The sequence below is a fragment of the Actinoplanes hulinensis genome (assembly GCF_019429605.1).
GTDB lineage: Bacteria > Actinomycetota > Actinomycetes > Mycobacteriales > Micromonosporaceae > Actinoplanes > Actinoplanes campanulatus.
In genome coordinates this window covers 228855-284135 of the sequence record NZ_JAHXZI010000010.1, presented here as the reverse complement: position 1 = coordinate 284135, position 55281 = coordinate 228855, and the positions used below count along the sequence as shown (strand labels likewise).

55 protein-coding genes and 1 pseudogene (2 of these 56 running past the window's edge) are annotated in these 55281 nt (G+C 71.9%); 35 read left to right on the top strand and 21 right to left on the bottom strand.

Annotated elements, in window-relative coordinates; genetic code table 11:
- Positions 1-556, bottom strand: the start of a protein-coding gene (locus KZ829_RS20890; RefSeq protein WP_220145604.1) for an HRDC domain-containing protein. It extends 764 nt beyond the left edge of the window; the window shows 556 of its 1320 coding nt (coding positions 1-556); its start codon is at positions 554-556; its stop codon lies off the left edge, out of view.
- Between the two features lie 143 nt (positions 557-699).
- Between KZ829_RS20890 and KZ829_RS20885 the strand changes: the two genes are divergently transcribed.
- Positions 700-1731 carry a S1C family serine protease gene (locus KZ829_RS20885; RefSeq protein ID WP_220145603.1) on the top strand — a complete coding sequence of 344 codons (1032 nt, stop codon included), beginning with the start codon at positions 700-702 and terminating at the stop codon, positions 1729-1731.
- A 61-nt stretch (positions 1732-1792) separates the two neighbouring features.
- Here the strand turns inward: KZ829_RS20885 and KZ829_RS20880 are convergent, their stop codons facing one another.
- A complete protein-coding gene (locus tag KZ829_RS20880) occupies positions 1793-2359 on the bottom strand; it encodes a DUF3000 domain-containing protein (RefSeq protein WP_220145602.1) in 567 nt (188 codons plus the stop codon).
- Positions 2360-2440: 81 nt separating this feature from the next.
- Between KZ829_RS20880 and hemE the strand changes: the two genes are divergently transcribed.
- The 3 genes from hemE to hemQ all read left to right on the top strand — a co-directional run bounded on the left by hemE (position 2441) and on the right by hemQ (position 5666).
- On the top strand, positions 2441-3475 hold the full coding sequence (hemE, locus tag KZ829_RS20875; RefSeq protein ID WP_220145601.1) for a uroporphyrinogen decarboxylase: 1035 nt from the start codon (positions 2441-2443) through the stop codon (positions 3473-3475).
- 95 nt (positions 3476-3570) lie between these two features.
- Positions 3571-4965, top strand: a complete 1395-nt coding sequence (gene hemG / locus KZ829_RS20870; RefSeq protein ID WP_220145600.1) for a protoporphyrinogen oxidase — start codon at positions 3571-3573, stop codon at positions 4963-4965.
- The gene (gene hemQ / locus KZ829_RS20865; RefSeq protein ID WP_220145599.1) at positions 4962-5666 is read left to right on the top strand and encodes a hydrogen peroxide-dependent heme synthase; all 705 of its coding nucleotides are present in this window, start codon (positions 4962-4964) and stop codon (positions 5664-5666) included. Before hemG ends, hemQ begins: the two co-directional genes overlap by 4 nt.
- Here the strand turns inward: hemQ and KZ829_RS20860 are convergent, their stop codons facing one another.
- Positions 5667-6110, bottom strand: a complete 444-nt coding sequence (locus tag KZ829_RS20860) for a GNAT family N-acetyltransferase (protein ID WP_220145598.1) — start codon at positions 6108-6110, stop codon at positions 5667-5669. It abuts the gene before it with no gap.
- Between the two features lie 54 nt (positions 6111-6164).
- Here KZ829_RS20860 and KZ829_RS20855 point away from each other — a divergent pair, with 54 nt between their 5' ends.
- The 3 genes from KZ829_RS20855 to KZ829_RS20845 are packed head-to-tail and all read left to right on the top strand — an operon-like array spanning position 6165 to position 7703.
- Positions 6165-6419, top strand: coding sequence for an isoamylase early set domain-containing protein (locus KZ829_RS20855; RefSeq protein WP_183216193.1), 255 nt, complete (start codon positions 6165-6167; stop codon positions 6417-6419).
- Between the two features lie 22 nt (positions 6420-6441).
- Complete coding sequence (locus KZ829_RS20850; protein WP_220145597.1) at positions 6442-7239, top strand: thymidylate synthase; 798 nt, start codon at positions 6442-6444, stop codon at positions 7237-7239.
- Positions 7236-7703, top strand: a complete 468-nt coding sequence (locus tag KZ829_RS20845) for a dihydrofolate reductase (RefSeq protein ID WP_220145596.1) — start codon at positions 7236-7238, stop codon at positions 7701-7703. The genes KZ829_RS20850 and KZ829_RS20845 overlap by 4 nt, the downstream gene beginning before the upstream one ends.
- On the opposite strand, the gene msrB is transcribed toward KZ829_RS20845, so the two are convergent.
- Positions 7687-8085, bottom strand: coding sequence for a peptide-methionine (R)-S-oxide reductase MsrB (gene msrB / locus KZ829_RS20840; RefSeq protein ID WP_220145595.1), 399 nt, complete (start codon positions 8083-8085; stop codon positions 7687-7689). The two genes, KZ829_RS20845 and msrB, sit on opposite strands and share 17 nt — an antisense overlap.
- A gap of 84 nt (positions 8086-8169) precedes the next feature.
- Between msrB and KZ829_RS20835 the strand changes: the two genes are divergently transcribed.
- The 3 genes from KZ829_RS20835 to ligD all read left to right on the top strand — a co-directional run bounded on the left by KZ829_RS20835 (position 8170) and on the right by ligD (position 10343).
- Complete coding sequence (locus tag KZ829_RS20835; protein WP_246635968.1) at positions 8170-8637, top strand: hypothetical protein; 468 nt, start codon at positions 8170-8172, stop codon at positions 8635-8637.
- 99 nt (positions 8638-8736) lie between these two features.
- On the top strand, positions 8737-9240 hold the full coding sequence (locus KZ829_RS20830; protein ID WP_220145593.1) for an LPXTG cell wall anchor domain-containing protein: 504 nt from the start codon (positions 8737-8739) through the stop codon (positions 9238-9240).
- A gap of 77 nt (positions 9241-9317) precedes the next feature.
- Positions 9318-10343: a non-homologous end-joining DNA ligase gene (gene ligD, locus KZ829_RS20825; protein WP_220145592.1), complete on the top strand. Its 1026-nt coding sequence runs from the start codon at positions 9318-9320 to the stop codon at positions 10341-10343.
- Here ligD and KZ829_RS20820 read toward each other — a convergent pair.
- Entirely contained in the window at positions 10332-10781 is a 450-nt protein-coding gene (locus tag KZ829_RS20820; protein ID WP_220145591.1) for a GNAT family N-acetyltransferase, read from the bottom strand. The two genes, ligD and KZ829_RS20820, sit on opposite strands and share 12 nt — an antisense overlap.
- A gap of 56 nt (positions 10782-10837) precedes the next feature.
- Here KZ829_RS20820 and KZ829_RS20815 point away from each other — a divergent pair, with 56 nt between their 5' ends.
- Positions 10838-11320, top strand: coding sequence for a potassium channel family protein (locus KZ829_RS20815; protein WP_220145590.1), 483 nt, complete (start codon positions 10838-10840; stop codon positions 11318-11320).
- Here KZ829_RS20815 and KZ829_RS20810 read toward each other — a convergent pair.
- The 5 genes from KZ829_RS20810 to abmR are packed head-to-tail and all read right to left on the bottom strand — an operon-like array spanning position 11247 to position 15659.
- Positions 11247-12821: an alpha/beta hydrolase gene (locus tag KZ829_RS20810; RefSeq protein WP_308285595.1), complete on the bottom strand. Its 1575-nt coding sequence runs from the start codon at positions 12819-12821 to the stop codon at positions 11247-11249. The two genes, KZ829_RS20815 and KZ829_RS20810, sit on opposite strands and share 74 nt — an antisense overlap.
- Before the next feature lie 35 nt (positions 12822-12856).
- Positions 12857-13924: an ATP-dependent DNA ligase gene (locus tag KZ829_RS20805; RefSeq protein ID WP_220145589.1), complete on the bottom strand. Its 1068-nt coding sequence runs from the start codon at positions 13922-13924 to the stop codon at positions 12857-12859.
- A gap of 40 nt (positions 13925-13964) precedes the next feature.
- Complete coding sequence (locus tag KZ829_RS20800) at positions 13965-14330, bottom strand: DUF3037 domain-containing protein (protein WP_183216174.1); 366 nt, start codon at positions 14328-14330, stop codon at positions 13965-13967.
- Positions 14327-15049, bottom strand: coding sequence for a HipA family kinase (locus KZ829_RS20795; protein WP_220145588.1), 723 nt, complete (start codon positions 15047-15049; stop codon positions 14327-14329). The genes KZ829_RS20800 and KZ829_RS20795 overlap by 4 nt, the downstream gene beginning before the upstream one ends.
- Before the next feature lie 58 nt (positions 15050-15107).
- Entirely contained in the window at positions 15108-15659 is a 552-nt protein-coding gene (gene abmR / locus KZ829_RS20790; protein WP_220145587.1) for an ATP-binding transcription factor AbmR, read from the bottom strand.
- A 587-nt stretch (positions 15660-16246) separates the two neighbouring features.
- Between abmR and KZ829_RS20785 the strand changes: the two genes are divergently transcribed.
- Positions 16247-16594 (top strand): histone-like nucleoid-structuring protein Lsr2, encoded by a 348-nt coding sequence (locus tag KZ829_RS20785; protein ID WP_183216168.1) that lies wholly within the window; start codon positions 16247-16249, stop codon positions 16592-16594.
- A 441-nt stretch (positions 16595-17035) separates the two neighbouring features.
- Here the strand turns inward: KZ829_RS20785 and KZ829_RS20780 are convergent, their stop codons facing one another.
- On the bottom strand, positions 17036-20065 hold the full coding sequence (locus KZ829_RS20780) for a putative bifunctional diguanylate cyclase/phosphodiesterase (protein WP_220145586.1): 3030 nt from the start codon (positions 20063-20065) through the stop codon (positions 17036-17038).
- Between the two features lie 78 nt (positions 20066-20143).
- Between KZ829_RS20780 and KZ829_RS20775 the strand changes: the two genes are divergently transcribed.
- On the top strand, positions 20144-20773 hold the full coding sequence (locus KZ829_RS20775) for a class I SAM-dependent methyltransferase (protein WP_220145585.1): 630 nt from the start codon (positions 20144-20146) through the stop codon (positions 20771-20773).
- 6 nt (positions 20774-20779) lie between these two features.
- Here the strand turns inward: KZ829_RS20775 and KZ829_RS20770 are convergent, their stop codons facing one another.
- The 3 genes from KZ829_RS20770 to KZ829_RS20760 form a co-directional block, all read right to left on the bottom strand.
- Positions 20780-21535, bottom strand: a complete 756-nt coding sequence (locus KZ829_RS20770; RefSeq protein WP_183216162.1) for an ROK family protein — start codon at positions 21533-21535, stop codon at positions 20780-20782.
- Positions 21536-21591: 56 nt separating this feature from the next.
- Positions 21592-22299: a dethiobiotin synthase gene (gene bioD / locus KZ829_RS20765; protein WP_308285597.1), complete on the bottom strand. Its 708-nt coding sequence runs from the start codon at positions 22297-22299 to the stop codon at positions 21592-21594.
- Between the two features lie 383 nt (positions 22300-22682).
- On the bottom strand, positions 22683-23816 hold the full coding sequence (locus KZ829_RS20760; RefSeq protein ID WP_220145584.1) for an 8-amino-7-oxononanoate synthase: 1134 nt from the start codon (positions 23814-23816) through the stop codon (positions 22683-22685).
- An 84-nt stretch (positions 23817-23900) separates the two neighbouring features.
- Between KZ829_RS20760 and bioB the strand changes: the two genes are divergently transcribed.
- Positions 23901-24896, top strand: coding sequence for a biotin synthase BioB (gene bioB / locus KZ829_RS20755; protein WP_220145583.1), 996 nt, complete (start codon positions 23901-23903; stop codon positions 24894-24896).
- 2 nt (positions 24897-24898) lie between these two features.
- Positions 24899-25072, top strand: a pseudogene (bsaP, locus tag KZ829_RS45025) (biotin synthase auxiliary protein BsaP); the annotation flags it as partial.
- Positions 25073-25110: 38 nt separating this feature from the next.
- Here the strand turns inward: bsaP and KZ829_RS20750 are convergent.
- Both KZ829_RS20750 and KZ829_RS20745 read right to left on the bottom strand, forming a co-directional pair.
- Positions 25111-26139, bottom strand: a complete 1029-nt coding sequence (locus KZ829_RS20750) for a GNAT family N-acetyltransferase (protein ID WP_220145582.1) — start codon at positions 26137-26139, stop codon at positions 25111-25113.
- 87 nt (positions 26140-26226) lie between these two features.
- Entirely contained in the window at positions 26227-26937 is a 711-nt protein-coding gene (locus KZ829_RS20745; protein ID WP_220145581.1) for an ACT domain-containing protein, read from the bottom strand.
- A 317-nt stretch (positions 26938-27254) separates the two neighbouring features.
- On the opposite strand from KZ829_RS20745, the gene KZ829_RS20740 reads away from it, so the two are divergent.
- The 16 genes from KZ829_RS20740 to KZ829_RS20665 all read left to right on the top strand — a co-directional run bounded on the left by KZ829_RS20740 (position 27255) and on the right by KZ829_RS20665 (position 44442).
- Entirely contained in the window at positions 27255-27950 is a 696-nt protein-coding gene (locus tag KZ829_RS20740; protein WP_308285594.1) for a pyrimidine reductase family protein, read from the top strand.
- A 97-nt stretch (positions 27951-28047) separates the two neighbouring features.
- Positions 28048-29835: an ATP-binding protein gene (locus KZ829_RS20735; protein WP_372453882.1), complete on the top strand. Its 1788-nt coding sequence runs from the start codon at positions 28048-28050 to the stop codon at positions 29833-29835.
- A 21-nt stretch (positions 29836-29856) separates the two neighbouring features.
- Positions 29857-31008, top strand: a complete 1152-nt coding sequence (locus KZ829_RS20730; protein ID WP_220145580.1) for an exonuclease SbcCD subunit D — start codon at positions 29857-29859, stop codon at positions 31006-31008.
- Complete coding sequence (locus KZ829_RS20725) at positions 31005-33497, top strand: AAA family ATPase (RefSeq protein WP_220145579.1); 2493 nt, start codon at positions 31005-31007, stop codon at positions 33495-33497. The genes KZ829_RS20730 and KZ829_RS20725 overlap by 4 nt, the downstream gene beginning before the upstream one ends.
- Positions 33494-34465, top strand: a complete 972-nt coding sequence (locus KZ829_RS20720) for a hypothetical protein (protein ID WP_220145578.1) — start codon at positions 33494-33496, stop codon at positions 34463-34465. Before KZ829_RS20725 ends, KZ829_RS20720 begins: the two co-directional genes overlap by 4 nt.
- Before the next feature lie 599 nt (positions 34466-35064).
- Positions 35065-35745, top strand: coding sequence for a sigma-70 family RNA polymerase sigma factor (locus tag KZ829_RS20715; protein WP_183216144.1), 681 nt, complete (start codon positions 35065-35067; stop codon positions 35743-35745).
- Positions 35742-36518, top strand: a complete 777-nt coding sequence (locus tag KZ829_RS20710; RefSeq protein WP_204295022.1) for a hypothetical protein — start codon at positions 35742-35744, stop codon at positions 36516-36518. The genes KZ829_RS20715 and KZ829_RS20710 overlap by 4 nt, the downstream gene beginning before the upstream one ends.
- A gap of 223 nt (positions 36519-36741) precedes the next feature.
- A complete protein-coding gene (locus KZ829_RS20705) occupies positions 36742-37437 on the top strand; it encodes a hypothetical protein (RefSeq protein ID WP_220145577.1) in 696 nt (231 codons plus the stop codon).
- A 30-nt stretch (positions 37438-37467) separates the two neighbouring features.
- Positions 37468-38241, top strand: coding sequence for a DUF4142 domain-containing protein (locus tag KZ829_RS20700; RefSeq protein WP_220145576.1), 774 nt, complete (start codon positions 37468-37470; stop codon positions 38239-38241).
- A 38-nt stretch (positions 38242-38279) separates the two neighbouring features.
- Positions 38280-39563, top strand: coding sequence for a Pecanex-like protein 1 (locus KZ829_RS20695; protein ID WP_220145575.1), 1284 nt, complete (start codon positions 38280-38282; stop codon positions 39561-39563).
- Positions 39564-39769: 206 nt separating this feature from the next.
- The gene (locus KZ829_RS20690; protein WP_372453881.1) at positions 39770-40738 is read left to right on the top strand and encodes a DNA-3-methyladenine glycosylase family protein; all 969 of its coding nucleotides are present in this window, start codon (positions 39770-39772) and stop codon (positions 40736-40738) included.
- Positions 40739-40797: 59 nt separating this feature from the next.
- Complete coding sequence (locus KZ829_RS20685; protein ID WP_220145573.1) at positions 40798-42081, top strand: hemolysin family protein; 1284 nt, start codon at positions 40798-40800, stop codon at positions 42079-42081.
- A 45-nt stretch (positions 42082-42126) separates the two neighbouring features.
- The gene (locus KZ829_RS20680; RefSeq protein ID WP_220145572.1) at positions 42127-42693 is read left to right on the top strand and encodes a GAF domain-containing protein; all 567 of its coding nucleotides are present in this window, start codon (positions 42127-42129) and stop codon (positions 42691-42693) included.
- 26 nt (positions 42694-42719) lie between these two features.
- Positions 42720-42917 carry a hypothetical protein gene (locus KZ829_RS20675; RefSeq protein WP_220145571.1) on the top strand — a complete coding sequence of 66 codons (198 nt, stop codon included), beginning with the start codon at positions 42720-42722 and terminating at the stop codon, positions 42915-42917.
- Between the two features lie 43 nt (positions 42918-42960).
- Positions 42961-43896, top strand: a complete 936-nt coding sequence (locus tag KZ829_RS20670; RefSeq protein WP_220145570.1) for a diacylglycerol/lipid kinase family protein — start codon at positions 42961-42963, stop codon at positions 43894-43896.
- A 24-nt stretch (positions 43897-43920) separates the two neighbouring features.
- Positions 43921-44442: a nucleotidyltransferase domain-containing protein gene (locus KZ829_RS20665; protein WP_220145569.1), complete on the top strand. Its 522-nt coding sequence runs from the start codon at positions 43921-43923 to the stop codon at positions 44440-44442.
- On the opposite strand, the gene KZ829_RS20660 is transcribed toward KZ829_RS20665, so the two are convergent.
- Positions 44439-45542 (bottom strand): MBL fold metallo-hydrolase, encoded by a 1104-nt coding sequence (locus tag KZ829_RS20660; RefSeq protein WP_220145568.1) that lies wholly within the window; start codon positions 45540-45542, stop codon positions 44439-44441. The genes KZ829_RS20665 and KZ829_RS20660 overlap by 4 nt on opposite strands.
- A gap of 149 nt (positions 45543-45691) precedes the next feature.
- Here KZ829_RS20660 and KZ829_RS20655 point away from each other — a divergent pair, with 149 nt between their 5' ends.
- Together KZ829_RS20655 and KZ829_RS20650 are read left to right on the top strand one after the other, a co-directional pair.
- The gene (locus KZ829_RS20655) at positions 45692-46213 is read left to right on the top strand and encodes an LURP-one-related family protein (protein WP_221245023.1); all 522 of its coding nucleotides are present in this window, start codon (positions 45692-45694) and stop codon (positions 46211-46213) included.
- Positions 46214-46237: 24 nt separating this feature from the next.
- Entirely contained in the window at positions 46238-47704 is a 1467-nt protein-coding gene (locus KZ829_RS20650) for a deoxyguanosinetriphosphate triphosphohydrolase family protein (RefSeq protein ID WP_220145567.1), read from the top strand.
- Positions 47705-47890: 186 nt separating this feature from the next.
- Here KZ829_RS20650 and KZ829_RS20645 read toward each other — a convergent pair whose 3' ends face one another.
- The 4 genes from KZ829_RS20645 to KZ829_RS20630 form a co-directional block, all read right to left on the bottom strand.
- On the bottom strand, positions 47891-49537 hold the full coding sequence (locus KZ829_RS20645; protein ID WP_220145566.1) for a GMC oxidoreductase: 1647 nt from the start codon (positions 49535-49537) through the stop codon (positions 47891-47893).
- A gap of 40 nt (positions 49538-49577) precedes the next feature.
- A complete protein-coding gene (locus KZ829_RS20640) occupies positions 49578-51176 on the bottom strand; it encodes a phospholipid carrier-dependent glycosyltransferase (RefSeq protein WP_220145565.1) in 1599 nt (532 codons plus the stop codon).
- Between the two features lie 82 nt (positions 51177-51258).
- Complete coding sequence (locus tag KZ829_RS20635; RefSeq protein WP_220145564.1) at positions 51259-52149, bottom strand: CDP-alcohol phosphatidyltransferase family protein; 891 nt, start codon at positions 52147-52149, stop codon at positions 51259-51261.
- 156 nt (positions 52150-52305) lie between these two features.
- Positions 52306-53310 (bottom strand): fatty acid desaturase family protein, encoded by a 1005-nt coding sequence (locus KZ829_RS20630; RefSeq protein WP_220145563.1) that lies wholly within the window; start codon positions 53308-53310, stop codon positions 52306-52308.
- Positions 53311-53418: 108 nt separating this feature from the next.
- On the opposite strand from KZ829_RS20630, the gene KZ829_RS20625 reads away from it, so the two are divergent.
- Together KZ829_RS20625 and KZ829_RS20620 are read left to right on the top strand one after the other, a co-directional pair.
- Complete coding sequence (locus KZ829_RS20625) at positions 53419-54705, top strand: sensor histidine kinase (protein WP_220145562.1); 1287 nt, start codon at positions 53419-53421, stop codon at positions 54703-54705.
- A protein-coding gene (locus KZ829_RS20620; protein ID WP_220145561.1) for a response regulator transcription factor crosses the window boundary here: on the top strand, positions 54657-55281 show its 5' portion. 14 nt of this gene lie beyond the right edge of the window; 625 of the gene's 639 nt are visible here — the first part of the coding sequence; it begins with the start codon at positions 54657-54659; its stop codon lies beyond the right edge, outside the window. Before KZ829_RS20625 ends, KZ829_RS20620 begins: the two co-directional genes overlap by 49 nt.

The window sequence follows — 55281 nt, the reverse complement described above, 5'->3', positions numbered from 1 at the left end:
CCGCGGCCGAGTGGTGTTTCTCCAGCGAGTAGCCGAGCAGCTGCTCGGTCAGCGCGGCGAGACCGACCCGTTCGAAGCCGGCCAGCCGGGCCGCCAGCTCGGTGTCGAACAGCCGGCGTGGTCGCATCCCCAGTTCGGCCAGGCAGGGCAGGTCCTGGCTGGCGGCGTGCAGCACCCACTCGGTGTCGGCGAGGGCCGCGTCCAGGGTGCGCAGATCGTCGAGGGGGAGCGGGTCCAGCAGCACGGTGCCGGACCCGGCCCGGCGCAGCTGCACCAGGTAGGCGCGCTGGGTGTAGCGGTATCCGGAGGCGCGTTCGGCGTCCACGGCGACGGGGCCGGTGCCGGCCGTCAGACGGGAGACGATCTCGGCCAGCTCGGCCTCGGTCTCCACCGGGCGGGGCGTGCCGTCGCGGGGTGCGGTCAGTGGTGTCGCGGGTCGGGGTTCTTCGGGGCCACCCTCGGGACCGCCGGCGTGCGGGCCGGGCGGCACTGGGTGCGGTCCGTCTCCTGCCGTGTCCGGCGAGTCCCGACGGCGCAGGGGTGCTTCGTCGGTCACTCCGTAACCGTACGGGGGTAGCACCCTTGGCGTGCGCAGCCGGGGTCCGGCGCGTCGATTCTTGATCTCGTGCGAAGTTCATCCGTTCAGCGCTTCCTTCCGTACCACCTGTCGCAGCGCCGAGACCCGGGAGGCCGCGCCGGATGACCGCACCATTCGAACCCTTCACGCCCGCCAACGGATCAGGCGGGCACCGGCGCGCCCAGGAGTGGGCCTGGGAGGACGACCGCTCCTGGAACCAGCAGCCCCAGCAGCAGCAGCAACCGGCGTACGACCCGTGGGGTCAGCAACAGCAGCAGCAACAGCAGTGGGCGCCCGAGCCGCAATGGGCGCAGCAGCAACAGCAACAGCAGTCGCAGTGGAGTCAGCCGGTCTACGAGACGCCGCAGCAGCCGGTCTACGAGCCGGCGCCGGCCCCCGCCCCTACCTCGAAGCGCGCGCGGGGCCGCACGATCGCCATCGGCCTGGTCGCGGCGCTGCTGCTGGTCACCGCCTGGCAGGCGTTCCGGGTGGAGACCATGATCCAGAGCAGCAACGACCTGGCCTCCGCCGTCAACGCCGAGCAGGGCCGCAGCCAGGAGCTGGAGAAGCAGCTCGCCACGGTCTTCGACCCGGAGGGCATCGCGAAGAGCGTGCTGCCCAGCGTGTTCCGGGTCCGGGCCGGCGACTTCACCGGTACGGCGTTCGCGGTCGGCCAGGCGAACGGGCGGACCAACCTGTTCACCAACTTCCACGTGGTGGAGGAGGTGTGGACCGGCGGCGACCGTGCGGTGTCGCTGGAGCGCGGCAACACCCGGATCGACGCGACGATCGTCAAGGTGAGCGAGGGGCGGGATCTGGCGCTGCTGCGTACCAACGCCGACATCACCCCGCTCGGTGTGGCCGCCGACGAGGTGAAGCCCGGTCAGCAGGTGATGGTCGTCGGCGCGCCGCTCGGCCTCGAGGACTCAGTCACCACCGGTGTGATCAGCGCCTACCGGCCGGACGCCGAGGACGGGCCGACCATCCAGTTCGACGCCCCGATCAACCCGGGCAACTCCGGCGGCCCGGTGGTCAACTCCAGCAAGAAGGTGGTCGGGCTGGCCACCGCGAAGGCTCGGGACGCCGAGGGCATCGGCCTGGCCATCCCGATCGAGACCGCCTGCCAGACCCTGGGCGCCTGCGGCAACGGCTGAACCGCGAATCCGCCTGATCCTGGACGTTCGACCGCCGTTCCCGGTGGCCGATCGTCCTGGATCAGGCGGATTTGACCCTGTCGGTGAGTGAGGCCACCCCGGGCGGCGGCAGGCCGGCCGTCGAGGCCAGCATCGCGCACCAGCCGTACAGATGGGCGCCGAAGTCGGCGGAGGTGGGTGTCCAGGAGGCGCGCACCTCCAGGTCGGCGGTCGGGGAAGGGCCGGCCAGCTCGCCGAACCGGGTGGACGCGGTCTGCGTGACCGTGCCGCCGATCGCCGTGTACGCCGCCGCGTACTGCTCCAGCCCGTCGATCAGCCAGGTCCACGCCACCGCCGACAGCAGCGGGTCGGAGGCCAGATCCTCCTCCAGCTCCGCGGTGATCAGCGTGACCAGGCGCAGGTCGCCCTGCCAGGCCTCGTGCCCGGCCGGGTCGTGCAGCAGGATCAGCCGGCCGCTCGCCACCTCGTCACCGCCGCGGAGCACGGTGGCGCTGAGGGCGAACGCGTACGGCGCGAGCCGCTGGGGCGCGGCGATCTCCTCGAGCAGGATCTCCGGCCGCGGCGACTCCGCGCGCAGCCCGGCGACGGCGCGGGTGAACGCCTCAGGGGCAGCGGAGGGGGACGCCATGGGGAAAGCCTATGCCGATCTAGCGGCGGTCCGGGGTCGGCACGCCGCCGCGCCCCCGTACTGGCATGGCACCATGGCCCGGTGACGGTTCTCCAGGATTCCCCCTTCGTCCGGGCGTGTCGTGGTCTGCCCGGCCCGCACACGCCGGTGTGGTTCATGCGGCAGGCCGGGCGTTCGCTGCCCGAGTACCGCAAGATCCGGGAGGGCGTCGGCATGCTCGAGTCGTGCCGCCGGCCGGACCTGGTCACCGAGATCACCCTGCAACCGGTCCGCCGGCACAACGTGGACGCGGCGATCTTCTTCAGCGACATCGTGGTGCCGGTCGCGGCGGCCGGCATCGACCTCGACATCGTGGCCGGCACCGGCCCGGTGGTGGCCGAGCCGGTGCGCACCGAGGCCGACCTGGCCCGGCTGCGGCCGATCGTCCCGGCCGACGTGGACTTCGTCACCGAGGCGGTGCGGCTGCTGGTCGCCGAGCTGGGCGGGACGCCGCTGATCGGCTTCGCGGGCGCGCCGTTCACACTGGCCAGCTACCTGATCGAGGGCGGTCCGTCACGGACCTACCTGAAGACCAAGGCCATGATGTACGGCGCACCCGAGCTGTGGAACGCCCTGCTGGCCCGGCTCGCCGAGATCACGCTGACGTTCCTGCGGGTCCAGATCGACGCCGGGGTGAGCGCCGTGCAGCTGTTCGACTCGTGGGCCGGCGCCCTCTCCGAGGCCGACTACCGGCGGTTCGTGATGCCGCACTCGGCCGCGGTGCTGACCGGCCTGATCGACGCCGGGGTGCCGCGGATCCACTTCGGCGTCGGCACCGGGGTCCTGCTGGAGGCGATGGGCGAGGCCGGCGCCGACGTGGTCGGGGTGGACTGGCGGACCCCGCTGGACGAGGCCACCCGCCGGATCGGCCCGGACCGCGCGGTGCAGGGCAACCTGGACCCGGCGATCCTCTTCGCCGGGTGGGACACGGTCGAGCGGGAGACCCGCCGGGTCCTCGAACAGGGCAAGGCCGCCCCCGGGCACGTCTTCAACCTCGGTCACGGCGTGATGCCGGAGACCGACCCGGACATCCTCACCCGCCTGGTCGCCCTGGTCCACGAGGTGTCCGGGTCTTAGGCCCCTGGGCGACGAGGGCCGGAACGCGGCAGTCTCACGTCACAGACGCGGACCCCACCGGCCGGGGCCCGGCGGAACCTGGGAGTGTGTGAAGCGTGCGGAAGCGGATCGCGGTCATCGGCGGCGGCATCGCCGGCCTGGCGGCCGCCGTGCGCCTGCGGGACGTCCACCCGGGCGCCGAGGTGGTGGTGTATGAGAGCGGTCCCGCCCTGGGCGGCAAGCTCAGCACCGGTGAACTGGGCGGGCGTACCGTCGAGCGCGGCGCCGAGTCGTTCCTGAACAGCGCGCCGGACGGCGGCGAGTCCGCGGCGGTGGCCCTGGCCCGGCGGGTCGGCCTCGGCGACGCCCTGGTGCACCCGGCGGCCCGCCCGGCCGCCCTGGCCTTCGGGGGCCGTCTCGCTCCCATCCCCGGCGGCACGCTGGTCGGCGTCCCCGGTGACCTGTCCACGCTGGACGGCGTGGCGCTGCCGGCGAGCGGCGCCGACCGGGACACCGGCCGCCCTCTGCTGGCGCCCGGCGCCGACGTGGCGGTCGGCGCCCTGGTCCGCGAGCGGTTCGGCGACGAGGTCGTGGACCGGCTGGTGGACCCGATGCTCGGCGGGGTCTACGCGGGCCGCGCCGACCGGCTGTCCCTGCGGGTCACCATGCCGCAGCTGGCACACACCGCGGAGACCGAGCACACCCTGACCGCCGCGGTCCGGGCCGCCCAGGCGCGTGGTCGCCGGGTCCCCGGGCGGCCGGTCTTCGCCGCGGTCGTGGGCGGGATGAGCCGGCTGGCCGGTGCCGCCGCCTCGGCGAGCGGGGCGCGGATCAGCCTCGGTGCGCCGGCGCGCGAGCTCACCCGTACCGGGAAGGGTCTTTGGAAGGTGGTCTCCGGGCCGGTGCCCGCGCCGCGGACCGAAGAGTTCGACGCGGTGATCCTGGCGTTGCCGGCGAAGCCGGCGTCCCGGCTGCTGAGCGAGGTCGCGCCGGAGCCGGCCGCCGCGGTCGCCGCACTGGACTACGCGAGCGTCGCCCTCGCGGCGATGGCCCTGCCGGCCGGGACCGGGTTGCCGGACCTCTCCGGGTTCCTGGTGCCGCCGGGCGAGGGCACGCTGGTCAAGGCGGCCACCTTCTTCACCACGAAGTGGCCGCACCTGGCCCGCGAGGACGGCCCGGTGATCGTCCGGGTGTCGCTCGGCCGGTCCGGCGAGGAGGAACGGCTCCAGCGGGACGACGCCGCGCTGCTGGAGACGGCCCGCCGGGAGCTGAGCGACCTGCTCGGGGTGGGGCTGCCGGTCCCGGCGGCGGCGTGGGTGCAGCGCTGGGGCGGCGGCCTGCCGCAGTACGCGCCGGGTCACGCCGACCGGATCGCCGCGGCACGGGCCGGGCTGCCGGAGGGGCTGGCCCTGGCCGGAGCGGCGTTCGACGGTGTCGGCATCCCGGTGTGCGTGGCCAGCGGCGAGCGCGCCGCGGACGATGTGAGTACGTTCCTGAAGGAGATCGCATGAGCGAACAGCAGAGCAACGCTGCGCGGATCAACGAGCTGAACGCGACCATCCGCTACACCATGTGGTCGGTGTTCCGGGTGACCGCGCCGCTGCCCGCACTCCGTGACGAGCTGGCCGGTGAGGTCGGCGCGCTCTTCGAGCAGCTGGCCGACAAGGACGTGACGATCCGCGGCACCTACGACGTGTCCGGTCTGCGCGCCGACGCCGACATCATGGTGTGGTGGCACTCCGGCTCGTCGGACGCGCTCCAGGACGCCTACGGGCTGTTCCGCCGGACCGCGCTGGGCCGCCACCTGGAGCCGGTCTGGTCGCAGATGGCGCTGCACCGCCCGGCCGAGTTCAACCGCAGCCACCTGCCGGCCTTCCTGGCCGACGAGGAGCCCCGGCAGTACGTCTGCGTCTACCCGTTCGTCCGCTCCTACGAGTGGTACCTGCTGCCCGACTCGGAGCGGCGCGAGATGCTGGCCGAGCACGGCCGTCAGGCGCGCGGCTACCCGGACGTCCGCGCCAACACGGTCGCGTCGTTCGCGCTCGGCGACTACGAGTGGATGCTGGCGTTCGAGGCCGACGAGCTGCACCGCATCCTGGACCTGATGCGTGAGCTGCGGGCGTCCCGGGCGCGGCGGCACGTCCGCGAGGAGGTGCCGTTCTACACCGGCCGGCGCCGCTCGGTCACCGAGATCGTGGCGAACCTGCCCTAGCTAGTCCCGCTTCATCGGGACGTGCGGGATGCCGTCCTCGAGGTATTCGGGGCCGGACTGCTCGAAGCCGAACCGGGCGTAGTAGGCGGCGAGGTGGGCCTGGGCGTGCAGGATCGCCGGGCGGTTGCCGATCACGGCGAGCGACTCGGAGATCAGCCGCCCGGCCAGCCCGTTGCCGCGGGCCTCCGGGGCGGTCACCACCCGGCCGATCCGCTCCACCCCGTGGTCGCTCAGGATCCGCAGGTAGGCCCGCACCCGCTTGCCCTGCGCGAACCACAGGTGACGGGTGCCGGGTTCGATGTCCCGCCCGTCCGGGTCCAGGTAGGCGCACTCCTGCTCGACCACGAAGACCTCGCTGCGCAGCTTGAGGATCTCGTAGAGGGTGGTGGTGTCGAGATCGCGGAACGACGCCACCCGCAGCTCGTCGTGAGGTTCGGGATGCATCGGCACAACATACGTGGCTGTTCGGCGTTGTACCGGTGAAGGCTGGAGGACGTCGTGATCAAGCGCAGCAGACTGTTCGGCAACAAGACCCGGGTGACGTTCTGCCTCCCGGCTGACGAGCCGCCCGGCACGGTGAGCGTGGTCGGCGACTTCAACGACTGGCGGCCGGGGGCGCACGAACTCCTGGTGCGGCGCAACGGCACCCGGACGGTGAGCGTGCCGCTCGACCCGGGCCACTACAAGTTCCGCTATCTGGCCACCGACGGCGTGTGGCTGGACGACCCGGACGGCTGCGAACTCCATCTGTGACGTCCGGTGATATTTTCACCGTATGGCCGCCGACACCCAATTTGAAGATCTTTTGCGACGGGTTCTCGAGACGGGCACGCCCAAGAGCGACCGCACCGGCACCGGGACGCGGAGTCTCTTCGGTGCGACGTTGCGATACGACCTGTCGCGGGGCTTCCCGCTGATCACCACGAAGCGGGTGCATTTCAAGTCGATCGCGGTCGAGCTGCTCTGGTTCCTGCGCGGGGACACCAACGTGAAGTGGCTGCGCGAGCAGGGCGTCACGATCTGGGACGAGTGGGCCGGCGCCGACGGGGAGCTGGGGCCGGTCTACGGCAAGCAGTGGCGCTCCTGGCCGGGGAAGAACGGGGGCATCGACCAGCTCTCCGAGGTGGTCGAGACCATCCAGAAGAATCCGGACTCCCGGCGGATGATCGTCTCCGCCTGGAACGTGTCCGACATCCCGGACATGGCGTTGGCGCCCTGCCATGCGCTGTTCCAGTTCCACGTGGCCGACGGCAAGCTCTCCTGCCAGCTCTACCAGCGCAGCGCCGACCTCTTCCTGGGTGTCCCGTTCAACATCGCCAGCTACGCCCTGCTGACCCGGATGATCGCGGCCCAGGTCGGCCTGGAGCCCGGCGACTTCATCTGGGTCGGCGGCGACGTGCACATCTACGACAACCACATCGAGCAGGTGAGGGAGCAGCTCACCCGGGAGCCGTACCCGTTCCCGGAGCTCGAGATCGCGCCCCGCCCCAGCCTGTTCGAGCACGAGTACGCCGACTTCACCGTGGTCGGTTACCGGCACCACCCGCTGATCCCGGCCCCCGTCGCGGTATGACGATCCACATGATCTGGGCCGAGGCCCGGGACCGGGTGATCGGCGCCGGCAACACCATCCCGTGGCGGGTCCCGGGGGAGCAGGCCGTCTTCAAGGAGCGCACCATGGGCGCGCCGGTGGTGATGGGCCGCCGCACCTGGGAGTCGCTGCCGAAGCGGCCGCTGCCGGGCCGGGAGAACATCGTCCTCACCCGCGACCCGAACTGGGCGGCCCCGGGCGCCACGGTCATCCATTCCCTCGATGATGTGAAATCAGAGGATTTCTGGGTGATGGGCGGCTCGCAGATCTATGCCGCTTTCCTCCCGCTAGCCGGGCACATCGTCCGGACGAGGATCGACCTCACGGTGCCCGGTGACGCGTTCGCGCCTGAACTCGGCGACGACTGGCGGGTCACCAGTGCCGACCGGGTCCAGGCGCCGAACGGCGTGACCTATGTGGTGGAGGACCTCAGCCGGCGGCCGTGAGCCGGATCGACAGGCTGTTCACACAGTGCCGCGTGTTCTTCGGGGTGAAGCCCTCGCCCCGGAACACGTGACCCAGGTGCGAGTCGCAGCGGGCACACCGGATCTCGGTGCGCACCATCCCGTGGCTGTGGTCGTCGATCTCCTTGACCGCACCCGGGACGGCGTCGTCGAAGGACGGCCAGCCGCAGTGACTGTCGAATTTGGTGTCGCTCGGGTAGAGCTGGGCGCCGCAGGCCCGGCAGTCGTAGACACCGGCGGTCTTGGTGCTCACATACTCGCCGCTCCACGGCGCTTCGGTGCCGGCCTCGCGGAGCACGCGGAACTCGGCCGGAGAGAGGCGGATCCGCCACTCCTCCTCGGTCGTGGGTAGATCGGTTGTCATGCCATCCACCGTACGTCGCACGCGGCGTGCGCCGGAGGTGGTGACCGCGCCGGTTGAGAGGTCATGGAAGGTGGATCCCCGGCGATGTTCCGGCCGACCTGGCAGCAGGTCCTCGGCCACGGTCTCTATCTCGGCGCGATGAGCGCGGTGGCGAGTGTCACGACGGGGGTGATCGTGGCACTGGCCTGGCCCGGCCGGAGTGGCCCGCCGGGCTGGCTGTGGCTCGCGCTGATCGGTGGGCCGCTGCTGCTCGGTGCGGCGGCCGGCATGGTGGCCGGGCGGCGTACCGGGGTCGAGGTGGGCGCCGGCGGGATCCGTACGTCGTCCGTGTTCGAGGAGGGCGAGGCGCCCTGGCACCGGGTGGTGGACCTGCGGGCCGAGCGGCGCGGCCGCCGCAACGTGGTCTCGGTCTATCTGGACACCGGGGCCAGTGTGCAACTGCACGCTCCGTACAGCGGGGGACTGTTCGCCGCGGATCCGCAGTTCGAGCTCAAGGTATTCACTTTGTCGCACTTGTGGCGCAGTCACCGTTTCGGTGGTCTTCCGAGCTGAAGACCCGCCTCGGGGTGTTTCCGGGTAAAACGGGCAATTACCGTTAAGCTCCCGTGCGACCATGGAACCGTACCTTCAGCAACAGAACGGATACTCCTCATGAGCTTTTCGCGTCGGCTGACCGCTGGACTTCCCACGGTCGGCGCCACTGTCCTCGCCGCTGTCGCCCTCGGTGCGACGCCCGCCACGGCGTCCGCTGATCTCGCCGTCAACGCCGGTCACGTCATGGCGGCGCCGAGCCCTGAACCGGGCGACCAGGGCGACGGCTACGGCGGCAGCGAGGTCACGCCGCCCGCCGCCGTCAACGCCGTGACCGCCACCCCGCCGACCCGCGGCAAGCCGGGCTACGGCGGCGTGAGCGAGACGCCGAGCCCCAGTCCGAGCCTGCCGACCGGCAACGTCAACACGGTGCCGCCGGCCGGGGTCAGCTCGGAGATCGCCACGCCGAAGCCGACCCAGACCACCGCGGGCGCGGGTGTCAGCTCCGGCAACACGCTCCCGCTGACCGGCTCCCCGTCCGGGGGCGTGCTGGCCGCCGGTGGCCTGATGGTGGCGGCCGGCACCGCGGCCGTCTGGTACACCCGTCGCCGACGTAATGTCTGAAATATCAGCATAAATCGGCAAGAGGCCGTCCGGTTTGCCGGGCGGCCTCCCCGCGTATCGGCCCCTAAGCTGAGAGCATGCCGAAAGCCGCCGCGGAAGAGCACGAGGTCGCCGGCCACACCGTGCGCCTGAGCAGCCCGGACAAGATGGTCTTCCCGGAGCGCGGATTCACCAAGCGCGACGTCTTCGAGTACTACCTCGCCGTCGGCGACGGCATCCTGCGGGCCCTGCGCGACCGCCCCACCACGTTGCAGCGCTTCCCGGACGGCATCGAGGGCGAGATGTTCTTCCAGAAGCGGATCCCCACCCGTGGCGTCCCCGACTGGATCAAAACCGCCACGATCAAATTCCCGAGCATGCGTACGGCCGACGAGCTCAGCCCCGCGGACCTGGCCCACGTCGCCTGGGCCGCGCAGATGGGCACCGTGGTCTTCCACCCCTGGCCGGTCCGCGCCACCGCCCCCGACGAGCCCGACGAGCTGCGCATCGACCTCGACCCGCAGCCCGGCACCGGCTTCGCCGACGTGGTCGCCACCGCCGGCGTGGTCCGCGAGGTCCTCGCCGACCTGGGCTGGACCGGGTTCCCGAAGACCTCCGGCGGCCGCGGCGTGCACGTCTACGTGCGCATCGAGCCGCGCTGGTCCTTCATCGACGTGCGCCGCGCGGCCATCGCCCTGGCCCGTGAGGTGGAGCGCCGCAACCCGGCCGGCATCACCACCTCCTGGTGGAAGGAGGAGCGCGGCGAGCGGGTGTTCCTCGACTACAACCAGATGGCCCGGGACCGCACCATCGCCTGCGCCTACTCGCTGCGCGCCAACGCCCGGGCCACCGTCTCCACCCCGGTCACCTGGGCCGAACTGGCCGACGTCGAGCCCGACGACTTCGACCTGCGGACCGTGCCGGCCCGGTTCATGAAGGGCGGCGACCCGCACGCCGGCATCGACGACGTGGCCCACGACCTCACCCCACTGCTGGAGTGGGTGCAGCGCGACGAGCACGACGGCCTCGGCGACCTGCCCTACCCGCCGGACCATCCGAAGATGCCCGGCGAGCCGAAGCGGGTGCAGCCGTCCAAGGACCGCGACCTCAAGTCACAGAAGTAGCTTCATGCCCTCGTGCGAGGCCTCGAAGCCGAGCGCCTCGTAGAACCGGTGCGCGTCGGTGCGGCGCTTGTCCGTGGTCAGCTGCACGATCCGGCAGCCGCGCGCCCGCGCCCGCTCGATCGCCCAGCGCATCAGCTCGCCGCCGAGGCCCTCCCCGCGCCGGGCCGAGCTGATCCGGACCGCCTCGATCAGCATTCGCTCCGCGCCGCCCCGGGTCAGGCCCGGAATGAGGGTGAGCTGGCAGGTGCCCACCACCTCGTCGCCGTCGGTGGCCACGATCAGATAGTTGCGGTCGTCGGCGTCGATCGCCTCGAAGGCCGCCCAGACGCCGGGGCCGACCTCCGCGGTGCCGAAACCACGGGTACGACTGATGTCGTCATCGGCGAGCAGGCCGAGCACGGCGGGGACGTCGGCGCGGGTGGCGATCCGGATCTGCATGATCGAAAGCTTGTCACGGGCTGTCGCGAACCGTTCCCCTCGGGCACCATGGCCACATGCACGCGCTGCTCACGCTGCCGAAACTCGTCTACCGCGGGATGGTCTGGCTGGCCAACTCGCCGAAGACGCTGCTGCTGTCCTACTCGATGCTGATCATCATCTGCGGCACCCTGTACAAATATTTCGAGAAGAGGACCATCGGCGACTCGATCTGGTGGGCCGTCGTCACCGCGTCCACGGTCGGCTACGGCGACATCTCACCCGCGACCTGGCAGGCCCGGGTGATGGCCGGAATCCTCATCTCGGTCATGGTGCTGCTGGTGATCCCGCTGATCACCGCGCACTTCGCCAGCAGGCTGATCGTCGACAACGACGCCTTCCGCCACGAGGAGCAGGAGGAGCTCAAGAGCAACCTCCGACGGGTACGCACACTGCTCGAGGAGCTGGCCGCCCGTCAGGGAGTGGTCACTTCGGAGGACAGCGCAGACCCTCCGGCGGCATCTTCAGGTCCAGCAGATAGCGGTCCACCGCGTCCTTGATGCACGTGGTCGAGGGGTAGGCGGTGTGTCCCTCGCCCTCCCACGTGAGCACCTGCCCGACACCCAGCATCTTCGCCAGGTCGGCGGTGTTCTCGTACGGCGTGGCCGGGTCCCCGGTCGTGCCCACCACCAGGATCGGCGGCGCACCCTTCGCCTCGCCGGCCGGGTACGGATCCCGGCCCCCACCCCAGTACGCGCACGGCAGCATCCCGACCGCCATCGGTGCTCCGAACAGCGGGTACTTGGACCGCCACTCGCCCTGCAGCTTGCGGATCCCGGCGACGCCCGGCGCCTTCTCGTTGTCCACGCAGTTCACCGTCAGGTTGGCGTCGAACAGGTTGGAGTAGGTGCCGTCGGGTTCGCGTTCCGCGTACTGGTCGGCCAGCTCGAAGATGCCGGTCGCGTCACCGGCCTGGAGGTCGTCGATGGCGTTGGCCAGGTCGGCCCAGCCGGACTCGGTGTAGAGCGACGAGATCAGCCCGAGGAACACCCAGCCGGCCGTGGCGTCCCGCCCGTCCGGCCCGCGCACCGGCGACGTCTCGGCCTTGGCGAGCGCGTCGGTCACGGCGCCCTGGGCGTCCGGCGCGATCGGGCAGCGGCTGGGCTCGGTCGTGCACCACTTGGTGAAGTTGGTGAACGCCCGCTCGAAGCCCTTGGCCTGCTGCTCCGAACCCTGCGTGAAGGTCTCCGTCGGGTCGACCGCGCCGTCCAGCACCAGGGCGCGCACGTTCTGCGGGAACAGCTGCGCGTAGGTTGCTCCGAGCAGGGTGCCGTACGAATACCCCAGGTAGGTGAGCTTCTCGTCGCCGACCGCGGCGCGCAGCGCGTCCACGTCACGGGCGGCCTGTTCGGTTGCGAAGTCGGTCAGGTCCTCGCCGTACTTCTTGGCGCAGCCGTCGGCGATCTTCTTGCTGATCGCCGCCACCGTGTCGAACTCGGCCTGGCTCACCGGGTCCGGGTCGGCGGCGAAGGAGGCGTCCTGGTCCTTCGCGTCGATGCACTTGACCGGGCTGGACCGGTTGATCCCGCGCGGGTCGAAGCCGACGATGTCGAACCGGTCGGTGATCTCGGTGGGCAGGCCGCCCAGCTTCTCCCCGAACGTCAGGTAGACCGCCAGGTCGACACCCGAGCCGCCCGGGCCGCCCGGATTGAGCAGCAGCGAGCCGATCCGTTCCGACGCCTTCTGCTTGCTGGAACGGATCCGGATCATCGAGATGTCGTACTTCTTGCCGGCGTCCGGCTTCGCCCAGTCCTCCGGCACCTGGACCGTCGCGCAGTGGTAGGCCATCCCGGGCGCGGTCCGGCCGACCAGCTCCTGCGGCACCTCGGGGCAGGGCCGCCACCGTGCGGTGCCGGGCTCCGCCGCACCGGGCACGGACGTGCCGGACTCCGCCCGGGCCGGCTGGTCGGAGCCCTCCGGAGCGAACGACGGCAGGGTGCAGCCGGTGACCGTGACCAGAACGGCGAGGACTGCGACGGCCAGGCGCGAGCGACGATCCACGTACCGACCCTATCCGGTCCGCGCCGGTGCGCCCCTCAACGGCTCGTGAGCACCTCGGCGAGGTCGAACCGCACCGGGCGCTCCAACTGCTCGTACGTGCAGGTCAGCGGGTCGCGATCGGGACGCCACCGCTCGAACTGGGCGGTGTGCCGGAACCGGATCCCCTCCATGTAGTCGTAACGGACCTCGACGACCCGCTCCGGCCGCAGCGGCGTGAACGACAGGTCCTTGCCCGCGTTCCACCTGCTCACCTCGTTCTTGCGCGGGGTGCGCTCGCCCTGCTCGTGCGCCGCCCAGTTCCACGGGTGTCCCTCGAACGTGGTGACCAGCGGCTGCAACTCCTCGAACAGCTCCTCGCGCACCTTCATCGGGAACGAGCCGATCACCCCGACGCTCACCAGGACACCACGCTCGTCGTGCAGGCCCAGCAGCAGCGACCCGATCCGGTTGTCGGCCGACTTGTGCACCCGGTAGCCGGCCACCACGCAGTCCGCGGTCCGCTTGTGCTTGATCTTCGACATCACCCGCTTGTCCGGCTGGTACGTCAGATCCCGGCCCTTGGCGATCAGCCCGTCCAGCCCGGCGCCCTCGAACTCGGCGAACCACCGGCGCGCGGTCTCCAGATCATCGGTCGCGGGAGTCACGTACACCGGAGGTTCGGCGTTCTTCAAGGTTTCCGCCAGTCTGGCCCGGCGCTCCTGGAACGGCAGCCCGGTCAGATCCTCGTCGCCGAGCGCGAGCAGGTCGAAGGCCACGAAACTCGCCGGAGTCTGCTCGGACAGCAGCCTGACCCGGCTGGCCGCCGGATGGATGCGCTGCTGGAGCGCCTCGAAATCGAGGGTGTTCCGCTCGGTGTCGGCGACGATCACCTCGCCGTCGATCACCGCCCGCTCCGGGAAATTCGCCAGGACGGCGGCGACCACCTCGGGGAAGTAGCGGGTCATCGGCTTCTCATTGCGGCTGCCGATCTCCACCTCGTCGCCGTCCCGGAAGACGATCGACCGGAATCCGTCCCATTTGGGCTCGTAGAGCTGGCCGGGCGGGATCTCCGCGACGGGTTTCGCGAGCATCGGCCTGACCGGCGGGTTCAGCGGGAGCTGCATCCGATCAGTCTGCCGGGTTTTGTGGCCGCCGGGTGCCCCGTCAGCGCACCAGCAACTCGACCAGTCGTTTCAACTCGGCCTCCGGGTCGGCGGTCAGGCCCATGTGGACCGGCCCGGCCCGCAGAATCGTGCTGCGCGGCGCCACCAGCCAGCGGAACCGCTCACCCTGCCGCATCCCCTCGGCCGCCCCGCTGCCGCCACAGGTCCGGTCCCAGGCGTCCAGCGCCGCCCGGATCGCCGCCACGTCGGCCGACGGGTCCAGCGCGAGCAGCCGGGACTCGTCCAGATGCGTCCGCGCGGACAGGAAGTCCCGCCGCTGGCAGTAGAGCAGCACCCCGACGTTGATCAGCTCACCGCGCTCGACCCGCGGCATGGCCTGGATGATCGCGTACTCGTACGGTGTCATGGCAGCCACGCCTCCGGCCGCTCGGCCCGGCGGGACAGATGGCTCAGGTAGGCGGCCCGGTCGCCGTTCTCCAGCCACTCCTGAGGCACCAGATCGATCACCTCGGCCAGCAGCTCCGGGGTGATCCGTGCGGCAAGCGCCGGGCCCTCGGTGGCGAGCCCGTTCGCGTACGGCTTCAGCACGTGGTCGTCCCACCGGTAGGGCCGGTGCACCACCTGCTCGGCGCGCGCCCAGTTGTGGTGGAAGTAGAGCGTCGCCCCATGATCGATCAGCCAGAGCCGGCCGTGCCAGATCAGCAGGTTGGGGTTGCGCCAGCTGCGGTCCACGTTCTCCACGAACGCGTCGAACGCGATGATCCGGCTGGCCAGCGCGGTGTCCACCGGGTGGGCCACCGGGTCGTACCCCAGCGAACCGGGCAGGAAGTCCATCCCCAGATTGCCGCCGGCGCTCGCCTTGATCAGCTCTTGGACCTCCTCGTCCGGCTCGGCGCGGGCCACCACCGGATCGAGCTCCACCCGGGCCAGCTCCGGCACCGGCAGCCCGAGCCGCCGCGCCAGCTCCCCGGCGATCACCTCGGCCACCAGCGCGCGCGGCCCTTGGCCCGCTCCGCGGAACTTGACCACATACGTCCCGAGATCGTCCGTCTCGACGACACCGGGCAACGAGCCGCCCTCCCGCAGGGGCGTCACATAACGGATGGCGGTGACCTCACGCAACACGCCACTCACCCTACGGACCATGATCTCGTACGCGGTGCGCCGCCCCGCCCCAGCCGGATCAGGCCTCCGGTCCGCGGCGGCGGAGTTCGTCGACGCGGGTCATGGCGGAGCGCAACTCCTCCAGCCAATCCTCGGTGTGCCGGCCGACCAGCTTCACGCACCAGGCCAGCGCCTCGGAGCGGGAGCGTGCCACGCCGGCGTCGACCAGGGTGTCGAGGACCTGGCGCTCGGGCTGGCGCAACCGGGTCATCACCGGTGCCGACAGATGGGTGAAGAGCTCCGAGGTCTCCCCGCATCGGGCGCCCCAGGCGACCTTGCGCTGGTAGCGGTGCTCGACCTGGCGGGCGACCCGGATCCGCGCCTCCCGGGTCTCCTCCCGGAACCGGGCGATCCGCCCGGCCTGGCCGGCGGCACGGTCGGCGTCGGTGGCGTCCTCCGGCAGGTCGGGCCGGGGCAGGCGGCCCCAGATGATGATCTCGTCGCGGTCGATGACGACCTCGGGTGCCTCGGTGAACCAGCCGTCGGGGAGCGCGCCGGTGATCCAGGCGGCGGCGTCGTCGGCGTTGGGTGGCTCGGTGCGCCCACCGGGCGCGGCGAATCGGACTGGCATGACAACCTCCTCGCTTACCTGATTACATGCTTACAACCTTTCGCGCCGTTCCGCCAGACCCGCCGCGGCTGAGATGGGGGGAGAGCCGACTCGGCGCGGGAGAGCCGCTTGCCGGGCGGTGTGTGTTCGGCGTGGGTGGGGCAGTGGTCGGGAGCGCCGCCTTTCTGCCAGGGCGTGGCTGTGCGGCGATGGTGGCCCGGGCTGGGCGTTGGCCGCGCGGCGGTGGTGGGCCGGGGGCGTGCGTGCGGCGCACGATGGGATCGCGTGGCAGGATGGTCCGGATCATGGACCGGGAAACGGCGAACCGCCCCGGCACCGGAGGATCGGCGACGAGGCGGCTCGGGTCTGCGGGCCATCGCGGGGGATGGCGACGTGGGAGCGCTCCCACCGCGAACGTTACCGCATATTCACAGGTCTGAAAAGCCCCCTCGGTCGACGGCTCGATGGGCCCGGCAATTGCGACATGCCAGAACGGGCAATTTGCACTGGCTACCACCCGGGCGACAGAATGAATGCGATGACGACCATTCGCGGCCAGGACCGGGGCGGGCGTCAGCCTAATGACGTCGCTGTAGGAGCGAACAACCATGGCCAAGCAGATAATTACCGTTCTGACCGACGACCTCGACGGGGGTGAAGCCGACCGCACCGTCGAATTCGGTCTCGACGGGGTCAACTACACCATCGACCTCTCCGAGAAGAATGCCGGTAAGCTGCGTAAAGCCCTGGAGCCGTTCCTCTCCGCGGCCACCCGTCTGGGGCGCAACGGCAACGTTCCGACCACTGCCCGGCGGGCCGTCGCGGCCGTGTCGAGTCGTTCCAGCCGGGACCAGAACCAGGCTATTCGTGAGTGGGCGAACAAGAACGGCTACCCGGTCTCCGAGCGTGGCCGGATCCCGAGCAACGTGGTCGAGGCGTACCACAACAAGCGCTAGGGCGCTCCGCGGCGGCGCCGTCCGGGTTTCCGGGCGGCGCCGTCGGTGTCTCTTGTGGACGGCCCGGACCCGCTCTGACCTCAGCGGCGGTCTTCGATAGTGGGTGCGATCGGCGCTATTCCGGTTCCGGTACACGGGAACGAGCCGGCCGCCGGCCGGGGAAAGCCGCGCACGGGACCTGGGAAAGGCCGGCCGCTAAAGGGCCGTTAACCGGTGGGGAATGAGACGGTACCGGACCGACGCAACCGCGGCCGGGCGGAAGCCTCCGGGCCTTCGTGGACGGCCGGTCCGGCGGGCCGGAAAGGGTATCCGGCGGCGTCCGGGGACCGGAAAACGGGGCCCGGCCCATGCGTGCGGGAAAGCGCCCGGCCGGGAAATGCCCGGGGATTCGGCGCCGCGGCCGGGCGTACGCGAAACCTGTGCGGGGGTGACCCGTGCCGATCAGACGGCTACCTGCTGGGTGCTGCGCAGCCAGGCCAGGACCTCGGTGGGGCCGAGCGGACTGGAGAAGAGGTAGCCCTGGCCGAGCGGGCAACCGAGGCGGACCAGCACCTCGCGGTGGGTGGGGCTCTCGATGCCCTCGGCGATGACCGTGAGGCCGAGCGACTGCGCCAGGCTCACGATGCCGCTGACCAGCGCCATCGGCTGCGGGCTGGAGACCATGTCGTCGATGAACGTCTTGTCGATCTTGATGATGTCGATCGGGCGCTGGCGCAGGTAGCCGAGCGACGAGTAGCCGGTGCCGAAGTCGTCGATGGCGATCCGGATGCCCATCTCCCGCAGTGCGCCCAGATCGGTCCAGATCCGTTCGTCGTCCTTCACCAGCAGGGTCTCGGTGATCTCCAGCATCAGGCCGTGCGGTGGCACGCCGGTGTGGGTGAGCGCGGCACGGACCTGCTCGACGAAACCGGACTCGCGGAACTGCCGGACCGAGACGTTGACGCTGACGTACGGGGCCTGGCCGGCCGGCAGGATGCGGCGCCACTCGGCGACCGTGCGCAGCGCCTCCTCCAGCACCCAGCGGCCCATCGGCAGGATCAGGCCGCTCTCCTCGGCGACCTCGATGAACTCCTCCGGCGTGACGATCCCGCGCTTCGGGTGGTGCCAGCGGACCAGCGCCTCGAACCCGACCGCCATACCGCTGGGCAGGTCCACGATCGGCTGGTAGTGCAGCAGGAAGTGGCCCTCGTTGACGGCGTGGTTCAGCGCCGACCGCAGTTCCAGGCGCTGCACCATCTCGTCGTGCAGGTGCGCCTGGTAACGGCGCCACTGGTTCTTGCCGGCGCCCTTCGCCACGTACAGGGCCAGGTCGGCCTGGCGCAGCAGTTCGTCGGCGTCGTGGCCCTCGGGGGTGGTGGTGATGCCGATGCTGGCCGCCGCGTACAGGGGCTTGGCGTCGGTGGCGATCGGCTCGGTCAGCGCCGTGAAGATCCGGTTGGCGGTCTCCTCCACGGCGCCCGGGTCGTTGACGTTCTCCACCAGGGCGGCGAACTCGTCACCGCCGAGCCGGGCCGCCGTGTCGTCGGCCCGCAACGCCCCGGCGATCCGGTGCGCCACCGCGATCAGCAGCTGGTCGCCGACCGCGTGCCCGAGGGTGTCGTTCACGATCTTGAAGTCGTCCAGGTCGATGAAGAGGACGCCGATCACCGAGCCGTCCCGGGCGCTGCGGGCCGCCGCGTGCCGCAGCCGGTCGTTGAACAGCACCCGGTTCGCCAGACCGGTCATCGCGTCGTGAAACGCCTGATGGGTCAGCTCGTTCTGGAGGCGCCGCTGCTCGGTCACGTCCCGCATCGTGATGACCAGGGCGGACACCGTCGGGTCGGCCCGCAGGTCCCGGCATTGCAGTTCGAGCAGCACCTCGGTGCTCCGGTTGCCGCGCGCCCGGAAGTCCGGCTGCTCGTCCGGTTGGTGGCCGCTCCGGACCGCGGCCAGCACCTCGCCCAGCCGGTCCCGCTCGCCCGGGTGGATCACCTCGGGCAGGAAGTAGCCGGTCGGGTCACCGCCGAAGACGCCGATCGCGGACGGACTGGCGTACCGGATCCGGTCCTGCTCGTCGACGATCGTGATCACGTCGGCGGTGTTCTGGACGAGGGTCCGGAAGTACCTCTCGCTGTTCTGCCGGGTCACCTCCTGCCCGAGCGCGATCCGCTCCAGGGCCAGCGCCACCTGCCCGGCCAGCACCTCCACCGACCGCTGCAACTCCAGCAGCGCCCAGGTCGGGGCGCCCACGTGCAGCACACCGACCAGCGGGTCGCCGGCCGGCCGGTCCTTGAGCACCATGGGGCAGCGCAGTGTCTTGGTGAACTGGGTGAGGCGTACCGCCACCGCCCAGTCCACGTCCCGGGTGGTGACCAGGCGCGCGGCGGTGCCGGTGGCCCGGTCCACGGCGGCCTGCGCCACCGCCTCCGGCGACTGCGGCTCGGCCTGCGCGATCGCGATGGCCAGCACCACCCCGTTCGGCACGTCGTCCGGGATGAGCTGGGCCACCGCGGTGCGTACGGCCAGGCCCACCGCCTCCACGTCGGCGGCCGACACGAGGGCCGCGGACGCCTCCCGCAGTGCCCGCTCCCGGGACATCGCCTTCCGGTGGTTCGCCATGATCCCGGCCATCCGGGCCAGCACCAGCGCCATCATCAGCGTGCTCAGCGCGGCCACCACGGTCAGGCCGGCGTACTGGCCGTCCCGGAACATCTTCACCAGCAGCACGGTCGGGGCCACCATGGCGGCCACCCCGAGCAGCGCCAGCCGGGCGTGACTCGTCTCGGTGGGCGGCGACTCGGCCGGGCGGGTCAGCTCCGCCATCGACGGGATCAGCGCCGCCAGCCCGGCCGCCGTGTAGAGGGCCAGCTGCCCGTACCCGGAACCGCGGGCCACGTCGGCGGCGAGCAGCGCCACCACGCCGGCGCCCAGGATGTAGCCGGGCGCCACCAGACGGCCGGGCATGGTCGCCAGCCGGACCAGCAGGCCCAGGCAGAGCAGGTCGGCGACCGGCATGGCCACCTCGGTCCAGCCGGTCGCGACCGAACTCTCCAGCCGCGGGCCGACCACGAAGGTCCAGATCAGCAGCGCCACGCCGGAGGTGACCATGAGCGCGTCGAGCAGCCCGGCCCGGTCCCGCGACGAGCTCGTACGCCGGTCCACGAACCCGGCCAGCGCCACCGCCAGGGCCGCGTAGCCGACCAGCAGGAGCGCCGTGCCGGCCGGTTCCAGCCAGGTCAGCCGGTCGGTGAGGAAGGCCGGTGCGCCGGCGGCCGCGCCACCGAGCGCGGACAGGCCGACCGCGCCGGCCAGGACCCACCACGGGCGTTCGTCGTCCGGGCGGCTACGGCGGATGCCGAGGGTCAGCGCCGCCACGGCGGAGGCACCGGCGATCAACAGGAGCGGAGCCCGCAGTCCCGGCTGCAGCCCGAAGGCCACGGCGAGCACCACCATCCAGGCGCCGAAGATGGTGGCCGGCCACCGTGTCGGCATCCCGCTCCCTCCGACGTTCTCCCCAGTCCTGATCGGCCCGGTCGCCGGGCCTCTGAGCGGCAACGGCACAATCGGTGGGTGCTTCTGGAGTTCGTCCACGCCCACACGGTCCTGGCGCCGGTCCCGTTCGTCCCCGAGGTCTCGCTGTACCAGGCAGAGGACTCGATCGCACTCTGGGAGGCGACCGAGGCGGCCGGCACGCCGCAGCCGCCGCCGTTCTGGGCGTTCGCCTGGGCCGGCGGGCAGGCGCTGGCCCGGCACATCCTGGACGAGCCCGACCTGGTCGCCGGGAGAAGTGTCCTCGACCTGGCCACCGGCTCCGGACTGGTCGCGGTGGCCGCGGCCCGGGCCGGCGCGCGCCCGGTCGTCGCCAACGACATCGACCCGCTGTCGCTGGCCGCCGCCCGGGCCAACGCCGAGGCCAACGGCATGCCGGTGGAGACCGTCGAGGCCGACCTGCTGGACAGCGGCGACCGGTACGGCGTCGTCCTGGCCGGCGACGTCTTCTACAGCCGGGAGATGGCCGGCCGGGTCCTGCCGTTCCTGCGCCGCTCCGCCGCCCGCGGCTCCCTGGTCCTGGTCGGCGATCCGGGCCGCGCCTACCTGCCGGAGGGCCTGATCCGCCGCGCCGAGTACGACGTCCCGGTGGTCGAGGACCTGGAGGGCGTCCCGGTCCGCCGAACCACCGTCTGGCAGGTCACGACCTAGCCGGTCCTAGGCGACCTGACCCAGCGTCCAGGCGCGGACGCCGCCGACGATGCCCGCCGTGTTCGGCACCACCACCACGTCGTCGCCCATCCGGGCCAGCTGTGCGGGCGTGATCAGCCGGGAGTTTCCGCCGCCCAGGTAGACCCGGTCCCACAGGAAGACCGGGCGCAGCCCTTCCACCACGTTGCGGACCCGGCGTGACCAGAGCGCGTCACCGAGGCGGCGGCGCTCGTGCTCGCCGATGTACGTGTCATAGGACATCCCCCACCGCACCGGGGCCTGCGACATCTCCAGGTGCGGGGCCAGCTCGCCGCCGTCGAAGAGGGCACAGCCCAGCCCGGTGCCGAGGGTCAGGACCAGCTCGCAGCCGGTGCCCGCGACCACCCCGCAGCCGTGCACCTCGGCGTCGTTGAGCACCAGCGTGGGCAGCCCGAACGCCTCGGCCAGGGCGGTCCGCGCGTCGAACCCCCGCCACGCCTCGAACAGCTCCGGGTCCACCCGGGTCCGCGGGCCGCTGCGGGTCACGTAGTGCGGGGTCGCCACCACCACGCCGTGCCGGATCATCCCGGGCATGCCGACCGTGACGCGATCCGCGTTCGGCAGCTGGTGACCCAGATCGACGAGCGTCTTGACGAACAGGTCGGGCGGGAGCGGATAGGGGGTGGGCACCCGGATCGGGTGTGCCCGCATGGTCCCGGCCTCGTCGAGGACCGAGCCCTTGATCCCGCCGCCGCCGCAGTCGATCGTCAGGGTGAATGCCACCCGGCCAGTGTGCATGCGCGACACCTCCCCCGGTGGTAATTGTGCCGGGTGTTCGGTCAGCCCGCCTCTTCCGCCCAGACGCGCCAGTTGTCCAGGACTCCGTACAGCGCCGGGGTGAGCCAGCCGGGCGCGGACCTGCGGAAGACCCCGGGATCCATCGATCCGGCGCCCGCGGGCAGGGCGCCCACCAGGTGCGGGACCAGCTCGCCCAGGTTGGCCCAGTGGACCAGCTCGGGTTCGGCCGGCCAGGCGCCGAGGATCACCCGGGCCGGGACGCCGCGACGGTTCAGCGCCTCCAGCGTGAGGGCCGTGTGGTTCAGCGTGCCGAGCCCGGCGCGGGCCACCACGATCATCCCGCAGCCCAGCGTGGTGCCCAGGTCGGCGAACGTCCACGCCTCCCCGGACGGGCGCACGCCCATCGGCACGAGTAGGCCGCCTGCGCCCTCGACCAGCACCAGGTCGTGTTTCTCCGCCTCGGCCCGGATCGCGTCGACCACGTCGAACAGGTCCAGCGGGGGCAGCCCGGCCACCTTGGCGGCGGCCAGCGGGGCGAGCGGCTCCGGGAATTCGGACAGGGTGCGCACGGTCTCCGGACCGGCCAGGCGGGTCACCACCTCGGCGTCGGTCGGCATGCCGGTGTCGATGCCGGTCTGACCGGGTTTGATCACGGCCACGCGGAGGCCGGCGGCCTGGGCGGCGGCGGCCATCGCCGCGGTGGCGATGGTCTTGCCGACCTCGGTGTCGGTGCCGGTGACCAGCACGATCCCGCGCCACTCGTCGCTGTCGGCCCGGCTCGGCCGCGCCGTCTCACGCGTCTCAGCGGGCGCTTCGGGCGCTTCGGGAGCGGCCACCGGCTCCGCGGGCTCGATGGAAGCTTCGGCGGGCTCGGCGGGCTCGGCGGAAGGCTCCGCAAGCCAGGTGGGGGGCGAGGTCTCCGGTTCACCGGTGGCTTCGGCCGGGGTCACGCTCGCCACCGGCGATGGTACGGCCGGAGCGTGCCCGCCACCGTGGGCCTGCAACGGGTCGAGGGCCGTCGTCACCGTCCGCCGGGCCGGGCCGGTGGCGACCGGCAGGCCGTGGCCACCGCCGCGGTGCGGGGGAACCAGCGAGAGGTGGGTGGGACGGGACGCCTGAGGGGGGTCGGCGGTCATGGTGCGCACTCCAGGATCACGGTCAGGGCTCGGGCGAAATCCGTCTCGGGGACGCCCGCGTTCACGGTCAGCCGCAGGCGCGAGCTGCCGTCCGGTGTCGACGGTGGCCGGAAGCAGCCGACCGCGACCCCACGGTCCCGGCAGTCGGCGGCCCACGCCACGGCGGCCTCCGGCCCGGGCGCCGGCACCGAGAGCACCCCGGCCGCCGGATCGCGGGCGGAGAGCCCCGCCTCCCGTAGCCGGGCGGCGATCCGGGCGCCGCGCTCGAACAGCACGGCCCGCCGGTCGTCGGCCTCCCGGGCGATGCCGACGGCGGCCAGCACCCCGGCCACCACGGCCGGCGGCGGCGCCGTGTCGTAGATGAAGCTGCGGCCCGTGTCGATCAGGTGGCGGACGAACGCCGCCGGCCCGGCCACCACGCCACCGGCGCCGCCGAGCGATTTGGACAGTGTCGCCGTGACGATCACGCCGGGCGCGCCGGCCAGCCCGGCGGCCGCGACCCCGCCCGCGCCGGACGGCCCGAGCAGGCCGAGAGCGTGCGCGTCGTCGACGATCAGCAGCGCGCCGTGGGCCGCGGTCACCTCGTGCAGGGCGGCGAGCGGGGCGAGATCGCCGTCGACCGAGAAGACCGACTCGGTCACCACGGCGGCCCGGCCCGGATGCGCTTCGAGGATCGCGGCGACGGCGGCCGGGTCGTTGTGCGGCGACACCCGCACCGGCAGACCGGAGATCCGGCAGCCGTCGATCAGGGAGGCGTGGTTGTAGGCGTCCGACACCACCAGGTCGCAGACCGCGCCGACGGCCCGGACCACGGCCAGGTTGGCCAGATAGCCGGACGAGAAGACCAGGGTGGACTCGGCGCCCAGCCAGCCGGCCAGCGCCTCCTCCAGCTCGGCGTGCGGGCCGGTGGAGCCACGGACCAGCCGGGAACCGGTGGCGCCCAGCCCGTACCCCTCGAGGGTCTCGCGTGCCGCGGCGATCACCCGGGGGTGGGCGGAGAGGCCGAGATAGTCGTTGCCGGCCAGGTCGACGACGGTGTCGCCGGCGGCCCGCGGCCGCAACTGACGGGTGAGCCCCGCCTTGGCCCGCTCGCGGGCCAGGCTGTCCAGCGCCTCCAACCAGTCCGCCAAGACACCCCCAGTGATCACGAGAATGGGAAACTATCACCCAGCACCGACAGTCCTGCCGACCTGTGAACTCTGTAGGGTACGGGCATGTCTGACATCCTCGACCGGGCCAGGGCCCGGGTGCTCGACGAAGGTTCCGGCCTGGCCGAGGCGGACATTCTGGAGATTCTGCGCCTGCCCGACGAGGCGCTGCCGGAGCTGTTGCAGCTCGCCCACGACGTCCGGATGAAGTGGTGCGGCCCCGAGGTCGAGGTCGAGGGCATCGTCTCGCTGAAGACCGGCGGCTGCCCCGAGGACTGCCACTTCTGCTCCCAGTCGGGCCTGTTCGCGTCCCCCGTCCGGGCCGTCTGGCTGGACATCCCCTCCCTGGTGGAGGCCGCGAGGCAGACCGCCGCCACCGGCGCGAGCGAGTTCTGCATCGTGGCCGCCGTCCGCGGGCCGGACAAGCGGCTCATGGAGCAGATGCGCGCCGGGGTCGCGGCCATCCGGGAGGCGGTCGACATCCAGGTCGCCGCCAGCCTCGGCATGCTCAGCCAGGAGCAGGTCGACGATCTGGTGGACATGGGCGTGCATCGCTACAACCACAATCTGGAGACCTGCCGGTCGTACTTTCCCAACGTGGTGACCACCCATTCGTGGGAGGAGCGGTGGGAGACGCTGAGGATGGTTCGCGAATCCGGCATGGAGGTCTGCTGCGGCGGCATCCTCGGGCTGGGCGAGACCGTCGAGCAGCGGGCCGAGTTCGCCGCCCAGCTCGCCGAGCTGGACCCGCACGAGGTGCCGCTGAACTTCCTGAACCCGCGGCCCGGCACCCCGCTGGGTGACCGGCCGGTGGTGGAGGGCAAGGACGCGCTGCGCGCCATCGCCGCCTTCCGGCTGGCGATGCCCAGGACCATCCTCCGGTACGCCGGGGGCCGCGAGATCACCCTCGGTGACCTGGGCACCCGGGACGGCCTGCTCGGCGGCATCAACGCGGTGATCGTCGGCAACTACCTCACCACGCTGGGCCGCCCGGCGACCGCCGACCTGGAGCTGCTGTCCGACCTGAAGATGCCGGTCAAGTCCCTGTCGGCGACCTTCTGATGTTCTGCGACCGGTGCGGGCTCCCGGCGGCCGACGGTGACCACACGGGTTGCGCGGCGGCACGTGCGCTGGAACCGCCCCGGTTCTGCGCGCGGTGCCGCCGCCGGATGAAGGTGCAGGTCGTCCCCACCGGATGGACCGCCACCTGTGTGGAGCACGGCATCCGGACCGGCTGAAGCCTGTCCCGTGGCTTGCGTGGGGCCGCGGCGTGGCGCTAGGCCGACGGCGCCGGGGTCTCCCGGGCGGCCGGCATCGTGACGCTGACCATCGCGCCGTCGCGCTCGAAGGCGTGCGCCCCGAGCCGCCGCAGCGTTCGCAGCATCGCCACGTTGTCGCTCGCGATGTGCGCCACCACCGCGCCGAGGCCGGCCCGCTCGGCGTGCGTGTGCAGCCGGCGCAGCAGGACGGTGCCCAGGCCGCGGCGCTGCCAGTCGTCCTCCACCAGGACGGTGGTCTCACCGAGGTCGCCCTCGACGAGCAGGGTCGCCATCGCCGCCACCGACCCGCCCGGGGCCACCGCCAGCAGGGTGACCCCGCGGGACGGCTCCAGGAGGCGGCGCAGCCGGGCCTCGCCGGGGACCCCGCCCGGGTAGCGGTGGCGCAGCGTGGCCGGCGAGCACTCCTCGTGCAGGTCGCGGACGGCGGGCAGATCGTCCGGCCCGGCCGGGCGGAGCACCAGCTCGGAGCCGTCCGGCAGGAGCAGGGACACCTGCTCCCGCTGCAACCGGTGGACCGAGGCGGCAACCTCGACCAGCGCCTGCGCCCGGGCGAACTCGGCCGGGGTGAAGGCGGGCAGCGCCCGGAGCACCTCCAGGCAGCCGCCGGCCGGGTCGATCAGCGTCATCCGGCCACCGTGGAACCCGGGCCCGTCGGAGGCGGACGCCGGCCGCCAGCGCACGTCGGTGGCGTCCAGCAGGGCGGCCAGGGACTCGCCGAGGGAATCCGGCTCGTGCACCAGGCGCCCGGCCAGCGCCAGACCGCGGGTCGGCTGGTCGGCCAGGCCCTCCGCCTCGGCCCGGGCGACGAACGCGTCCCGCCCGCGGCCCTTGACCACCGCCGCCATCAGGTCGGTCTCGGTGAGCGCGTCCGGCGCGTCCACCAGGAAGTCGTCGACCGCGCCCTCCTCGGTGGTGTGCACCTGGACGGCGAGGATGTTCACCGACCGCAGAGCCAGGCTCGCGGTCAGCACCGAGAGGTAGCCGGGACGGTCGTCGACCGTGGCCCTGATCCGCCACAACGCCATGCGGGCACTCCTTTCCTCCGCCCTCAAGAGTGCACCGGCGTTGTTGCGCGGATATTGCTTTCACCAGCGGTTACCGGGTCAGGAGCATCACACCGGGGTGGCCCCTGCGGGCGTGCCGACGGAGTCCAGACGGTCACCGAGGATGACCGCGGCGGCCCGCACCAGCTGGGCGACCCGGTCCACCTCGGTCACGTGGAAGGCGGCGGCGGGCAGTTCCTCGTCGTCGGCACGGGCGACGACCAGCACCAGCCCGGCCCGGCCGAAGGGAGCCACCGCGTAGCGCGCGCCGCCCGGCTCGGCCATCGGGCGGGCCCGCAGCGGGGTGACCTCGGGCAGGTGCAGCGGGGACGGGGCACGCCAGCTCGCATAGACCGACCGCGGCTCGCTGCCACCGCCGGCGCCGCTGCGGGCCGCCCAGTCGGCCGGCACCACCGCGGCCGCGGCCCAGTCGGCGGCCAGCAGGCCGGGCACCGCGTCGACCAGGGTGGCCAGGCCGTCCACCGGGTTCGCCGCGACCTGGGCGAGCAGTTCGGCGTCGTGGCCGCCGTTGACCGGGGCTCCTATCGCCTTCCACACCCCGTCGACCTGCACGCCGGGGATGGCGGCGAGACCGGCGAGGAGGCGCTCGACGCGGGTGGCGCCCGGCCACACCACGGTGAAGTCGTCGACGGCGCGGCCGCCGAGCCGTTCCAGCACCACCACCTGGACGATGTCCGCGCCGGCCACCCCGAGGGTGCGCGCGACCTGGCCCAGAGCGCCGGGACGGTCCGGCAGAGTGACTCGAACCCGCAGCAACATGAAACTCCTCCCGTCGCGACGGCCGGTGGCGCCGTCCTGCGATCAACACCTTGCACATTCGGCGTTTCGGACCCGTTGCACGGCCGTGTCCCGGCCGTCAAGCTGCAGCTTTATGTCCGGAATCACAACGTCAGGGTAGGAGTCCGCGATGTTCCCCGAACTGTGCCGGTCGGGTGTCGGACAGTGCCGTAGGGTCGGCACATGATCTGCGCAGCCTGCCGGCAGCGGCGGCACGACGACTGCCGCGGCGGTTCGTGGTGCGACTGCCAGCACCGCGAGCCCGAGCCGGTCCCGCCGGTCACCGGTCCGCCCGGTCCGTGAATCTCGACCCCGAGGCGCTCGCCGCCCACTACCCGCGTGCCGAGCGGCCCGTCCTCCGGGTGAACTTCATCGCCAGCGCCGACGGCGCGGTCACCGTCGACGGCCTCTCCGCCGGCCTCCAGGGGCCCGGTGACAAGGAGGTCTTCGACACCCTGCGGATGGTCTGCGACGCCCTCGTGGTGGCGGCCGGCACGGTCCGCGCCGAGGGCTACGACGCCCTGCGACCGACCCCGTCCGCGCGGGCCTGGCGGGTCGCGCACGGGCTGCCCGAGTTCCCGCTCATGGTGATCGTCTCCGGCTCCCTCGATCTGGACCCCGCACAGCTGGTCTTCTCGGACGCCCCGATCCCGCCGGTCGTGCTGACCCATCGGGCCGCCCCCGATTCCCCGGTCCGCGAGGTCGCCGAAATCATTCCCACGGGTGACACCGAGGTCGACCTCGCGGCCGGGCTGCGGCTGCTGCACGAGCGCGGCGCGACCCAGCTGCTCTGCGAGGGCGGGCCGGGGCTGCTGGGCTCGATGATCGCCGCCGATCTGGTCGACGAGCTGTGCCTCACGGTCGCGCCGCTGCTGGTCGGCGGCCCGGCGGGCCGCATCGCGCACGGACCGCCGTCACCGCCGCGGAGGATGTCGCTGCGGCACGCGCTCGTTCACGGGGACATGCTTTTTCTCCGGTACGCGCGGAGCGCCTGATTCCTGGATTCAAGATCTTGTGCATAACTCTGTGGATGGACCCCACAGGTTGTGGACAACCAAGGGCGCGGGCATTTTGTCGTACCTCTGAGGCACGATGATCGGCGTGTCTGACGAAGCTGAGCCTGCCCGCGGCGGAAAACTGAATGCAAAATCGGCGGATGACCCCGTCGGCCGCGTGCTGGGCACCGCGGACGCCACCCCCTTGCAGTTCTGGACGGCCGTGACCCCCGGCAGCTACCTCCAGCTCGACGACGTCGTGGTGACCCGCCGTGACCTGCCGGACCGCGAGCCGGTGACGATCGCCGGGGTGGTCACCCAGGTGCGCGCCCGGCACGAGGGGGCCCAGTTCGACTCGGACGTGTTCGCCATCGCCGAGGGCACCCTGCCCGCGATGGTGCAGGAGGCCGCCGAGATCACCACCACCCGCGTCGACCCGGAGCTGTATGTGCCGCCCGCCCCCGGCGCGGTGGTGCACCGGGCCACCGGCGACGCCCGCGACGCCGCGCTGCACTTCGACCGGATGGAGCGGCGGGTCCCGATGGGCACCGGGCGCGACGGGGTGCCGGTCTTCCTGAACGCGGATTTCCTCGACGGCACCCGCGGCGCGCACGTGTCGATCTCCGGCATCTCCGGCGTGGCCACCAAGACCAGTTTCGCCACGTTCCTGCTCTACTCGGTGTTCCGGTCCGGTCAGCTCGGCGCCGACGGGACCAACGCACGGGCGCTGATCTTCAACGTCAAGGGTGAGGACCTGCTCTTCCTGGACCATCCGAACACGAAGCTGGACGAGACGACCCGCGCGGCGTACGCGCATCTCGGTCTGCCCGCCGCGCCGTTCCCGGACGTCCGGGTCTACGCCCCGCCGCGTGCCGGCGACTCGTCCGGCGCTCCGGACGTGGCCAGCCGCCTCACCGGTGTCGACGCGTTCTACTGGACGCTGGCCGAGTTCTGCGAGAAGAAGCTCCTGCCGTACGTGTTCGCCGACGCCGACGACGAGCGCCAGCAGTACACGATGGTGGTCCACTCGGTCACCGCCCACCTGGCCCGGTACGCGGTCCCGGCCGAGGGCGGCATCAGCATCGACGGGCGGCGGATCAGCTCGTACCAGGATCTCGTGGACCACGTCGTCGAGCAGCTCACCGACGACGAGACCCGGTCCACCTGGGCCGGCAGCGCGGTCAACATGGGCACGGTCAACGCCTTCGCCCGCCGGCTGATCGGCAGCAAGCGGGACCTGTCCCGGCTGATCCGCGGCGACCTGGCGCAGCGCCGGCCGCACCAGATCAAGACCGCGGACAGCGCTCAGGTCACCGTGGTCGACCTGCACAACCTGCCGGACCGGGCGCAGCGGTTCGTGGTCGGTGTGACGCTGAAGACCGAGTTCGAGGAGAAGGAGAAGTCCGGCACCGGCCGCCCGCTGCTCTTCGTGGTCCTCGACGAGCTGAACAAGTACGCACCCCGCGAGGGCTCCTCCCCGATCAAGGAGGTGCTGCTCGACATCGCCGAGCGTGGCCGCTCGCTCGGCGTGATCCTGATCGGCGCCCAGCAGACCGCGAGCGAGGTGGAGCGGCGGATCGTGACGAACTCGGCGATCCGGGTGGTGGGCCGGCTCGACCCGGCCGAGGCGTCCCGCCCGGAGTACGGCTTCCTGCCCCCGGCCATGCGCCAGCGCGCCCTGCTGGCCCGGCCCGGCACGATGTTCGTCAACCAGCCGGACATCCCGGTCCCGCTCTGCGTCGAGTTCCCGTTCCCGGCGTGGGCCACCCGCAAGTCGGAGTCGGGGCCGCCGCCGGCCGAGACGTTGCGGTCGATCGTGCAGGGCGCCGACCCGTTCGCGGTGATAGGCGGGCGACCAGGGGCCGACGACGACATTCCGTTCTAGGGATCGGACTAGGGTTCAGCGATGCGCATCCTGCACACCTCCGACTGGCACGTCGGGAAGGTTCTCAAGGGCCGCGATCGTCGTGACGAGCATCGGCGAGTGCTCGCCCAGGTGATCGAGATCGCCCAGGCCGAGAAACCCGATCTGGTGATCGTGGCGGGCGACCTCTACGACACGGCGGCACCGACCGCCGACGCCACCAAGCTGGTGACCCGGGCGCTCTCCGCCCTGCGCCGGACCGGTGCCCGGGTGGTGGCGATCGGCGGCAACCACGACAACGGGGCCGCTCTCGACGCGTTGCGCCCGTGGGCCGACGCCGCCGGGATCGAGCTGCGCGGGTCGTACGCCTCCGATTTGAATGATCTTTTGATCGAGGGCGTCACCGAGGGCGGCGAGCGGTGGCGGCTGGTCGCCCTGCCGTTCCTCTCCCAGCGGTACGCGATCCGCGCCGCCGAGATGTACGAGCTGACCGCCGCCGAGGCCAACCAGACGTACGCGGATCTGGTTGCCCGGCTGATCGCCAAGCTCAGCGAGCCGTTCGCCGAGCCGGGTGTGGTCAACCTGCTGACCGCCCACCTGACGATCGTCGGGGCGAGCACCGGCGGCGGCGAGCGTGAGGCGCACACCGTCATGGGCTACGCGGTGCCGGCCACGGTCTTCCCGCCGAACGCCCACTACGTGGCGCTCGGTCACCTGCACCGGACCCAGTCGGTGATCTCACCCTGCCCCACCCGCTATTCGGGCAGCCCGCTCGCCGTCGACTTCGGCGAGGAGGAGAACGTCTGCTCGGTGGCGATCGTCGACGTCTCGTGCGACAAGGCGGCCCACGTCCGGGACGTGCCGGTCACCTCGGCGCTCACCCTGCGGACCGTGCGCGGCACCCTGGAACAGCTCGCCACGGTGAACCTTCCGGACGCCTGGCTGCGTGTCCTGGTCCGGGAGGCGCCACGGCCCGGCCTCCGGGAGGACGTGCAGGAGCTGCTGCCCAACGCGCTGGAGGTGCGCATCGACCCGGACATGCTGCCGAGCCGGTCGGGCGCGCGGTCGGCGGAGCGGGCCGGCCGTTCCCCACGCGAGCTGTTCGGCGACTACCTGGACAGTCGCGGCAACGCCGAGGAGGGCGTCCGCGAGCTCTTCGACCAGCTGTACGACGAGGTGAGCAGCAACCAATGAGGCCATTAAGGCTGGACATGGCCGGATTCACGGTGTTCCGTGACCAGACCACCGTGGACTTCACCGACGCCGACTACTTCGCCCTGGTCGGCCCGACCGGCTCGGGCAAGTCGACGGTGCTGGACGCGATCTGTTTCGCCCTCTACGGCACGGTTCCCCGGTGGGGCGGCGTCCGGGGCATCGGCAACGCGCTGGCCCCGTCCGCGTCCGAGGCCCGGGTGCGGCTGGTCTTCGAGTCGGCGAACAACCGGTTCGTGGCGACCCGGGTGGTCCGGCGGGACGGCCGGGGCAACGTGAAGACGGCGGGAGCCGGGCTGCAGCTGATGCCGCCCGGCTTCGACGTCACCAAGCTCGACACCGGCATGGACCTGGCCGATCTCGGCGAGGTGCTGGCCGGCACCCCGGCCGAGATGGACGCCGCGGTGCTGGAGGCGGTCGGCCTGCCGTACGAGCAGTTCACCAGCTGCGTGGTGCTGCCGCAGGGCCAGTTCGCCGACTTCCTGCACGCCAAGCCGGCCACCCGCCAGCAGATCCTGGTCAACCTGCTGGGCCTGCACGTCTACGAGGAGGTGCAGGTCAAGGCGACCGAGCGGGGCCGTACCGCGGAGGCCAAGCTGACCGTGGTCGAGCAGCAGCTCGGCACCCTGGAGGACGCGACCGACGAGGCCGTCGAGGCGGCCGCCGGGGAGCTCTCGCGGATGCGGGAGCTGACCGCCGCCGTGGAGGCGGCCGTGCCGGGGCTGCGTACCGCCCGGGAGGCGGAGACCGCCGCCGCCGGGGCGCGGGACGCGCTCGACGCCGAGCTGGCCGCACTGGGCTCGGTCCGGGTGCCGGACGGGCTGACCGAGGTGTCCGGCGCGATCGCCGCGGCCCGCGACGCCGCCACCCGTGCGGCCGACGAGGTGCACGCCGCCGAGGAGGCCGAGGAGAAGATCCGCGGCGAGCTGGCCGCGGCCGGTGACCCGGGCCGCCTGCGGGTGGCCCTCGACCGGCACACCGAGCTGGCCCGGCTGATCGAGCAGGAGGAGTGGTTCGCCGGCAAGGTGTCGGTCGCCGAGGTCGAGCATCGGGACGCGGTCGCCGCCGCCGATCTGGCGCACGCCCACCACGTCGGCGCCCAGCAGCTTCTGGAGCAGGCCCGGCAGGACTACCGGGACGCCCAGCAGCGGGACCGCGCGGTGGCTCTGCGCGGCCACCTGACCGCCGGCGACGCCTGCCCGGTCTGCGAGCAGACGGTGACCGAGGTGCCGGAGGTGCCCGGGGAGTCGGCGGTGCGGATCGCCGAGGTGGCCGGCAACGTCGCCAAGGAGGAGGCGGAGAAGGCGACCGCCCGGTGGCGCGAGCGGGACGCGGTGGCCCGCAACGTGGCGAACGACCTGGAGCGCAAGCGCGGCCAGTACGAGCACCATCTGACCCGCCTCGCCGAGGTGCGCCGGGCGGTGGAGGGCCTGCCCGGGGCGGAGGCGCTCCAGCAGCGCCTGGCCGAGCTGGGCGAGCTGCAACGGCGCCTGGAGGACGCGGCCGCCGCGGTCCGGGTCGCCCGGGACGGGCACCGTCGGGCCCAGGCCCTGGTCCGGACGGCGGAGGAGCAGCAGCGGGCGGTCTGGCAGCGGTTCGACGCGACCCGGGACGGCCTGGCCCGGTTCGTGCCGCCGCCGGCCGACCGGGACGACCTGGCCGGCGCCTGGCGGGCCCTGGTCGACTGGGCGGCCGCCGAGCACGACCGGCGCCGGGCCGCCCGGGAGGAGGCGGAGGCGGCCGTCCGGACGGCCCGCGCCTCGACCGTCCGGGTGCACGAGTCGATCGTGGAGCTGTTCACGGCGGCCGGGGCGACGACGCCGGCCGGCCAGGTGGGCGAGTCGGGGCTGATCCGGGCCGCCGCGGTGGCGGCCGAGCGGGCCGCCGCGGCGTGGCAGCGGGCCACCGAGCGGCGTGAGTCGGCCCGGGCCGCCGCCGAGCAGCGGGGGGAGTTGCAGCGGGAGAGCCGGGTGGCCAAGTCGCTGTCCGGGCACCTGCGGGCCAACAACTTCGAGCGCTGGCTGCTGGAGGAGGCCCTCGACCTGCTGGTCGACGGCGCCTCCCGGATCCTGCGGGAGCTGACCGGCGGGCAGTACGAACTGATGCACGAGAAGGGCGAGTTCTACGTCGTGGACCACCACGACGCCGGGCTGCGGCGCGGCGTGCGGACGCTCTCCGGCGGCGAGACGTTCCAGGCCTCGCTGGCCCTGGCGCTGGCCCTCTCCGAGCAGCTCGCCGGGATGAGCACCACGGCGGCCAGCCTGGAGTCGATCGTCCTGGACGAGGGCTTCGGCACGCTGGACGCGGCCACCCTCGACGTGGTCGCAGCGACCCTGGAGAACCTGGCGGCCCGCGGTGACCGGATGGTCGGCCTGGTGACCCACGTGCACGCGCTGGCCGAGCGGGTGCCGGTCCGGTTCGAGGTGCGCAAGGACGCGCGTACCGCCCATGTCGAGAGGGTCGGCCTGTGACCAGAGTGTTCGTCGACGCGTGGGACCCGTCCTACGGCGCGTCGTTCGAGGGTGGCGACGGCGGCGACGGGCCGGGCTCGTCCAGCAGCGCCCAGGTGGACGTCGAGGTCGAGGTGCCGGCCGCCGAGTGGGCGCCGATCGACGTGCCGGCCGGCGCCCGGGTGCCGGACGTGGTGTTCCTGGTGGACGGGGTGCGGCGCAACGACGCCCAGGTGTGGACGGCGGAGGACGACGGCACCTCGTACGCCGGGCTGGCCGCCTCGTTCGCGGCCGGCGTGGTGCGCTGTGACCTGGCGCGCGGGGCGGCCGAGCTGGCGGTCGCCCGGGTGGGCCGGGGCCTGTTCACCGCCAGCCCGTCGCTCGGTGACGTCCGCGCCGGGACGGTGAGCTACGAGGTGCACCGGGTCAGCGGGCCCGGTGAGGCGAGCAAACTGCCGGCCGCCGTGCAGGGGCCGCTCACCGCGCTGGAGATCGAGATCTCGTCGGCCGCGCGGGACAGCGGCTCGGACGGGACCGACCTGTTGATCGTGGACGGTCCGCTGCGCAACCGGCGGCAGCTGCCCCGCACCATCGGGTATGTGAAGACCCAGCAGAAGCACTATCTGCCGGCCGCGCAGGAGGCGATCGTGCCCCGGCTGCGGCCCGGCCAGCGGACCCCGGTCTTCCAGATCGGCACGGTCTGGGGCGGCTGGTCGTGGTATCTGAGGTTGCCCGGGTCGTCGGGCGCGCCGTGGTCCGGGATCGTCCGGGTGGAGTGTTCGCCCGAGCTGTCCCCGGAGCAGGCGATCGAGCTGGCCGAGGTGTCGCTCGCGACGCTGCCCCGGTTCGCCTCGTCGGCGTACAAAGACCCGCGCGCGCCCCAGAACCTGGTGCCGATCGCGGGCCTGGAGCGCCGTCTGCGGGGCATGCTGGGTGACGCCCGGGTGCTGCACCGGGCACTGGCCCGCGACTCGGCACGCGCGTTCTGAGGGGGCGTGCCCACTTGCTGGGCGCGCAATCTCAGAATCGATCCCGGCGTCTCATCAAGTGGGACGCTGATCCGGGTCCCGGGGCGGGGTCCGCGTGGACGGCCGTGGCGCTCGCCGCGGAGGTCGGTGACGGGCTGTCGCGTGGCGTGCGAATTCGGGCACGGTGTACCGCCCGATCAGGGGGACAAGGAATTGGGAGCGCTCCCGGACGGGTGTCGCCCGAAAGGGGCCGACCGGCACTCCGGCATCCCCCGATCGGCTCACCGGGGCCCCTATTAGCCGCACATTACGCACCTGTGACAACGCAGTGGAATCGCTCGTTCACGCTGCGAGATCACGCTCTCTCGGCCCTCCGAGAATTATTCTCAGGGACATGTCCAGGGCCGATTGTCACTGAGTATCATTCCGCCTTACCTGGCGTCCCAATCGGCGTTGATCAATACGGAGGGTGATCGGCGACTGGTGCGCCGTCTCGACCACGAACGCAGCGGAGGACCGTTGAGACCGAGTGTCCCGGAAATTCTCGCCCCGGCTTTGATCCCGGCAGGGCTCCCCGGCCGTATCTCAGGCGACGGGGAAGGGTCCGGGCGGAGGTATCGATGCATGCGGTGGTCGAGGAACGGCTCGCGCCGGAGAGGGTGCGCGTGATGGCACGGCAACACTCCGGTGGCAGGTGGCAGGCTCTGGACGGTGGCAACCAGCGGGACCAGGGCACGGTGATCCCGCGGCAGGGGCCGCGGCACGAGGCCGCTCCGAGCAGTTCTCCCAGCCACGAGGACACCCTCGTGCGGACGCTCTACGAGGAGCACGCGGGCCCGCTGCTGATGTTCGTGCTGCGGCTGACCGGCGGTGACCGGCAGCGCGCCGAGGACATCGTGCAGGAGACCCTGCTCCGGGCCTGGCGCAACGCGCACCGGCTCGGCGCCCAGGGCCAGCAGTCGCTGCGCCCCTGGCTGGTCACCGTGGCCCGGCGGATCGCCATCGACGAGCATCGCAGCGCCAACGCGCGCCCCGCCGAGACGTACGATCGGGAGCTGGAGAGTTTCCCGACCACGTCCGACGAGACCGACAAGGTCCTGCAGTCGATGACCGTGTCGGACGCGCTCCGGCAGTTGAGCCACTCGCACCGGGAGATCCTGATCGAGACGTACTTCCGCGGCCGTACCGTGCCGGAGGCCGCCGAGGCGCTGAACCTTCCGCTGGGCACGGCGAAGTCGCGGGTGTACTACGCGCTGCGCGCGCTGCGCACCGCGTTGCAGCAGCGGGGGGTGACGGAATGACGCAGGAGCAGCACTACGACGTCGCGTCGTACGCCCTCGGCATCCTCGACGACCGCGATGCCGCCCAGTTCGAGGACCACCTGATCGACTGCGCGCAGTGCGCGTACGAGCTGGAGTCGTTCGTCCAGGTGGCGGACGTCCTCGCGACCGTGGACGCGGAGGCCTTCGTGGCCGCCGAGCGGGCCGAGCGCGACGGCGCGGTCCTGAACCGCATGATGCGCGAGGTCGGCGTGGAGCGGCAGCGGGCCAACAGTCGCCGACTCTACTCGCTGGCCGCCGCCGTGGTGGTCTTCGCCATGCTGTCCATCGGCGCGCTGTTCGCCGGCGGCCGGTGGCTCGCGCCGGACCAGGCGGGCCAGACCGAGACCGGCGCCCAGGGCGGCGCCAGCCAGCTGGACCAGCTGCCGAGCGCCGACGGTGTGGCCATCGGTGGCACCAAGCTGCCCGGCGACAACTACAGCGGCACCAACAGCCGGACCAACGTGGCCGCCGCGGTCGGCCTGCTGAAGAAGGACTGGGGCACCCAGGTCTCCTTCGCGGTCGCCAACATCACCGGGCCGAAGACGTGTGCCCTCTTCGTGGTGCGCACCGACGGCACGGCGGAGAAGGTCGCCGACTGGACGGTCACCGAGACCGGTTGGGGCACGGCCGCCAACCCGACCCCGCTGATGCTCCAGGCGGTCACCGCCACCCCACGGGACAAGATCGCGCACGTCCAGGTCCAGGAGATCACCTCGACCGGCGCCGGCGAGACGCTTGTTCGCGTTCCGTAACCGTACGACCACTAAAAGGTCCGGCCGCCCATGCGGCCGGGCCTTTTTCGCGTGCCGGGTCATCTCTTTACGTACGCCCGGGCCGGAAGGTTCAACCGAAAAATCATTGATTTGATCCACCCGAATGTTCAACCGACTTCGCACCCTCTCCGTACTACTGGCCGGAAATGGCATAGCCATGAATCAGCCGGGAGGGCTCGTGGTACCGGAGAAGCGAAAGTTGATGGTCGTCGGTGCGGCGCTGGCGGCGGTGATCACCCTGCCCGGTTGTGCCCCGGCCGGATTCGACGCGGGCGCCGCCGACTACGGGAACGCGGCGGAACCGGCCTCGAACGATGTGCAGGCCTCGCCGGGCGCCACCGGTGAAGCCGTCGCCGCGGCCGATCCCACCGCCGAGGCGACCGCGCCGGCCGACCCGGCCGGCGGTGGCGAGGCGAACACCCCGGAGATCAGCGACGAGGTGGCCACCACCGCGCTGAACGCGACGAAGGTCGCCCGGATGGGCAGCACCGTTCAGGACGAGGACGGCTTCGTGCTCTACCGCTTCGACAAGGACTCGGACGACCCGGCGAAGTCGAACTGCAACGGCGACTGCGCCAAGATCTGGCCGCCGGCGGTCACGAACGACGGGGAGCCCACCCTCAAGGGCGTCGACAAGTCCCTGGTCGGGACGGTCACCCGGGCCGACGGCACCAAGCAGCTCACCCTCAAGGGCTGGCCGCTCTACCGCTACATCGGCGACAAGAAGCCCGGTCAGTGGAAGGGCCAGAACGTCAGCGGCACCTGGTTCGTCATCACGCCCGCCGGCACCAAGAACCTGACCTGCCTGCCGGCCGTGTCGAAGCCGGTCGCTCCGCCGTCCGACGACACCTCCGGCGAGGCCGGCAGTGGCGAGGCCGGCGGCGACTACAGCTACTGATCCGGCAGACACGAGGCATTGGAGGACATGATGAGGACCCGCCGTAGCCCCCGATGGCTGGTCGGCACCCTGGCTCTATCCCTGGCGTTCATGGTGGCGCCGGCCGGGGTGGCTCACGCCGCGGAGCCGGTTCCGGTTCCGCAGACCTCAGGCCTACCGAACAAGGGCATCGGCACGATCAGCGCGGCCGACCGTGACTTCGTGATCAAGGTGCGACTGGCCGGCCTCTGGGAGGTCCCGGCCGGCAACATGGCCGTGGAGAAGTCGAACAACGCGGCGATCAAGAAGATCGGCCAGTCGATCGCGGCGCAGCACGTCGCGCTGGACAGCCTGGACCGCACCGCGGCCAAGAAGCTCGGAATCAGCCTGCCCAACCAGCCGAACGGCGACCAGCAGCTCTGGCTGAACGAGATGCGCACGGCGGCGACCCCGGAGCAGTTCGACCAGATCTTCATCGACCGGCTCCGTTCCGCGCACGGCAAGATCTTCCCGGCGATCGCCACGATCCGGGCCACCACGCGCAACGACACGGTCCGCGCGCTGGCACAGCAGACGAACCAGTTCGTCGCGACGCACATGACCCTGCTGGAAAGCAGCGGGATCGTCGACTACGCGGCGCTGCCCACAGCGCCCGCACCGGCCGCCGCCGGACAGGGCCCCGTCCCGATCGACAACCAGATGCTGGTCGCGGCGACCAACGGGGACAGCATCCCCGGCCTCAGCAACACCGTAATCCTGTTGGTCCTCGCTGCCGCGCTGGTGGTCGGGGTCGTAACGACCATGCGCATCTTCCGCGCGCGGTAAGTCGAAATCGCCCACGGCGACGAAGAAAGGTGTCACCCATGCGAAGGTCCAAGTACCGCCGCGCCAATTCCCCGACTTGGTTCAGCGGTCGGCGCCGCATCGCGGTCATCGGCGCTGCGGCGTTGGCGGCGTTTGGCGGCGTAGTGACCGTCACCCAGATCTCCAACGCGGCCACCGAGGACACGGTCACCGACCGGGCCATGGCGGCGTGTGACGATCTGCAGGCGCCGAAGTCCTCGCGGCTCTCCACCCAGACCCGGCGGGGCACGTACACCACGAACAACGGTCAGGTCACGCAGCACCCGGACGACGGTGCCGGTGACGTGGCGACGACCGCGGACGTGCAGAACCGCTGTCGCGAGTGGGTGCTGAACAACGTCGCCTCCGAGACCGAGGCCACCACCCTCCGGCGTAACCGTGGCAACAACGGCGGCCGGGGCAACAACAACGGTGGCGGCCGGGGCAACAACAACGGCGGTGGCGCAGCACCGAGCGCCAGCGCCGCGGCGCCCGCCGACGGAGCCACCAGCGCGCCCGCCGACGGAGCGACCAGCGCCCCCGCCGACGGAGCGACCAGCGCCCCCGCCGACGACCAGAACCAGGGTGGTGGCGACCAGAACCAGGGTGGTGGCGACCAGAACCAGGGTGGTGGCGACCAGAACCAGGGCGGAAACAACGGCGGCAACAACGGCGGCGACAACGGTGGCAACAACGGCGGCGACCAGGGTGGGGACCAGCCGGACCCCGCTCCCACCGCCACCACGCCGCCGCCCGGCGCCGGGCTCGGCATCCTGACCAACAACTGCGAGACCTCCGACCTGGAGGCGCACGACGGCTTCCAGCGTGGCAACCGCTGCGTCTCGACCGAGTTCGGTGAGGTCGGCGCCGCCGCGAACAACCCGACGCTGCTGATCACCGGCGCGCCCCGGGTGGTCAACCGGAACACCCCGTTCACCCTCCAGGTGAGCACCCGGAACCTGATCCGGGACCGGTTCCTCGCGGCCGGCCAGGGTGGTTACTACGTGGAGTCCAGCGTGCTCCAGGGCGGCCTGGTCCGCGGTCACTTCCACACCGCGTGCCGGATCCTGGACAGCCAGAACCAGGCGCCCGCCCCGGACCCGGTCCCGGCGTTCTTCGTCGCGACCGAGGACCGCCTCGGCAGCGCGCAGCCGGACACCGTTGCCATCCAGGTGGCGGGTCTGCCCCAGTCGGGCACCTTCCAGTGCTCCTCGTGGGCCGGTGACGGTTCGCACCGTATCCCGATGATGGAGCGCGCCAACCAGACGCCGGCCTTCGACTCGGTCCGCATCCGGGTCCGCTGACCGGCGGCTGAGAAAGACCGCGGACGCCGCTGCCGCGTCGCCGGACCGAGCCGGACCCGGGTCTCCCACCCCGGTTCGGGCCCCCCTTCGGTCCGGCGATCGTCCTTCCCCCTGCTGGACGAGAGCGCGGCGGGCCACCCGGCCACCACCGGGTTCGGCGCCGCAGAGAGTGACCGGACATTCTCGGGCGTCCGGTCACCACACCGATGGCCCTGACCCCGGAGCACGGTCAGGGCCATCGGTCTGCCCCTACGGAGTGTCATAGTGGCGCGGTGGAAGTCGTTCGCCGCCTGCGCCCACCCGAGCGTTACGCCTTCGCCGTCTCGGTGCGGCCACTGCTGGTCCCGAAACACGATCCCTGCGGGCGGCTCGGCGAGGACGGTCTCTGGCTCGCCATGCGTACCCCGGCCGGGCCCGCCTCGCTGCACCTGGCCCGCCTCGCCGGGGAGCTGATCGCGACCGGTCACGGGCCGGGCGCCGAATGGGCCGCCGACCGGGCCGACGCGATCGCCGGTCTCCGCGACAATCCGGGCGATCTGCCCACGCTCGCTGCGCGGCATCCGCTGGTCGCCCGTCTGGCCAGGACCTTTTCCGGGGTACGCCTACCGGCCACCGGACAGGTCTTCCCGCGACTGCTCCGCGCCGTCCTCGAGCAGAAGGTCACCGGCAAGGAGGCGCACCGGTCGTACCGTGCGGTCTGCCGGCATTTCGGTGAGCCGGCGCCGGGCCCGGCCGGTCTGCTGCTGCCACCGGACCCGGCCGCCGTGGCGGCCACCGCCTATTGGGAGTTCCATCCGTTCGGCGTCGAGCAGCGCCGCACCGAGACCCTGCTGCGGGTCGCGCGGGTCGCGGACCGGCTGGAGCGCTGCGCCGACGCGGCCGAGGCGACCACCCGGATGACCGCGCTGCCCGGGATCGGCCCGTGGACCGCCGCCGAGACGGTGCGGTACGCCTACGGCGACCCGGACGCGGTCAGCGTCGGCGACTTCCACATCCCCAACACGGTGGCCTGGGCGCTGGCCGGTGAGCCGCGCGGCACCGACGCCCGGATGCTGGAGCTGCTCGAACCGTTCCGTGGCCACCGGGGCCGGGTCTGTGACCTGCTCGCCCTGGGTGGCATCCAGGCGCCGAAGTTCGGTCCCCGGATGCCGCTGCGGTCGTTCGCGCGGTTCTGATACGCCACCCTCCGCTACGGTGTTCACCGAATGTGCGTTTTGTCCCGGAGGGTGGGTTGATGGGTGGCGTCGGTGTGCCGATCCTCCTGGTGCTTCTGCTGATCCTGGTCAACGCGGTGCTCACCGGCAGCGAGATGGCCCTCATCTCGTTGCGGGAGGGTCAGGTCCAGCGCCTGGAGCGGGAATCCCGCCGCGGGCGGGTGCTGGCCCGGCTCACCCGGGACGCCAACCGCTTCCTGGTCACCATCCAGATCGGCATCACGCTGGCCGGCTTCCTGGCCTCCGCCGTGGTCGCCCTCTACCTGTCGAAGCCGCTGGCCGGCCAGCTCGGCTTCGCCGGCACCGCGGCCGAGCCGGCGGCCACCTTCCTGACGACCGTGGCGCTCACCTTCGTCACGCTGGTGCTGGGCGAACTGGCGCCGAAGCGGATCGCCATGCAGCGGGCCGAGAGCTGGGCGCTGCTGGTGGCCCGGCCGCTCGACCAGCTGTCGAACTTCTCCCGCCCGGCCGTCTGGCTGCTCGGGAGGGCCACCGACGGGGTGGTGCGCCTGGCCGGCGTCGACCCGCACGCCCGGCGGGACGAGGTCACCGCCGAGGAGATCCGCGAACTTGTCGCCGCCCAGCAGGAGATCTCCGCCGAGCAGCGGACCATCATCACCGGCGCCTTCGAGATCGCCGACCGGATCATGCGGGAGATCCTGGTGCCCCGCCGCGACGTGCTGACCCTGCCCAGCGGACGGCCGGCCGCCGAGGCGCTGCGCATCCTGATCGACAGCGGACACTCCCGGGCGCCGGTGATCGGCAAAGCCGGACTGGACGATGTGATCGGCGTGGTGCATCTGCGGGACCTGGTCGGCGCCGACGGCCCGGTCGACGACGTGGCCCGGCCGCCGCTGTTCCTGCCGGAGACGCTGCGGGTCTCCGACGCGCTCATGCAGTTGCGGGCGGAACGGCAGCCGCTCGCCCTGATCGTCGACGAGCGCGGCGCCATCGACGGCATCGTCACCATCGAGGACCTGGTCGAGGAGATCGTCGGGGAGATCTACGACGAGACCGACCGGGACGTCGCCTCGACCGTACGGGAGCCGGACGGCGCCCTGCTGATGCCCGGCTCGTTCCCCATTCACGACCTGCCCGACGTCGGGTTCCGCGGCAACCCGCCGGAGGAGGGCGACTACACCACGATCGCCGGGATGGTGCTGGCCGCGCTCGGGCACATCCCGACCGAGCCGGGGGAGGTGGTGACCCTGCCCGAGTTCACCGCCGAGGTGACCGAGGTGACCGGCCGGGCCATCACCCGGGTCCGGGTCCGCGCCCTGGCAGAGTCCATCGACGCCGACTGACCTGGTGTGCGACGGATCACCACGCGCGGCAATAGGCTTCGATGCATGACAGAGTCGTCGAACGCCTACGAGTACCTGGACAACGCCGACCCGCGGGAGCAGGCCCGGCTCGCGGCGGTGCGCCGCTACCGGCTGGTGGACCAGCCGGTCGAGGACGCGTACGACCGGATCGCCTTCGTGGCCGGCGCCCTCTTCGGCACGCCGATCGCCACGGTGTCCCTGGTCGAGCAGGACCGGGTGTGGCTGGCCGCCTGCCAGGGCCTGACCGGCGTCCGGGAGATCGGCAAGGAACCCGGCCTGTGCGCCTCGGTGATCGCGCAGGACGACGTGTACGTGATCAACAACGCCGCCGTGGACCCGCGCACCCTGGAGCACCCCCTGGTCCGGGGTGAGCTGGGCCTGCGCTTCTACGCCGCCGCACCGATCCGCACCCACGACGGTTACCGCCTCGGCACCGTCAACGTGATCGACAGCGTGCCCCGGGAGGCGAACCCGCGGCAGCTCACCGCCCTCCAGCACCTGGCCTCGATCGTCGCCGACGAACTGGAGCTGCGGCTCATGGTGATCCGCAGCGCGGCCGCCGAACAACGTATGCGGGAGACCGTGAACTGATCACCGTTCATGGGTAAGCGAACAGCATGATCTGGACCTTCGCTCGCAAAGTGATCCTGACCGCCATTCTCGTGCCGCTCGGCGCCGCGGGAGCCCGGAGGCTCAGCGCCGCGGTCGAGCGCCGGCGCGGGCCGAACCGGGCGTCGCGCCTGCTGCGGCAGGGCGCCGACACCGCGCAGACGCTGTTCGGCCGGAAGAAGCGCCGCCGTTTCGGGTTCCGCTGAGCCCGCTGATTGGATTTCCGCCGGACCGGGTAACGGCGGCGTCATGCGCACCCCTCGCACGATCGCCGTCGTCGCCCACCAGCGGAAGAGCCTCGGTGGTGGGCTCGACGAGCTGCGCCGCCTGCTCACCGGCCGCGGCGTCGAGAATCTGATCTGGCATGAGGTCCCGAAGAGCCGGAAGGCGCCGAAACGGGTCCGTGAGGTGATCCGGGACGGCGCCGACCTGCTCGTCGTCTGGGGCGGCGACGGCATGGTCCAGCGCACCCTGGACGTACTGGCCCGGGAGAAGGGCGGCGGCCGGATCCCGGTCGCGATCATGCCGGCCGGCACCGGCAACCTGCTGGCCGGCAACCTCGGCATCCCGGAGGACCTGGAGAAGGCCGTCGAGATCGCCTTCACCGGCGAGCACCGGCGGCTCGACCTGGGCCGGATCGCCGGCGAGCACTTCGCCGTGATGGCCGGCGTCGGCTTCGACGGCGCCATGATCAAGGACGCCGACGGCGGGCTGAAGGACCGGCTCGGCAAACTGTCGTACGTCTGGACCGGCCTGCGCCACGTCAACGGCGAGGCTCCGCGCGTGAAGATCGAAGTGGACGGCACCGACTGGTTCGACGACGAGGCCAGCTGCGTCCTGATCGGCAACGTGGGCACCATCACCGGCGGCATCCGGGCCTTCGACGACGCGTCCCCGGACGACGGCTGGCTCGACGTCGGTGTCGCCACCGCCCAGAACGCCCTCCAGTGGGCCCGCGCGCTCGGCACCATGGCGGTCACCCGCTCCGACCACTCACCATTCGTCCGGATGACCCGCGCCCGCCGGATCGACGTCGAACTCGGCTCCAAACTGGAGTACGAACTCGACGGTGGCGCCCGGAGCAGGACGAAGAAGTTCTCCGCCAAGGTGGTCCCGTCCGCGGTCCGGGTCTGCGTCCCGGCCGAAAAGCCTATGGCCGGGGACGCCACCGCTGCGAAAACCTGAGCCTCTCGGACATCGGGAGGACGGATGGCGGGGCGGCACGTCGTGGCGGCCGGGGACGTCACCGCGATCCTCGACGCCCTCGAAGCGCACCGGGTGGAGGTCTGCCTCAGCGGCGGCTGGGCGGTCGACGCGCTGCTCGGCGAACAGACCCGGGAACACTCCGACCTCGACCTGTGGGCCCCCGCGGCACACCTGGAGTGGCTGTTCCGGGCGCTGGCCGGCCGCGGCGTCGACCGCATCTTCCCGAGGCCCGGCGACCGCCCGTGGAACTTCGTGCTGCACGACGGCGCCCGGCTCCGCGTCGACCTGCACCTGTACGAACGGTTCCCGGACGGGCGGCTGCACTTCGGCTCGCCCGTCGGCGGGGTGACCTTCCCGGCCGCGGCGCTGAACGGGCAGGGCGTGATCGACGGGCAGCCGGTGCGCTGCGAGGTCCCGGAGTGGGCGGTCCGCTGGCACACCGGTTACCCGCCCCGGGCCGCCGACCGGCACGACGTGCCGCTGCTCTGCGCCCGCTTCGGCATCGCCCTGCCGGACAGCTTCTAGGCGATCTGCTGCCACCAGCCGTCGACCGGCGGCGGGTTGTCGACATCCACCCGCTCGCCCGGGCGCGGGACGGCCAGCCGAACCCCACGGGCCTTGGCCTCACTCCAGACCCGGTCGGCCGGCTCCGCCCAGTCGTGCAGCGCCAGGTTGAAGGTGGCCCAGTGCACCGGGATGAGCAGGCCGCCGTCCACGTCCACGTGGGTGGCGACGCCGTCCTCCGGGGTCATGTGGATGTCCGGCCAGGCGTCCCCATACGCACCCACCTGGACCAGCGTCGCGTCGAACGGGCCGTGCTCGGCGCCGATCGCCGCGAAGCCGGGGAAGTAGCCGGTGTCGCCGGAGTAGAACACCTTCCGGGTCGGGCCGGCGATCACCCAGCTCGCCCAGAGCGTCTCGTCACGGCCCAGGCCACGGCCGGAGAAGTGCCGGGCCGGCGTCGCGGTGAACTCCACCCCGGCGACCGTGGCCCGCTCGTCCCAGTCCAGCTCCACGATCCGGGTGGGCGGGACGCCCCAGCGCTCCAGGTGCGCGCCCACCCCGAGCGGCACCAGGAAGCGGGCGGCCTGGAGGTCCACCAGCGTCTGCACGGTGGCCATGTCGAGGTGGTCGTAGTGGTCGTGGGAGATCACCACGGCGTCGATCGGCGGCAGCTCCCGCAGGGCGACCGGCGGCTCGTGCAGGCGGCGCGGGCCGGCCAGCCGGGACGGGGAACAGCGCTCGCTCCACACCGGGTCGAGCAGCACCCGCCGGCCCTCGATCTCGATCAGCGCGGAGGAGTGTCCATACCAGGTGATGTGCAGACCCTGGGCGTCGCCGCCCGGCGGAGGGGCGAGCACCGGGACCGGCTGATGCGGACGCCGCGCCTCGCGGCCGGTCAGCGCCGCGGCGGCCAGCCGCGGCATCGACGCGGCGGTCACCTCGGAGGCCGGCACGGTGTTGCGGAACTTCCCACCGGAGAACTGCGGCGACGTCTGGACCCGGGCCAGCCGGGCGCCCCGCGCCCGGGCGCCGAGCTGCGCCGGAATGTCGCGGGCGGCCCACACCGCCGCGGCGCCCAGCGCCAGAGCCATCACGGTACGGGTACGCCTTCGCTTCGCCATGTGACCCAGTTTGACCTGCCCCGGTCGCCGACTGCCAGCGCCGGCCTCAGCCTCCACTCAGTAAGTGACGGGTATGACACACTGCCGCGGTGACGCTCGATACCCTTCAAACGCAGCAGCACCTGATCGTGCGCCAGCGGATCCGTCTCATGGTCAACCAGTACGAGGTCCACTCCGTCGACCCGGCCACCGGTGGGGAGGCGGGAATCCTCGCCTTCGCCCAGCAGAAGCGGCTGGCGTTCAAGGAGCAGGTGACCCTCTACACCGACGACACCAAGCAGACCCCACTGCTCGGTTTCAAGGCCCGCCAGGTCATCGACCTCGGTGCCACCTACGATGTCACCGACGTGAACGGGCAGCCCATCGGCCTGTTCCGCAAGAGCTTCGCGGCCTCGCTGTTCCGGTCCACCTGGGTCCTCGAACAGCCCGGCTACGGCGAGATCACCGGCCAGGAGCGCAACCAGTGGGTGGCGATCCTGCGGCGGTTCGTGGACTCGCTGTCGTGGCTGCCCTACCACTTCGACTTCACCATCCAGGGCCGGCCGGCCTTCTCGGTGGTGCGCAAGTGGGGGCTGCGGGACACGTACCAGGTCAGCATCCACGACCCGGCCCTGGACCGCCGCCTCGTGGTGGCCATGGCCGTCGCTCTGGACGCCCTCCAGTCCCGCTGATTCTCTCCCGGTAAGTTTTCGGGCATGGATGATCCGCGTGCCCAGCGCCTCCTCGGTGACCGTCTGGTCGCCCCCGGTGACCTGGCGTCGAATCCCTTCCGGGTGGACCGGGACCGGATCGTCAGTTCGCCCTTCCTGGCCCGTCTCGCCGAGGTCACTCAGGTGATCAGCCCCGGCGGGGCGGGCCTGCTGGTGCACAACCGGCTCACCCACAGCCTCAAGGTGGCGCAGGTGGGCCGGGCCATCGCCGACCGGCTGCGGGCCGCAGGCCCGGATCTCGCCGAGAAGCTGGGCGGCTGCGACCCGGACGTGGTCGAGGCGGCGGCGCTCGCCCACGACCTCGGGCACCCGCCGTTCGGGCATCTCGGCGAGCGGGTGCTGGACCGGCTGGCCAGGCACCGGCTCGGGCTGCCGGACGGGTTCGAGGGCAACGCCCAGTCGTACCGGATCGTGACCAGCACCGAGATCCGCGGCCAGGCGACGATCGGGCTCAACCTGACCAACGCGGTCCGGGCGGCGATCCTCAAGTACCCGTGGACCCGGCGCACCCACCCGGACCCGCACCCGCGGTTCATGGACCCGCCGCCGCGCGGCGCCGCCGCGCCGCCCGACGACCCGGACGGCGGCTCCCTCAAGTTCGGCGCCTACTCGACCGAGATCGCCGACGTGCGGGCCGCCCGGGCGCCGTTCGCCGGACGGGTCGCCGACTGGCAGCAGACCGTCGAGGCGTCCGTCATGGACACCGCCGACGACATCGCGTACGCCATCCACGACCTGGAGGACGTGCACCGTCTCGGCGTGCTCCAGCAGGGACTGGTCGCCACCGAGCTGATGACCTGGCAGCGCTGGGGCAAGGAGACCGACCTGAACCGGGCCGGCGGCGCCATCGAGTCGCTGCGCCGCCAACTGCACCGCAAGGACGGCTGGATCGCCGACGACGACGCCTTCGCCGGGGCCGTCGAGCTGGTCCGTGCCGAACTCGTCGACGGCCTCCTGGCCCGGCCCTTCGACGGCTCCCTGGAGGCCGAGGCCCGGGTCGCCGCCTTCTCCGCGAACTGGACCCGCCGCCTCGTCGAATCGGCCGAGCTGATCGAACAGCCGGCCGTCCGCAGCGGTCACGTCCAGCTGGCCCGCGCCCAGTGGCACGAGGTGCAGATCCTCAAGTTCGTCCAGAACCGTTTCGTCCTCGAACGACCCGACCTGGCCCTCCACCAGCGTGGCCAGGGGCGGCTGCTGTCCTCCCTGGTGGAGGCCCTGCTCGCCTGGCTCACCGATCCCGACGAGGAACAGCGCCTGCCACCCCGCCTGCGCGACCTGGTCGAACTGGCCGAGGCCGAGCTCCCCGCGGAGACTCCGAACCGTCTGACCCAGGCCCGCGGCCGCGCCGTCATCGACTTCGTGGCCGGCCTCACCGACAGCCAGGCCGTCGGCCTCCTCGAGGCCCTCTCCGGCCGCTCCCGCCAGCTGTGGACGGATGCCCCGGTGCTGTAACACTGGCTCCGCTTCGCTCCGCGGCAAAACGCCTTGTAACCGGTGTCGAGGCAGGTGATTTCCCGCCGCAGCACACCCCGCTGCGTCGGCAAATCACTTGCCTCGACACCGGCGGCGTTTTGCGGGGGACGTTGAGTGCACCGCCGTAGGAGTGGGTGGGGTGTTCCGTGGGCGGGGTCGAGTGGATTAGCGGGGGCGGGGGATCAGGCGGAGGGCTGTGGGGGCGTGGGCCGGGACCGCGGGGGAGTGCGGCGGGATCGGGTCGACGCGGCGGTAGGTGTCGCCGAGGGCCGGGCGCCGGTCGGGTTCGCCCTTGTTGGGCCAGAGGGCGGTGGCCCGTTCGGCCAGGGCGGTGATCGTGAGGGACGGGTTCACGCCCAGGTTCGCCGGGACCGTGGAGCCGTCGATCACGTGCAGGCCGGGATGCCCGAAGACCCGGTGGTACGCGTCCACCACCCCGGTCTCCGCCGACTCGCCGATGGTGGCGCCGCCGAGGATGTGCGCGGTGAGCGGGATGTTGACCACGTCGCCGAGGGTGCCGCCGGGATAGCCGCCGATCCGGTCGGCGATCCGCCGGACCGCCTCGTGGCCGACCGGGATCCAGACCGGGTTGGCCCGACCGTGCCCGAGGGTGGTGGTCAGCCGCCCGAGCCGGGTGCGCCGGACCGTCAGCGAGTTGTCCAGGGTCTGCATGACCAGGGCGATGATGGTGCGCTCGCTCCACCGGCGGACGGACAGGGAGTGGCCGAAGACGACCGGATGCCGCAGCGCCTGCCACAGGAAGCGGAGCGGGCGCGGCACCCGGCCACCGCCGTCCACCAGGATCGTCGACAGCAGGCCCATGGCGTTGCTGCGCGGGCCGTACCGGACCGGCTCGATGTGGGTGTCGGCGTCCGGGTGGAACGACGAGGTGATCGCGATGCCCTCGGAGAACGGCCGCTCCGGCACGTCCTTGGTGGCCGCGCCGAGCAGGGCCTCGGAGTTGGTGCGGGTGAGGCGGCCGAGCCGGCCGGAGAGCCCGGGCAGCACACCGGAGTCCTTCATGGCGTGCAGCAGCCGCTGGGTGCCGAGCGCGCCCGCCGCGAGGATCACCTGGCCGGCCGTGAAGGCGCCGGACCGGGTCTGGACCCGCCAGCCGTCGCCGTCCGGGCGCAGCGCGGTGACCTCGGTGTCCGGGTGCACCACGGCTCCGGCGCGTTCGGCCAGGTAGAGGTAGTTGACGTCCAGCCGGTTCTTGGCGCCGACGGTGCAGCCGATCATGCAGTTGCCGCATTCGACGCAACCGGTGCGGTCCGGGCCGGCGCCACCGAAGTACGGGTCCGGCACGGTCTTCCCCGGCTCGCCGAAGAACACCCCGACCGGGGTACGCCGGAACGTGTGGCCCACCCCCATGTCCTCGGCCACCTGCTGGATCACCACGTCCGAGGCGGTCATGCTGGGCTGCTCGGTGACGCCCAGCATCCGTGACGCCTGGTCGTAGAAGGGGTCGAGCTCGGCGGCCCAGTCGGTGATCCCGGACCAGTGCGGGTCGGCGAAGAACGGCGCGGGTGGCCGGTAGAGGGTGTTGGCGTAGACCAGCGATCCGCCGCCGACTCCGGCCGCGGACAGCACCATGATGTCCTTGAGCAGGGTGATCCGCTGCATGCCGCGCAGCCCGAGTCGCGGGGCCCAGAGGAAGTTGCGCAGGTCCCAGGAGGTCTTGGGCAGGGTGTCGGGGGTGAACCGGCGGCCGGCCTCGAGCACGCCGACCCGGTAGCCCTTCTCCGCCAGCCGCAGTGCGCTGACGCTGCCACCGAAGCCGCTGCCGACGATCACGATGTCGTAGTGCGTCATCGTGCCACCTAAGCATTACCGGCCGGTAACCCTCAATATCTCAGCGCCGGTAGATACGGATCGAGTGGCCGACGTTCCCGATCTCGGTGCTGCTCTCGATCCAGCTCTTCAGCCGGGGCCCGGCGAGCGCCACCCGCGAGTCGGAGACCACGAGCAGCCCGCGCACCTGGTCGTCGGGGACGGCGTACGGATCACGCGCCTCGATCCCGTAGTACCCCGGCACGCCGGAGCCCTTGTAGACGAGCCACACCTGCTCGCCCGGGTGGTCGGTGCGCAGCCGCTGCCCGAGCCGGGCGAGGTCCTGCCCCCAGTCGACGTTGGCGTCGTGCAGGTTCAGGTGGGTCCGGTCCGTCCCGCCGAACGCCTCGTTCGAGTAGGGCAGGTAGTAGGGGAACGTCAGCAGCGAGCTGACCGCCACGGCGAGCACCAGCAGTCCCGTGGTGATCCGCGCCCACCTGAGGCGGATCAGCGCGACAGTACCGGCGGCCACGGCCAGGAACATGGGCAGGAAGATCGAGTAGCGCGTGCCGTAGTTCCGCTCCCCGGTCATGCCGACCGCCACCAGCAGCGCGGAGACCGGCAGCACGTAGAGCGCGGCGGCCCGCAGCCGTGGGATCACGATCATGGTGACCGCGCCGGCCAGCCAGAGCGCCAGCATCCCGAGCGGCGTCTTGATCATGATCGCGGCCGGCAGGTAATACCACGGCGAGCCCTTGTAGGCCTCACCCAGCAGGAACCCGTTGAACGACCGGTTCTCGAACTTGAACTGGATCAGCATCCCGTCCTGGTAGGCCTGCGGGAACGGCAACAGGTCCACGGCCAGCCGTTTCAGCTCGTGGACCTGCTCCAGGCCGGCCGGGGTGGTCCAGCGCAGCCGCGGATCCACCATCAGGTAGGTGATCCACACCACGGCCACCGCGATGGCCCCGGCGCCCAGCGCCGCTCCCGCGGCGATCAACAGACGGCGGCCGCGCTGATCGGTCCGGTTGCGCCAGGTCGACAGCCCGGCCAGGAGCACCAGCAACGGTACGGCGGGGAGCACGCTCATCCTGGTCGCCAGCGCCGCGCCGAGAGCGGCCCCGGCCAGGGGCACGTAGAGCGCCGGCCGGGTGCGGGCGCGCCAGGCCAGCCAGAAGGCGGTCAGCAGCATCCCGGCGGCGGGCACGTCCAGGGTGGCCAGCGAGCCGTGCGCGATCACGTCGGGGGAGAAGCTGTAGAGGGCCAGGGCGATCAGCCCGGCGAGCGGCCCGGCCACGTCCCGGGCGAAGGCCAGCACCACCAGCCCGAAGAGCAGGGTGAGCAGGATGACCGGCAGGCGGGCCAGGAGCATCAGCTGGAACGGGTTGTTGCCGGTCTCGTACAGCAGGTGCCGGCCCAGCCGGGTCTGGTCGCCCGGGTAGGCCGGGTCCAGCTCGGCCCCGGCCAGCGCCGTCCCGGCCGCGATGATCAGCTTGCCGAGCGGCGGATGCTCCGGGTTGTAGCGCAGGCTGTGCTGCTGCCGGTACACCTCGGCGGTGGCCACGTAGACCGGCTCGTCGATGGTCGGCGACTGCTGGACCGCCGTGGTGACCATGGCGAACGCCATCTGCCCCAGCATCGCCAGAACCGCCAGGAGATGGAGCAGGCGGCGTCGTGGCATCGGGCCAATCTAGCCCGGCCGCCGGGCGGAACGAGAGCACCCCCGGCGGACCGGCCGCCGGGGGTGCGTCACCGCGTGGGTGTCAGACCGTGGAAGGGATGCGCCGGGCCTCGTCCTGGCCCGCCTCGAACTCCTCGTAGGCGGCCTGGGCGGCGGCCAGCTTGGCGGGGAACTGCTGACAGGCGCGGAACAGCTTGAAGATGAGGAACGCCTCGAAGGCGAGCAGGCCGGCGCCGATCGCGATGGTGACCGGGAAGATCAGGCCGGTGATCGGGCCGATGATGAAGACCGTCATCTCGTACTCGATGCCGCTGATCAGGTGCGTGCGGATCCGGTTGCGGCGCAGCGTGGCGCCGATCCGGTTCTTCAGCGAGCCGCCGCCGGTGGGCGCCGGGGCGGGTTCCGGCATCTCGTCGACCGGCTCGGCCATCGCGGCGGCCGGCTCGGCCTGCACCCGCACCGGCTCGAGGTACGCGGTGATCTGGTCCTTCATGCTCTTCCGGACCTTGGTCATCTGGGCGCTGTTCAGGTAGCGGAACAGGTCCAGGAAGATCGCCACGGACATCAGCCAGAGGTACGCGACGTTGTCGGTCTTCGCGTACTGACCGCCGAAGAGGCAGAGGGCGATGATGAAGACCCGGACCCGGTCGAGGACGAAGTCGAGCCACTGCCCGAACATCGTCCCGGTGCCGTTCAGCCGCGCGATCTTGCCGTCCATGCAGTCGACCACGAAGCTGATGTGGAACAGGATTCCACCGGCGACGAGGTACCACCGCTCACCGACGGCGAAACAGGCGGCCGCGCCGAAGCCGAAGATCGACGCGACGAGGGTCAGAATGTTGGGCGTGATCCACCGGTACGGCGCCACCAGACGCACCAGTCGCGACGCCAGGGGGTCGACCAGAAGCACGGTCCACCACGCGTCGACCGGTTTGTAGGTCCGTTCCCGGATCTCCTGCAAGGTCACCTTCACCCGCGGCACTTTATCCCTTAATCCCATGAAAACGCTATGTACCCCGTCGGTTCACCAAGGTCACTACCAGCGGTAACGTCGATCACGGCGGGGGGTAGCCGAATTCTGCTCAGTTATTACGAACCGGTGTCGATTCCGGACACGCACCCGCAGACTCTACGCCCGGCCCGCGCGCAACTCCGCGCCGACGTCGTGCAGGTGCCGCAGGGCCTGCCGGTAGGACTCCAGCAGCCCGGTCATCTCGTACGGCACGCCGATCTCGGCGCAGTAGTCGCGCACGATCGGCTGGGCCGCCCGCAGGTTCGGCATCGGCATGGCCGGGAACAGGTGGTGCTCGATCTGGTAGTTCAGCCCGCCCAGCACCACGTCGACGAACCGCCCACCACGTACGTTCCGCGAGGTCAGGACCTGCTTGCGGAGATAGTCCTCGGTGCCGTCCGGATGCGGCATGCCCTTGTGGTTGGGGGCGAAGGTGAGCCCCAGGTAGACACCGAACAGCGCCTGGTGCACCACCAGGAAGGCCAGCGCCTGCAGCGGGGACAGCACGATCAGGAGCGCGGCGGCGTACCCGATGAAGTGAAGCCCGATCAGCACGGACTCCAGGCCGCGCCGCTTGACCGACCCGGCACGCAGCGCGCGGACGCTGTCCCGCTTGAGCGACATCCCCAGCAGGGTGAGCAGCGGGAAGAAGAACCAGGCCTGATAGCGCACCAGGAAGCCCTTGCCGCGGGCGTGCTCCACCGACCAGACCAGCGCGGCCGGGCTGACGTCCGGGTCGAGGTCGTCGTGGTTCGGGTTGGCGTGGTGCTTGGTGTGCTTGTCCATCCAGTAGCCGTAGGACATGCCGATCGCCAGGTTCCCGGCGATCAGCCCGGCGCGGGCGCTCGGCGCGTTGGTGCGGAACACCTGCCGGTGCGCGAGGTCGTGTGCCACCAGACCCACCTGGGTGAAGACGACGGCCAGGAAGACGGCCACCGCCAACGTCCACCACGAGGCGCCGACCAGGGCGAACGCGGTCCAGCCGCCGAGGTAGGCGAGGGCCACCAGAATCAGGCGTACGGCGTAATGGCCGGGCCGGCGGCGCAGGAGGCCGGCGGCGTTGATCCGGCGGTTGAGTTCGGCGAAGTCGCTGCCGGACCGTGTCTCGGCTGTCGTCGTCATGCCTACAGATAACCAACGTGGCACCACCGGTTCAGGAGTGTCAGCCCCCATTGGTCCGGTAGGGCTGGCACTACCGACATCCTGGCGGCGTACGGCCAGGATGGGGGCATGGACTCGCGTGACTGGATCCGCGACGGCCTGCACGCCGTAGCGGGCGCGGCGCTGGCCGTCCCCCTGGCCATCGTCAACATCCCGCTCTTCGTGCTCTTCGTGGTGTCGCTCGTGTTGACCCCGGTGCTCGGGCTCGGGCTGGTGCTGCTGCCGCTGGTGACCATGCTGATCCGGGCGCGTGCCGACCTGGCCCGGCGCCTGGCGGCCGGCTACCGCGTGGCGATCGCCCGCCCGTACCGGCCGCGCCCGGAGCGGGCGGTGCCGGGCGGCATCCGGCACTACCGGTGGCTGGTCACCGACCCGGCCACCTGGCGGGACGCGGCATGGCTGCTGCCCGGGGCGATCGCCGGGCTGGCCCTCGCGCTGGTGTCACTGGGCATCGTCGCCTACGGGGTGGAGGGCATCCTGCTCATCCCGCTCTGGGTGTCGCTCGGCGTGGACGGCTACGGCTACGGCGTGATCTGGCCGATCGACACCATCGGCGAGGGTTTCCTGTCCCTGCCGCAGGGCGCGGCGATCCTGGCCATCGGCGTGGCGGCGGCGCCCCACCTGCGGCAGGCGGAGGCGTACACGGCCCGGCTCTTCCTGGCCCCGACCCGCGCCGCCGAACTGAGCCTGCGGGTCAGCCAGCTCACCGTCACCCGGGCCGACACGGTCGACGCGCAGGCCGCCGAACTGCGCCGGATCGAACGGGACCTGCACGACGGAGCCCAGGCCCGGCTGGTGTCGCTCGGCATGACCATCGGGCTGGCCGAGGAGATCATCGACGCCGACCCGGCCACCGCCCGCAAACTGCTCGCCGAGGCCCGGGAGAACAGCACGACCGCCCTGCACGAGCTGCGCCACCTGGTCCGGGGCATCCATCCGCCGGTGCTCGCCGAGCGTGGCCTGGAGGGTGCGGTGCGGGCGCTGGCCATGGCCCTGCCGATCCCGGCCGCGGTCACCGCGGCGCTGCCCGGCCGGCTGGACACGCCGGTCGAGTCGGCCGCCTACTTCGCGGTCGCCGAGGCGCTGGCCAACGCGACCCGGCACTCCGGCGCCGGCAACGCCGCCGTGGAGCTCTGGCACACCGGCGACCTGCTGCTCCTGCGGGTCAGCGACGACGGGCGGGGCGGGGCCGACCCGGACCGCGGGACCGGACTGCGGGGGATCGAACGCAGACTCGCCGCCTTCGATGGCACGATGAGCCTGTCCAGCCCGCTGGGCGGACCGACCGTCGTGACCATGGAGCTGCCGTGCGCGTTGTCATCGCCGAGGACCTCGCCCTCCTCCGGGACGGTCTGACCCGGCTTCTGCGGGCGTACGACTTCGAGGTGGTGGCCGCCGTCGAGGACGGGCCGTCCCTGCTGCCCGCCCTCGTCGAGCACCGGCCGGACGTGGCCGTCGTCGACGTCCGGCTGCCACCGACCTTCACCGACGAGGGCCTCCAGGCGGCCATCGCGGCCCGGACCGCGGTCCCCGGCCTGCCGGTGCTCGTCCTCTCCCAGCACGTCGAGCCGCTCTACGCCCGGGAGCTGCTCACCGACCGCCGGGGCGGGGTCGGCTACCTGCTCAAGGACCGGGTGGCGAACGTGGCCCAGTTCGTCGACGGGGTGCGCCGGGTGGCGTCCGGCGGCACCGTGATGGACCCCGAGGTGGTCGGCCAGCTCCTGGCCCGGCACCAGCCGCCGCTGGCCGCCCTGACCGTCCGCGAGCGGGAGGTGCTCGGGCTGATGGCCGAGGGGCGGTCCAACGGGGCGATCGCCACCAAGCTCTTCGTCGGGGACAAGGCGGTCAGCAAGCACATCAACAGCATCTTCGCGAAGCTGGGACTGCCGCCGTCGGACGACGACCACCGCCGGGTGCTGGCCGTCCTGGCCT

Excerpts from the sequence above, each read along its gene's own strand:
- KZ829_RS20675 (WP_220145571.1), top strand. The coding sequence starts at position 42,720 with ATGATCTGGACCTTCGCTCGCAAAGTGATCCTGACCGCCATTCTCGTG.
- KZ829_RS20860 (WP_220145598.1), bottom strand. The coding sequence starts at position 6,110 with ATGCATCCCGAACCTCACGACGAGCTGCGGGTGGCGTCGTTCCGCGAT.
- KZ829_RS20705 (WP_220145577.1), top strand. The coding sequence starts at position 36,742 with ATGGTCGTCGGTGCGGCGCTGGCGGCGGTGATCACCCTGCCCGGTTGT.
- KZ829_RS20700 (WP_220145576.1), top strand. The coding sequence starts at position 37,468 with ATGAGGACCCGCCGTAGCCCCCGATGGCTGGTCGGCACCCTGGCTCTA.
- msrB (WP_220145595.1), bottom strand. The coding sequence starts at position 8,085 with ATGACAACCGATCTACCCACGACCGAGGAGGAGTGGCGGATCCGCCTC.
- KZ829_RS20655 (WP_221245023.1), top strand. The coding sequence starts at position 45,692 with ATGGTCAACCAGTACGAGGTCCACTCCGTCGACCCGGCCACCGGTGGG.
- KZ829_RS20685 (WP_220145573.1), top strand. The coding sequence starts at position 40,798 with ATGGGTGGCGTCGGTGTGCCGATCCTCCTGGTGCTTCTGCTGATCCTG.
- KZ829_RS20805 (WP_220145589.1), bottom strand. The coding sequence starts at position 13,924 with ATGCAGCTCCCGCTGAACCCGCCGGTCAGGCCGATGCTCGCGAAACCC.
- KZ829_RS20640 (WP_220145565.1), bottom strand. The coding sequence starts at position 51,176 with ATGCCACGACGCCGCCTGCTCCATCTCCTGGCGGTTCTGGCGATGCTG.
- KZ829_RS20645 (WP_220145566.1), bottom strand. The coding sequence starts at position 49,537 with ATGACGCACTACGACATCGTGATCGTCGGCAGCGGCTTCGGTGGCAGC.
- KZ829_RS20785 (WP_183216168.1), top strand. The coding sequence starts at position 16,247 with ATGGCCAAGCAGATAATTACCGTTCTGACCGACGACCTCGACGGGGGT.
- KZ829_RS20665 (WP_220145569.1), top strand. The coding sequence starts at position 43,921 with ATGGCGGGGCGGCACGTCGTGGCGGCCGGGGACGTCACCGCGATCCTC.
- KZ829_RS20780 (WP_220145586.1), bottom strand. The coding sequence starts at position 20,065 with ATGCCGACACGGTGGCCGGCCACCATCTTCGGCGCCTGGATGGTGGTG.
- KZ829_RS20800 (WP_183216174.1), bottom strand. The coding sequence starts at position 14,330 with ATGACACCGTACGAGTACGCGATCATCCAGGCCATGCCGCGGGTCGAG.
- KZ829_RS20850 (WP_220145597.1), top strand. The coding sequence starts at position 6,442 with ATGGCCGCCGACACCCAATTTGAAGATCTTTTGCGACGGGTTCTCGAG.
- abmR (WP_220145587.1), bottom strand. The coding sequence starts at position 15,659 with ATGCCAGTCCGATTCGCCGCGCCCGGTGGGCGCACCGAGCCACCCAAC.
- KZ829_RS20625 (WP_220145562.1), top strand. The coding sequence starts at position 53,419 with ATGGACTCGCGTGACTGGATCCGCGACGGCCTGCACGCCGTAGCGGGC.
- KZ829_RS20885 (WP_220145603.1), top strand. The coding sequence starts at position 700 with ATGACCGCACCATTCGAACCCTTCACGCCCGCCAACGGATCAGGCGGG.
- KZ829_RS20880 (WP_220145602.1), bottom strand. The coding sequence starts at position 2,359 with ATGGCGTCCCCCTCCGCTGCCCCTGAGGCGTTCACCCGCGCCGTCGCC.
- KZ829_RS20725 (WP_220145579.1), top strand. The coding sequence starts at position 31,005 with ATGAGGCCATTAAGGCTGGACATGGCCGGATTCACGGTGTTCCGTGAC.
- KZ829_RS20835 (WP_246635968.1), top strand. The coding sequence starts at position 8,170 with ATGTTCCGGCCGACCTGGCAGCAGGTCCTCGGCCACGGTCTCTATCTC.
- hemQ (WP_220145599.1), top strand. The coding sequence starts at position 4,962 with ATGAGCGAACAGCAGAGCAACGCTGCGCGGATCAACGAGCTGAACGCG.
- KZ829_RS20815 (WP_220145590.1), top strand. The coding sequence starts at position 10,838 with ATGCACGCGCTGCTCACGCTGCCGAAACTCGTCTACCGCGGGATGGTC.
- KZ829_RS20695 (WP_220145575.1), top strand. The coding sequence starts at position 38,280 with ATGCGAAGGTCCAAGTACCGCCGCGCCAATTCCCCGACTTGGTTCAGC.
- KZ829_RS20690 (WP_372453881.1), top strand. The coding sequence starts at position 39,770 with ATGGCCCTGACCCCGGAGCACGGTCAGGGCCATCGGTCTGCCCCTACG.
- KZ829_RS20845 (WP_220145596.1), top strand. The coding sequence starts at position 7,236 with ATGACGATCCACATGATCTGGGCCGAGGCCCGGGACCGGGTGATCGGC.
- KZ829_RS20820 (WP_220145591.1), bottom strand. The coding sequence starts at position 10,781 with ATGCAGATCCGGATCGCCACCCGCGCCGACGTCCCCGCCGTGCTCGGC.
- KZ829_RS20650 (WP_220145567.1), top strand. The coding sequence starts at position 46,238 with ATGGATGATCCGCGTGCCCAGCGCCTCCTCGGTGACCGTCTGGTCGCC.
- KZ829_RS20630 (WP_220145563.1), bottom strand. The coding sequence starts at position 53,310 with ATGACGACGACAGCCGAGACACGGTCCGGCAGCGACTTCGCCGAACTC.
- KZ829_RS20750 (WP_220145582.1), bottom strand. The coding sequence starts at position 26,139 with ATGGCGTTGTGGCGGATCAGGGCCACGGTCGACGACCGTCCCGGCTAC.
- KZ829_RS20745 (WP_220145581.1), bottom strand. The coding sequence starts at position 26,937 with ATGTTGCTGCGGGTTCGAGTCACTCTGCCGGACCGTCCCGGCGCTCTG.
- KZ829_RS20660 (WP_220145568.1), bottom strand. The coding sequence starts at position 45,542 with ATGGCGAAGCGAAGGCGTACCCGTACCGTGATGGCTCTGGCGCTGGGC.
- KZ829_RS20670 (WP_220145570.1), top strand. The coding sequence starts at position 42,961 with ATGCGCACCCCTCGCACGATCGCCGTCGTCGCCCACCAGCGGAAGAGC.
- KZ829_RS20680 (WP_220145572.1), top strand. The coding sequence starts at position 42,127 with ATGACAGAGTCGTCGAACGCCTACGAGTACCTGGACAACGCCGACCCG.
- bioB (WP_220145583.1), top strand. The coding sequence starts at position 23,901 with ATGTCTGACATCCTCGACCGGGCCAGGGCCCGGGTGCTCGACGAAGGT.
- KZ829_RS20715 (WP_183216144.1), top strand. The coding sequence starts at position 35,065 with ATGCATGCGGTGGTCGAGGAACGGCTCGCGCCGGAGAGGGTGCGCGTG.
- KZ829_RS20730 (WP_220145580.1), top strand. The coding sequence starts at position 29,857 with ATGCGCATCCTGCACACCTCCGACTGGCACGTCGGGAAGGTTCTCAAG.
- KZ829_RS20735 (WP_372453882.1), top strand. The coding sequence starts at position 28,048 with ATGATCGGCGTGTCTGACGAAGCTGAGCCTGCCCGCGGCGGAAAACTG.
- ligD (WP_220145592.1), top strand. The coding sequence starts at position 9,318 with ATGCCGAAAGCCGCCGCGGAAGAGCACGAGGTCGCCGGCCACACCGTG.
- KZ829_RS20830 (WP_220145593.1), top strand. The coding sequence starts at position 8,737 with ATGAGCTTTTCGCGTCGGCTGACCGCTGGACTTCCCACGGTCGGCGCC.
- KZ829_RS20710 (WP_204295022.1), top strand. The coding sequence starts at position 35,742 with ATGACGCAGGAGCAGCACTACGACGTCGCGTCGTACGCCCTCGGCATC.